Origin of the sequence: Arthrobacter sp. BE255, assembly GCF_031457335.1 — a bacterium.
Lineage (GTDB): Bacteria > Actinomycetota > Actinomycetes > Actinomycetales > Micrococcaceae > Arthrobacter.
In genome coordinates, this window is record NZ_JAVDWK010000006.1 from 115,343 (window position 1) to 173,013 (window position 57,671).

Consider the following 57,671-nt stretch of genomic DNA (forward strand, 5'->3'; position numbering starts at 1 on the left):
AGAATGATGAAACACACAGGCACCCTTATGCGCCAATGCTCAAGCCGAGTACACCTCCCAGTGGCGGGATGCTACACGGCGAGGGCACATTGCGGGGAAGTTGCTGTCCCCTCTCCCCAGGTAACCGCTGGTTAATGTCATGCAGCAAACGTCTGTCGGTATGGAGCAGGTTCCGATGCTGCGGAGTTACCTGAAGGTTGTGGCCGGACTCGGCTTATCACTGAACTCAGGTCCTGGGATGTTGCCGACTGATCACGGCAGCGACGTCCATGACCAATGCACTAAAAGCCAGTTCACGCCGAAAACCTGAGCACGGAGAGATCCTGCCGGCGCCGGGTCGGAGTCGCGTCGGCCCGTTGAACCACAAATTATCGATCAAACGTAAATTTCTTCCACGTCGGGGCATTTGTTCGAGGTGTTCACCACCCCGCGAACCGGTGAGGTTTTCCCCGTTGTATCCGGCGACAGCAGCGCGAACAACAGGACCGGCCGGGTCCAGGTACAACGACCCAAGCCGCTGCTGGTACCGCCATGTAATTCCTCGGAACGCTTTGTCCCCAAATTTTCCACGAGCTAGGAGAACCCATGTCAGTCACTGTTGAGCGACCCAATGAACTCGATCGAATGCGCTTCTTCATCAACGGAGAGTGGGCCGAACCCAGCACTGTCCGCATCCAGCACCAGATAGAGGCGGCCACAGGCGAGGTCATCGGTGTCGCAGCGTTAGGCTCGGAAACCGATATTGATGCGGCCGTGAAGGCCGCGCGGGGTGCCCTCGACAACGGTCCCTGGGGCAGATCAACCGCCGCCGAACGGGCCGCAACGCTCCGCAAATTTGCCGAGGCGCTCGAACGCCGTGCCACTGAAACGTCAAAGCTCGTCAGCAGGGAAAACGGCATGCCCATCGGGTTGTCGCAGATGCTCAACGGTGGCGCCCCCTCCGCCCTTCTGAGAATCTATGCCGATGTAATCGAAGCCCTCCCGTTGGAAGAGGTACGTCCAAGCCAGGCAGGTTCAACAATCGTCCGTCGTGAACCAGTGGGCGTGGTCGGTGCCATAGCACCGTGGAACTTCCCGCAGGCATTGGCGATGTTCAAGATTGCCCCTGCCCTGGCCGCTGGCTGCACTGTCGTTCTCAAACCATCCCCGGAAACCGCGCTGGACTCTTATGTATTTGCTGAGGCAGCCCGGGAGGCAGGACTGCCCGACGGGGTGCTCAACATTGTCCTCGGCGATCGTGATGCCGGCGCTGCACTCGTCTCACACCCACTCATTGACAAGATCGCATTCACCGGATCAACCGAAGCGGGCAGGATCATCGGCGCAGAATGCGGACGCCTCATCCGCCGCTGCACACTGGAACTTGGTGGTAAATCGGCAGCCGTTTTCCTCGAGGATGGCAGTATCGAGACCTTCCTGTCCGGGCTGGACAACGCCTCGTTCCTGAACAACAGCCAGACGTGCACCACCCAATCCCGCATCCTGATCGCGCGTTCCCGGTATGAAGAGGTTGTGGACGCCGTTGCCAGTTTCGCTGACGCGTACAAGCTCGGGAACCCTCTTGATCCGTCCGTGACAATGGGCCCGATGGCAACCCAAGGGCACCTCGAACGGGTTTTGGGCCATATCGAAACAGCGAAAAGTTCCACTGCCCGGCTCGTTGCCGGCGGCGGGCGCCCGGCCGGGTTGGACCGGGGTTGGTTTGTCCAGCCCACCGTGTTCGCCGACGTTGATAACAGTCATCGTCTCGCTCGGGAGGAAGTCTTTGGGCCGGTTATGGCGCTCATCCCGTTCGATGATGACGAGGATGCCGTGCGAATGGCCAATGACAGCAATTATGGCCTCGGCGGGTCAGTGTGGAGCGCCGACGAAGATCGGGCGTTGTCGGTGGCAAGAAGGGTGCGTACCGGGACGATCGGCCTGAATTACTACACCCTTGACCTCGGTGCCCCCTTCGGTGGATTCAAAGACTCCGGCATCGGCCGGGAGCTGGGCCCGGAAGGGATCAACGCCTACCTCGAATACAAATCGATCTATGGCTCTTCCAAGTACCTGTCTGCCTGAACAGACATCCATCAAAGACCTGTCGTGCGCTGCGGGCACACGGTCCACTAAGGGAGTTCGAATCTTGATGACAAATCCGACCAAAGTTGTCGACGCCTACTTTGCGGGAGTGAAAGCCGGGGACGCCAGCGCCGTTGCAGCACTGTTTGCACCTGATGCCCAGCTGATTAACGCCAAAGGAACCCTCCGGGGCGCAGACGCAATAAAGACGATGTACGAAAACGGACTAGCTCCAGGGGCGATGACGCCAAGCCCACGGACGCCCGTCGTGAACGGCGACCACGTCGCGGTTGAAATAGACCTGGATGCGAACGGGGTTCCTCTCAAACTCGGTGATTTTTTCACCATTAAAGACGGCAAGATCCAGACTTTGACCATTTACAGCCTCACCCCCACTGACGCCAGCCTGTTCGACAAGGTGGGAGTCGACCCGGCTTAGTAACCGGAGGCGGACACACGCCTTCACTGGAAAACCAGCAGATCCAGCTGCCGGCCTTCCAGACCAGATCCAGCAACATTGATGAGGAGAACACATGAAGGTCGCAATTTTTGGCCCTGAACGCAGAGTTGGCATCATACGGAACGAATCCGTGGTCGATGTCAATGCCACCTATGCAAAGTATCTTGCAGAGACAACCGGGGCGGCCCGGGCGCAGGCACAAGCCGACCTTGTGGTCCCGCACGAGCTAAGTGCCTTCATCGCGGAGGGAACGCGAGCCCTTGAGGAAGCACAAACCGCCGTGGAGTATCTATGGTCCGCAGCAGAGGACGACCGCGGTCTGCTGGGCGAGCAGCTCTGCTTCAAGTTGGGCGACGTGGAACTTCACCCCCCGGTCGCCAAGGAGGCCCGTATTTTCTGCGCCCTGGCGAACTTTTACGACCACATGGAAGCGGCGAGCAAAAACAGCTCAGCCGGAGACACTTCTGAAGTCCTGGAGCGTCTTGTCAAGGGCGGGCCGAAGTACTTCCTCAAGGATCACCGCGCGGTGTCCGCCGACGGACAAGAAGTACGCTACCCCGAGCGGACAAAGCGCCTGGATTACGAGGCGGAAGTTGCCATCCTAATCGGCAAGCGCGGGCGGGACATCCGCAGTGATGATGCCCTCCCGTACATCTGGGGTTACACCCTGCACAATGACTGGTCTGTCCGAGACAACGTCTCTTTCGGTCCCGACTTCATGCACTCAAAGAATTTTGATACCTCCGCCACCATTGGTCCCTGGATTGTGGTGGGGGAAGAGCTCGACCCACAAAACATCCCGATCGAGTGCCGTGTCAACGGCGAGATCAGGCAGAGCGGCAACACGAAGTCGATGGTGCACGATTTCGCTGCGTTTATCCAGCATTTGTCGGCGGACACCACACTGTACCCCGGTGATCTTGTCAGCAGCGGCACGCCGAAGGGGACAGCTATCGATTCCAGCCAACAGCAGCCGGACGGATCCCATCCGGAAACGCTGTTCGTAAAGCCGGGCGACGTTGTCGAAGTGTCCTCAAGCCTCATCGGGACTCTCCGGAACCTGGTCGTCAAGGCGGCCAACTAAATCTTCAGTTCACGCAAAGTGCCGGCACGCGCAGGCAAGCCGACGTGACCCCTACAGATGAAGGAAGACAAGAAATGACCCAGAAGAAACAACATTCGGTCGGCGGCATCCTCTACGACCGACCATTCAAAATCCGCCGTCTCAACCACTTCGGCATCAGCGTGGAGGACACCGGCGCCTCGCTCGCGTACTACACCGAGCTCCTGGGGTTTTATCAGGCGGATGCCCTCGACCTTCAGAAGTACGACCCGGGAGTGTGGCTGGACGGTCTATCTGACACGAACATCTATTTCCTGCGCCACAACAGCGATCACCACACTTTCGTCCTGATGCCTCGGCCCTGGGTTGAGCACATGGACTCTCCGGCACGTGGCGACCTCACCATCAACCAGATCACCTGGCAGGTAGGGAGCCTTCGCGAAGTTGTCGAGGCCCGCCTGTGGCTCGAGTCGTTGGGCAACAAAATAGAACGGTACGGTCGTGACCCGGGATCCAACTGGCACACGTACTTTCCCGATCCCACCGGGCATACCAATGAACTGGAATACGGGATCGAACAGGTCGGCTGGGACGGTCGCAGCAAACCCGAAGTCCTGTGGCCCTGGGCCAACGAGCACCCCTCACTGCCCACCAGCTCGGAGGCAACCGAGCTGGCCGCCGCTGAATCTGACGGAGTCGACCTGACTTCCGGCTACCGCTGGAAGGACGAACTGCCCAAGACCTTTGACGTCGGCGGCGTCCTGCTTTCCCGTCCATTTAAACCCGTTCGCATCGGCCCTGTCAGCATCTTCGTTGAAGACGTGGCCGCTGCTGAGCGGTTCTATACAGAGCGGCTGGGCCTGGTCAAAAGCGAAGAGACCACCGTTGAGGGACACCGGGTCGTGTTCCTGCGGGCCAACACAGAACACCACAGCCTCGGTATATTTCCGCTGGAGCTCCGCAAGGTGTTGGGGGTCAGCGAACATAGCACCTTGCTGGCCTTCGGCATCCAACTGGGCTCCTACGAGCAGCTCCGAGCAGCGCGAACTTTTCTCGAAGAGGCCGGAGTGAAACTCCTTGACCTGCCACAAGAAATCCACCCGGGCATCGACTACGTCATCCATGCAGTCGATCCGGACGGGCACGTCATGCAGCTGTACTACTACATGGAACAGATTGGATGGGACGGCCAGGCCAAGCCGGCGGCCCAACGGCGGACCGTGGACCCAGACAATTGGCCCGAGGCACTGGAGCCGTTATCCGACACATACGCGGGAGAGACATTCTGGGGACCCCTCGGATAAGCCTTCACGGCGTCCTTGCGCTGCTGCGCCAGCAAGGCGCGGCTGAAAACCTGCGGCAGGAAGGTGTGATCTTGGAACACTATCCAGACTGGAAGCGGCTCATCGGAGCACACGTCGAAGTCCGCCGCGGGCAGCAACTTGCCAGGTATGGCGTCGTTGACGATGCCATGCCAGACTCCTCAATCGTCTGGCTCGCGGCCGACGGCATTAACCGGCGGACGATGTACGAGGCGGCCGAAGGCTACTCCGTTTGGGTCGAACCGCAACAGCTGAGCGGCGAAGCCAGCTATCGCATGACTACACTCCAGCTCTACCCGCAGAGGGCTTGACAAGCGGGTAACTATCTCTACAGCAGTCCCAAATCCGCAGCACAGGCTTCCCCGACCGCTTTTAACAGCGGAGGAGGACCCTGAAAATTTCGAAAAACATCCCACCTTGGCGGGCCGGCCAAGGGGCCCTTGAAAGGAACGGCATGAGCCGGATAGTAATTAGCGGAGCCTCAGGAGACCTGGGCCGCCGCGTCACGAAGCTTCTATTGAAGAACACAGCGCACGAAGACCTCACTCTCGTCACCCGCACGCCTGGGAAGCTGTCCGACCGGGCAGCGCAGGGCATTCGTGTCCTGCAGGGGGAATATCAGGACCGCGAATCACTCGACGCAGCCTACCTCGGCGCTGAGACGCTGTTTCTCATCAGCGGGCTCAACCTGGGACGCAGAATCGCAGAGCACCGCAATGCCATCGCCGCCGCACAGCGGGCCGGTATCCGCCACATCGTCTACACCTCGGTGAGCGGTGTCCAACCCAATAATCCAGCGATGTCGGCCAAGGACCACTACCAAACTGAACTTGACCTGCGCGCATCCGGCTTGAAATTCACATTTCTCCGCAACGCGCTGTACTCGGAAATTGTCAGCAGCATCCAAATCGCACCGGCGGCGGCGTCCGGCCGGCTGGAAATGGCCACCGGCTCCGGCAGCCTCGCTCCCGCAGCAAAAGCAGATGTGGCAAGGGCAGCGGCCGCCGTACTTCAGGACCCCCAGGAACATGAAGGAGCTGTCTATGAAATCACGGGGCCCCAGCTGCTGAATTACGAAGATATCGCCCGTATCGGCGCGGAAATCTACGACTCCCCGATCGCATATACGCCGGTCACCCCGGAAGAGCGACAGGCGTTTTTCGACTCCATAGGGATGCCCAGAACCTACGATCCGAACATGCCCCTAAATCCGGATGGCCATCTGTGGGCCAGCGACGAACTCGTGACAGCAGACATGGCAGTTGCCCAGGGATATCAGGCCGTCCTGTCCCAACACGTGAAGCAGATCACAGGGCAGGAGCCTGAGACCCTGCGGTCAGTTATGGAGCGGGTGAAGTCAACGCGGTACGACCTCATCGAAGAAACGGTCTGAGAGCGATTTCCCGCTATACCCCAAACAACCTGGGCGGGCTGGACAACAACCAGGCTACGTGCCAAGCCGGCCGGCTCAAACTACAGAAAGAAGTTTCATCATGGGAGACACCAACGGAACGCAAGGCGTAACCGTCAACGACGTGCCGGCATACCCGGACGTTCCAACCTATCTGAATGTCCTCGGGAGTCTTCACATCTGGGAAGGGGACGGGTGGAAGGCTGAATCGCTGTCGTGGAAAAAGGGTGCCTACATTGCTTCCAACCTCAGCGGCTTACCTGAAATCACCTTCAGTGGCCCCAACGCCCAGGAGTTCCTCTCACGACTCAGCATCAACAACGTGTACAAGTGGCCGGTCGGCACCTCAAAGCACCTTGTCATGCTCGACGAGAACGGATGCATCGCTAATCACGCCCTGACGGTCCGGGATAGCGAGGAGTCCTTCCGCCAATTCGCTTCGATGCCCTGGCCCATGTTCAAGGCTCCTGATCTGGGCATCGACGTCAATATCAGCCTCCGGAACATCTTCCTGTTCCAAGTCGCGGGCCCCACATCGCTCCACGTTCTCGAACGGCTTCTGGGCGACCAGGTACGGAGCCTGAACTTTTTGGACGTCAAGAAGGTCAGCATCCCTGGCATAGATGAAGCGGTGGAAATCGAGCTGTCTCGAATCGGGATGTCCGGCACCCTGGCCTATGAATTGCGGGGCCCCCTCGAGCACGGCCCGGCAATCTTCGACGCCGTCTACCAGGCGGGTAAGGATTTCGGGCTCAAGCGCCTTGGCTGGCGGACCTATGTCGTCAACCACACCGAAGGCGGGTTCCCGCAGCAAGGGTGCACCTTTTTACCTGCCGCCTACGCGGACCCTGAATTTATCGCCCACCCCGTATTCGGTGCCGGAACACCAGTTTCCAACACGCCTGGAGGTCTGCCAGGCAGCCTCAGTCCTTTGGATATGAGGGCGCGGCTGAGGACACCCTTTGAAGTCAACTGGGGTTGGATGGCCAAGTTCGATCACGACTTCATCGGCCGTGAAGCCTTGGAAGCAGAAGCCGCGAATCCCCGACGCAAAACCGTGGTGCTCAAGTGGAACAAAGAAGATATCCTCGATGTTTTCGCGTCCCAATTTGAGGTCGGGGAAGAGTACAAACACTTCGAATTTCCAACAACACCCCAGTCTCCCGCCGGGGGGCACGCTGACCTCGTCACCAAAGACGGTCAGCCCGTGGGAGTCTCATCGCTCGCCGTCTATTCGTACTACTACCGCGAAATGATCTCGCACACCACCCTGGACCTGGACCAGGCACACATCGGCAATGAAGTCGTCGTGCACTGGGGCGATCACGGATCCCGGATCAAACCCATCCGTGCAACGGTCGAACGCTTCCCATACCTGGACCTGCCGACCAACAAGGACTATGACATCGACGCGATTCCGGCCAGCGTCCCTGTTCCATGAGCAGGACAAAGAACCCCGGATTCAAGACTAGACCCTAGCAGTTACCCGCTGCTCAGAAGGTAAGAGCAAAACAATGACAACCTTGCCCATCATCCATCGGCCCGGCACCCCATCAACATCCAACGCCGCACTGCTGAAGAAACAAACGATCGCCCGTCTCCTCATACAGTGTCCCGATCGCCCTGGAATCGTAAGCGCCGTCAGCAGTATCTTGTCGGACTTCGGGGCGAACATCGTCTCACTGGACCAGCATTCCACCGACCCGACCGGCGGGGCATTCTTCCAACGCACCGAGTTTCACCTGGAGCATTTCAGCGCCAAGCGGGCTGAGCTGGAAGAGCAGATACGAGCGAAAATAGAGACTCCGTACGGCGCGCAGTGGCAGTTGACCAGCGCTGCACAACGAAAACGCGTCGCGATTTTCGTGTCCAAAACAGACCATTGCCTCCTTGATCTGCTGTGGCGGCAACGACGCGGCGAACTGCACATCGACATAGCAATGGTGATCTCAAACCATTCAGACCTTGCCGAGGACGTGCGCTACTTCGGGATCCCATTTGTGCACGTACCAGCGGACTCAAAGGATAAGAGTGCCATGGAGAGGACACAGTTGGAGTTGCTGCGCGGAAATGTCGACCTCATAGTGCTCGCCCGGTACATGCAGATCATCTCCGACGATTTTCTACAAGAAGTCGGAGTCCCGCTAATCAACATTCACCATTCCTTCCTTCCGGCCTTCATCGGGGCCGGGCCCTATCAGAAGGCGAAAGACCGTGGGGTGAAAATGATTGGTGCAACTGCGCACTACGTCACGGCGGATCTCGATGAGGGACCCATCATCGAGCAGGACGCTATCCGTGTTGACCACACAGATTCGGCTCAGGAGCTGATGAGGAAGGGCGCTGACGTCGAACGGCGGGTGCTCACCAGGGCCGTCGCATGGCACTGCGACGACCGCATACTTCGGCATGGTAACCACACAGTGGTCTTCTGATCCCGGTAGCCTCCGTGCGGACACAACAAACAATTCGCGCCAATCAGATGACTTAGTCCCGGGGGAGTGTGCCGGGAAACTATTTTCCGGCACACTCCCGGGACTCAAATTAACTGGAACTACAAGCCATGCTGCCGTTGGTGCACGGACGAAATGGGAAGCCAACGCTTCCTGCCTGCCACTGCTCACGTTGCCCCCTAGAGGGGTAGGGAGTGTTCCGGAGACCGGCGTGTGGCAGCCGTCCTCGACGGGAGCGACCCCCTTGCTAAGAGGCGACAATGATCTATGAACACGTTGAATTTCACGTTGGCCATGTAACCTCCGGCGACGTAGATGCCTCCTTCACCGCGACCAGACACCTGCTGCTGGCGTTTGCTGAATGTCAAACGGCAGAGCTTTTCCAAAGCGTGCATAACTCCCAGAGCTATCTAATCCGGCTAGGCTGGGAAAAGGCAGAGGACCAGCCTGGAACGTCTTCAAGCTACGTCCCAGCGACGGCGTTAGCGCAGATGATGTCTACCTACATGTCACCACCGCTGCAGTTGATCCCGGAAACGGAACAGCAAGAGGCTGAAAAATTTGGAAAAGACGGCGTCCATACAATTCCGGCAGGGAATGCCGAAGAAACGTGGGGCGCGCCCGCTTTGTCGCGAGTTCGAGAGGTCCTGATCTCTCGGGGGGAGGGCCATTTAGATCCAACAGAAGCCGAGAACTTCAGATACTTCTGTCGCCAACTTGCCCGTTACGATTCTACTCGCAGCAATCCCATCGTGAGCGTAGTGGACCATGTAGGCAATTACTGGCGGAACTGGCTTCTGATGATAACTCGCACAGGTCCCTACCGTCCTTCTACACTGCGAAAATTGCTAGCGGCTTTAGATCCGTCCCATCCCATCTCACAACGTATGCTGACACTCAACCTCAGAATGCTAGAGCGAGACGGCCTTATCGCCCGCGATGTTATCGACGACGAACGTAGGCACGTGGAGTACTCATTGAGCGTCCTTGGCCGAGGTTTATCGGACGAACTCCTGTCGCTTATCGATTGGATAGACCAACACGCCGGGGAAATTGAAGCTTCCAACGCAGCATTCAGGGAATGACCGTAAAGCTGAGTCGCTTGATGACCCCATAGATGTCACTCTTACCCGCCAATATCCGGATGATCGCAACCGGATTCGACCGGGACAAGGAACCGCCGCTGGGCGACGACAACGTCCGATTGGGTTGAGGGCCGGGAGTTCTGCAGCTACTTCTACTCTCCTTGCCTGAACGCCGATAGTGGATATTCCGTCAGGCCAGGGCGGGGAGCGGACCGTTCATTCCTCCATCCCGCCCTGAGGATCAGCGTTCGTTAGATCACGAGCACTTTGCATGTTCGATACGAGTCGTTTAGGATCGCATTGTCCGGGCAGTGCTCAGATTCCATGTTCGCCGGTGGCCGCGTGTATCCCAGCAAGTTGGCTGCCACTCAAATTCGCCATCTTCAAAGGAGAAGAGCCTTATGACATCCCCATCCAAGAAGGGCACGGCAGCCATTGTTGGCGCGGGCCCGGCAGGACTTGCCGCGGCACTCGCATTGCACCAACGCGGTTGGGAGGTGCGTTTGTATGAGCGCTACTCTGAAGTCAAAGCCGCGGGCAATATCCTCAATCTGTGGCCAACGCCGCAGAAAGCGCTGCGTGCCCTCGGGGTTGATACGGAGGATCTGGGCGCCCCGGCATTCACGCAGCTGCGCCGCCACGACGGTCGCATACGGGCAGAGTTCCGGATGCCAGCCAGTGTTGTTGCTGAGTACAATGGAGGCTTTATAGGTCTGATCCGATGGGGTTTGTACAAGCGCATGATCGATGCGCTTCCCGAGGGAATTCTCCAGCTTTCACACAAGTTCACGAAGTTCACCGATTTGGGTGACAAGGTTCAGGTGGAGTTTGAAGACCGGGAGCCGTGTAGTGTCGATCTCCTGGTTGGAGCCGACGGTATCGACTCTGCCGTCCGGAAAGCGCTGTGGGGGGACTCGCCAAAACGCTATCACGGGCTCCATCTCATTGGTGGATGGTTCCTTAGTGATGAGCCAATTGGCACCCGGGGGGTTTTCGCGCACGACCGCACGGTCCAGGGCTCCTACACCCCCATCCGGCACGAGGGGCGCAACGGATACGAGTGGTGGGTATTGGAGAAGTGGACTCCCCAGGCACCTTTCGCAGTGCCGGATATCCGCGAGTATGCACTGGAGCGCGCTGCCCATTTCGAAGAGCCGCTGCCGTCGTTCATCAAGCGCACTGATCCAGCGCACACCCATCGCTGGGAAATCGTAGATCGTGCTCCGATCAAACAGTGGTCGAAAGGGCGAGTGACTCTGATCGGGGACGCGGCTCACCCAACTTCGCCGTACGCCGCTTACGGAGCAGGTATGTCCATCGAAGACGGCTATTTCCTCGGGCGCTCCCTCGCCGACACGGATCCGTCCAACACGTCAGACCTCCTCGTCGCGCTTCAAGCTTTTGAAGATAACCGCAAACCCCACACGGCGAAAGTAAGCCAGCAGGCATTCTTCACGGGCAAGATGTTCCATCGTGCACCGGCATGGATACGAGTGTTGCGCGATTTCGTCTTCGATCACAGTACGTTACTCCAAAAAATTCAGGGTGACGCGATTCCGGCTCACGTTATCAAGGAACTCGATTCGATAGAAGAAACTTCACCCAGGACTGTCCCGAACTAACTGGACGATCCACGTAGTCTTAAGCCAAGCAAGGACGAGGCGGCGATGCCGAGTTCCTGTTGCACAATTGCCTTGGGGACATATCACCGTCCTGTTGGACAAAACGGAGACCATAGAGCAACGGGCCTGGTACGCGTCTGCAGCAGTGGAGTACGGATGGTCCCGAAACGTGCTCCTGAATATGATGATGAACAAGTCCATGGAACGGACCGGGGCGGCGCCCTCGAACTTTATGCAACAGCTTGTTGCACCAGATTCCGAACTCACCCAACGGTTGGCCAAGGACCCCTACAACTTCGAATTCCTTGGCCTTTCCAGCGAAGTAGCAGAACGCGATCTCGAAAGCGCTTTGACGAGCAGGCTCACGGAAGGGGCGCTGCCGTGGCACAACATCCGGCTTTAGACTCTGGACGAGAATTCAGCTCTCGCGAACATGAGCTGCTTTGGAGAGCGTGTCCAACAGTTCCATGAGCCCTTTGGGGCCGCCAAGGGTGTGGGGATCGGATCCCGGGGGGCATCATGGAAGGCGTGAGCTCAAGCAATCCCAGGCCAAGTGTTCAGGGTTAAGTCCCGGGCTCGTCGTGTGCCACGGCTGCTGTTGCCACTGTGTTTGGCTTCAGGGCTGTGATGGTGATTGCGGTGGTCTGGTCGGCTCCTCTGACCGTGACGGTGATTTCACCGGCTCCCGTGGGGCGCAGGATTGCCAACGCCCTCCCCTCGTAGGTGTTGCATACTTTGGAGCGGAACGAGTCCTGTGACTGTGGGTTCCCGTTGCCAAGTCCTTGCAACACTCCTTGGCCTTCGACAAGAACGGAGAGGGACTCTGTTTCGTGCGTGAAAATGTGTCCCTTGTCGTCTTCCAAGGACATCTCGAGGTACACCAGATCACCGTCCGAGGCCTCGATGACCGTCCGGTCCGCGCGAACGCGGAGTTTGCACAATCCCACCGGAGTCGAAAGGCTCCAGCTTTCGTACGACCCGTTAGCGCTTCGGGCAATGGCCGTTACTTCGCCGGCCGCGAACTCGGTCTCGAAGACCGCCTTGAACCCGTTGTCGGCGCCGGCTGCCTGCACTCCTACGCTCTGGCCGTTGATCTGGAGTTCCACCTCGGGAGCGGCGCTGTAGACCTCGATGCGGATCGGGGTTCCTTCGGCCACGTCCCAGTCCCACGTCGCTATCGCATCGCTGAAGGACCATTGGGTGGGGCGGGCCTCCCTGGCGAAGTTCGAGGGGGGATGGACAGCTATATAGGGCTGTGCCCTGAGGCCGAAAACTGTCTCCCGGAAGTAGGAGACCGGCCGGCGATGTCCGGTAATGTCGATGTCCCCGCACCATGCGGTCCGCCATGGGAACGGGGCACCGAAAGACTGGGGTCCTTCGTCCGCATAGTTGACCCGTCCTATGCCGGCCTCGCCGAGGTAGTCCCATCCCGTCCACGTGAAGTCGCCGATCAGATGGGGGTGCCGTTCGATGGCGGCCCAGTTATCGCTGATCTTCCCGGGGAAGGTTTCGGTTCCAACGATGAGACGGTTCGGAAACAGCCCCCGGTCCAGCTCGTAGCGGCTCTCTCCATAGTTGAGCCCGGCGACGTCCAGGATCGCAAACGACTCTTCTGTGCTGGCGGTGACCAGGTCAGAGGTCGCGATGTCCTTCATCATGTCGCCCATCTGGTTCATCGCGGAGTTGACGCCGCCCTCAATGTTCCTGCCCATTTCCGCGAGGCGATGGATGACCGAGACCATCGGGTTCATGCCGTTAGTTATGAAGCGGGTGGGATCGAGCTGTCGTATCTTTTCGGCGATACGCCGACCCCACACTGCGCCCATGGCGTTGCCGGTCTCGGGGATCTCGTTCCCGATCGAGTACATGATCACGCTGGGGTGGTTGGCGTCCTTCAGAACCATCGCTTCGACGTCGCGCTCCCACCAGTCCGCGAAGCGCAGTGAGTAGTCGAACGAAGACTTGGATTCGGTCCAGACGTCAAAGGCCTCGTCGATGACGAGTAAGCCCAGGCGGTCGCAGGCGTCCAGCATGGCCGGGCTGAGCGGGTTGTGGCTGCTGCGGATAGCGTTGAATCCGGCTTTTTTGAGTAGTTCGACGCGGCGTTCCTCTGCTCGCCGAATGGTGGCGGCGCCGAGCGGGCCGTTGTCATGGTGGACGCACGCGCCCCGGAGCTTCACGGTCCGCCCGTTCAGGCGGAGCCCGTGGGTGGTATCGAGCTGCAGTGTTCGAAAGCCGAACGCGGTGACGGACACCTCGGGCTCGTTGTCGCCATCGATGACACTGATCACCGCTGTGTAGAGGTTCGGGTCGTTGACGTCCCACAGCAGCGGGGCCTGGACGGTCAGCCGTTGCCGCAGTACAGCGGTCTGGGCCTGCATGACCGTTATGGGCGACTCATCATGGGCAACTATGGTTCCGGCGGGATCGAGGATCTCCACTTTGACCCGCACGGTTCGCGGGCGGGCGGCCGAGTTTCGCACCGTCGTCGCTACGGCTGCGACACCGAGGTCCCCGTCGAGGTCAGGTGTGGTGATCTGGACGCCGGCGTAGTCGAGGTGGGCGTCGCCGGCGACAATGAGCCAAACATCACGGTAGATGCCTGCGCCGCTGTACCAGCGTGAGTCCTCGTGTGCGCGCGCCTCCACGCGAATGACGTTTGGCTCCCCATATCGAAGGTACGGAGTCATGTCGACCCGGAAGCCGGAGTACCCGTAAGGCCGCTGGGCGACAAAGTCGTCATTGATAAACACCATCGCGTCGCGGTAGACACCTTCAAAGTCGACCGCGATGTTGCGGCCGTTCCACTCTTCCGGCACATAAAATTCCTTCGAGTACGCGAATGCACCACCGGGGACGTAGCCCGTGTTCGACCCGTTATCGCTTGGGACCCGTGCCGATCCCACCAACGCGTCATGCGGCAGGCATACAGGTTCCGGGGGCGTCTGGCCCGGGCGCAACTCGGAGAAGAAGCCGACCTTTGGGCGAACGGACCACCCATCATTGAATGAGACCCGCGTGGGTTGGATGTTTTCTGTCAGCTCGTTCATCATGATGTCTTTCCGGTCGATTTTGTGTTCTATACGGACAGGTCGCCCGGCAGGATCCTGTGTCGCGGGCTGGCAGGATTATTGCGGCGGCTTCAGTGCCGGCACCACGACTGCAGCAAACGAGGCGTTGTTCGTGCACAGGCATCGAATAGATGACGCGTCCGAGAACTCCGCGAAATTGAATAGTAACCATTGTGGTAACTATTGGCAAGCCTCCGACAGACTTACTGACATCTGGTGTGCTGGCGGGAGTGCTTCCTAAGCTGGTCCCGATCTAATGGCTTGGAGTGCACCAGGGGAAGGCCAGGCCGCTCATTTGATGGCGCCCGCCCCGATCCCCTTGACGATGTGCTTTTGTGCCAGTAGATAGAAGAAGATCACAGGCACTATGGAGATTGCAGTTGCCGCGAGTAGGACCTCCTGTTGCGGTGTCTCTGCGGAATTGAAGCTTGTCAGACCCCGTTGGATCGGCATGAGTGCGTTGTCGTCGAAGATGACCAGAGCCATGAGGTATTCGTTCCACGCGGCCAGTCCCTGAATCACAGCGACCGCGGCCAGACCAGGCTTGGCCAAGGGAAGGATGACACTTGCGAAGATCCTCAGCGAGGAGGCGCCGTCGAGGGCTGCTGCCTCCTCAAGGTCCTTCGGCTGTCCGGCGAAGAAGCTCCGCATGATGAGCGTTGCCATGGGGACTCCCGATGTGATGAGGATCAGCACATAGCCCACCCTGCTGTTGGACAATCCCAAATCGACGAGTAACCGGTACTGCGCGAGGAACATAGCAGGTGCCGGGATGATCATCACGGCCAGGATCACGAACGTGAAAAAGGTCTTGCCCCAGAACTCCAGCCGTGCGAGCGCGTACCCGGCCATGCTGGAGGCCACGAGGATTCCTAAGACTGCAGTCAGTGTGTACCCGACACTGTTCAGCAGGTACTTCCCCAGGTCACCTTGAATCCACGCCGTGATGTAGTTGTCCCACTGGGGGTCCTTGGGCAGAAGGCTTTTGCCTGATAACAGCTCGTCTAGAGACTGAAGCGAGCCCGACGCCATCCACAGGAGTGGAAAGAGCGCGGTGAGCGCCGCGACGATGAGCAGACCATACAAGCCGACGCGATCTGCAGTAATGCGACGCCTTCGACGTGACTGTGGCTGATCGTCAGGTTCTACCGAGCCGGGCAAACCCGTGCGGGGGTCGCTTTGCTGGACCTGATTGGCTGACATCATGATTACCGTTCAACTTTCTTGATCGTGCTCGTGCTCATGCCCGTGCTCATGACCGGGACCGCCGTGCTGAGATTCCAAGTTGGATGAGGGAAAGCACAACCAGGGCCCCCCCGAAGAGCACGGACATCGCTGCGGCGCTTCCATAGCGGTGGTTGGTAAACGCCTCGGCGTAGATCTGCAGTGTGGGCACCATTGTGTGGTATCCCGGCCCGCCGTTAGTGAGGACCTGGACGGTTCCGAAGACCTGAAGGGCGGCCAGCAGGGTCAGCAGGCTGACGATGGTGGTGACCGGTGCGAGCTGCGGCCAGGTGATATAGCGGAATTTCGCCCATCCGCGTGCGCCATCCAATTCCGCGGCCTCGTAGAGCTCCGCCGGTATGTCCTGTAATCCTGCGAGGAACAGGAGGAACCCGAATCCCCAGTGGAACCAGATGAAGACTGCGACGACGGATGGCAGGGCCACAGCCGGATCGCCGAGCCAATTCTGCTGCAGCGCCCCAAGGCCGAGAACGTCGAGCATTCTGTTCAGGACACCCGACCTGGGATCGAACATGGACGAGAAGATGAGGCCCACGACAACCACAGAGAGCACGCCCGGCAGATAGAACACGGTGCGGAAAAACGTCCGGCCCCGGGTGGCCGTGTTCACGGCAAGGGCCATCGCGATGGCTACGCCATTGCCCAGGAAGAAGCCGACGACGCCGAAGACCGCCACGTTCGTCATCGACGCCCAGAACGCTTCGTCCTTGAAGACGAACTCGTAGTTCTGCAGCCCCACAAAGGGTGTGTCAGGGCTGACACCGTCCCAGGTCTGGAAGCTCAGGAGGATGGCCTGCGCGAATGGCGTGATCGTGAAGATGCCGATCACGACGATCGCCGGAGCAAGGAACAGCAACCCCATGAGATTCCGTCGGAGTGCCCGCCTGTTTCGCGGCGCCCGGAAGGGGCGCCGCAAAACAGGTTGAAGAAGCTGGGACTCCATTACTTGCGGTCCTGGGCAGCCTGGAGGTCGTCAAGGACCTGATCGACGGTGAGTTCACCGAGCACCAGGCTCTGCGAATCGCGGACGATCGCCGTGTTGACGTTGGAGGTTGGGGTGTTCGGCAGGACCTGCATGTCCTTGACGCCGGCTCCGAATCCGGCCAGCTGCGGGGGCAGGTCGCCCTTGGCCAGCAGTTCCGGGTTGGTCGGCATGATGCGGCCTACCTCGGCGAATACCTTCTGCTGCGCCGGCTCGGTCAGCCACTTGACGAAGGCGAGGGCTTCTTTGGGGTGCTTGCCCTTCGGGTTGACCACAGCGCCCTTGCCGGGAAGACCCGGTGAGCGGGGTGCCAGCTTGCCGTCGGCAGCCGGCGGCAGGCCGAGTGAGAAGTAGCTGTTGTAATCCGGCGCGGTACGCAGACCTACCGAGACACCCGGTGAGGCATCGAACACCGCGGCCACTTCGTGCTTGCTGAAGAACGACGTCTCGACCGTGGGGTTGTCATTCTGGCCACCGGGGAGGGCGCCGTTGGCAATGACGCCGGCCTCCTTCATGTCGACCAGGAGCTGGAACGCCTTGCGCCACCCATCTGATTTCCAGCTTGCCTTGCCGTCGAAGGTTGCGGAGATCTCCTCGTCCGTCAACCAGTTGGACGCGTATCCCTGGATCAGCTGTGGCGTCAGCGACGCGGCAACCGAGAACGTGCCATGGCCATCTTTGCTTCCCGCGGCAAGCTTGCTGATAAGCTCTGCGCTCGTCTTCGGCAGCGCCTTCGGATCGATTCCGGTCGCTGCAGGATCGACAAGCAACCCGTACGTTTGGGTCTCCCAGTGTGCGGTGTAGATACCGGCAGGAACGCCCAGGTTGTTGCCTTCGGCGAACGTCGACATCTTGATCACAGCCGGGGCGAAATTCTTACCCCAGTCACCCTGGAGTTCGGAAGAAAGATCCATGGCCCAACCGGCCTTGTAGAAGGGGGCCATCTCCGTGGCGTTGAAGGACGAATAGATGTCCGGCATCGACTTCGACTGCGCCTTGGCCTGCAGCTTGGGCAGGTAGTCGGTTGGACCGGGCGAGTCGACGGTGATCTTGATCCCTTTCTCCTTCGTGTACTGCTCCGCGAGCTGGTTGAGCGCTGCCTCCTGCCCGCGTGACTGGTTCAGGAAAGTCAGTTCGACCGGGCCGCTGGAATCGGAGCTTCCGCCGCCGGCGGAGCATCCCTGCACAAGCAGCGAAGCCGCGAGGGTAAGTGCCCCCACCGCCAGCCCGGCGGAGCGACGGCGGATGGGACGGGCATACTGCGTGCTGTTTCTACGCATAATTCTCACCTTTGAAAGGACGTAGTGGATGGATTGGTTGTTTCAGGACTGATTGCTTTGCTACTCACTGGCCGCCTGTCGCCAGCGAAACTTCGATACCCGACATGACCGTTTCCCCCGGTGCGGGATGTCCTTCTCATGCCTCCCTGCGTCGCGTCGGGGGAGAGGCTGCGGGCGACGATAGCGACGCCCTGCGGCTCAAGGACACGCCCGGAAGTCGGGTCCCCGCTGTGCAGGTCCGTCCCCTCGATCGTGAGCTTGACCGGCTCCGTTCCGTGGTTGATGACGAACGTCAGCTCGCCCCGGCGGACGGTCTCGATCCAGCCGGACGTTGCCCCTTCGTGAACGGGGCTGACGGAAACACCGGCTTCGACGAGCAGCGCCTGCACCAACGCCGCCATGGCCTCGGCGTTGAGCCGGGTGGCAAGATACCAGGCGGAACCTTTCCCTGCCTGCCGCCGCGTCAGGGCGGGCAGGCCGGCCAGCGCGCCGCCGTCGAACGTTCCCTTTACCTCCGCGTCGCGGACGCGGACGATTTCGGCCCATTCAACCCCGGTGGCACGGCCACCGGGCAGCAGCTCACTGAGCACCTCGACGGTCGGCGCCGTGGTTGCCTCGGGCCTGACCGGGACGGCACCGGGCCGCATCCATGCGCCGGCCAGGGGAGCGAACTCCTCGATCCAGACACCGAGGGTCTGTTGCAGTCCGCCCAGATAGCCGTTCAGCCGGACCCGCAACGACTCGTCCACTATCGCCGATTGCGCCGTCACGAGCACCGTTGACCCGGCCCGGGCAGCCGCATCGAGGGCGGCCAGCTGGGTGTCGGTGGCGACGAAAAGGCTGGGCGCCACTACCAGTGCGTAGCCCGTGAGGTCCTCGTCACCATGCACAAAGTCGACAACAGCACCGGCCTGGGTCAGTGAAGCATGCCAGGGGGCGATAAGTGCGAGGTAATTGGAATGCACCGGCAGCCCCCGCTGTTCAATGGCCCACCAGCTGTGCCAGTCCAGGACAATCGCGGCCTGGGCAGGCACCGGCGCACCCATCACGCGTCCGAGTCCGCGCAGCTCCTGTCCGAGCTGCTCCACCTCACGCCAGACCCGGGTATCGGTGCCGGAGTGGGGCACCATCGCGGAATGGAACTTCTCGGCGCCGGCCTCCGATTGCCGCCACTGGAAGAACATGATCCCGTCCGCACCTCGCGCCACCGCCTGATACGACAGTGCTCTCATCTGCCCCGCTGCCTTCGGCGCGTTCTGCGGACGGGTGTTGACGGCGCTGGTCGCCTGCTCCATGAGCAGCCAGGGGCGGCCGCGGCCAAGGGACCGCATCAGGTCACGGGCCATGGATGCCACCTTCGCCGCGTCCGGGTCAGCCGGATCCGGATAAAGATCATCCGATATGACGTCCACATGCGGCGCCCAGGTCCAGTAGTCGAGGCCGCGGAACAGCCCCATGAAATTCGTGGTCACGGGCACATCAGGCGTAAGCTCGCGCAGGATGGCCTTCTCAGCGAGGAAGCACTTGAGCAGCTCATCGGAGCTGAACCGGTCGAAGTCGAGCAACAGTGTCGGGTTGCCGTAGGCCGGTGTTGCGCGCGGCGGCAGCACTTCATCGAAGTTTGAGTAGCGCTGGGACCAGAACGCCGTGCCCCAGGCCCGGTTCAGCTCATCGATGGTGCCGTAGCGTCGCTGGAGCCAGCGACGGAACGCTGACGCGGACTCGTCGCAGTAGCAGCGGGATACGTGGCAGCCGTATTCGTTGTTGATGTGCCAGAGCGCAAGCGACGGGTGGTCGCCGTAGCGCTCCGCCAGGGCACGCACCAGCCGACCGGCAGCGGCCCGATACACGGGCGAACTGGGACAGTACGCCTGACGTGACCCGGGCGAGAGGCGGATCCCGTCCGCTGTTACCGGCAGCGAGTAGGGATAGGCCTGTGAGAACCACGACGGCGGTGATGCCGTCGCCGTGGCGAGGTCCACGCGCACGCCCCCGGCGTGCAGCTCCTCGATCACGCGATCAAGCCACCCGAAGTCGTACTCGCCCTCCCGCGGCTCGAGCATCGCCCACGAAAAGACACCAATCGTTGCGAGGTTGACCCCGGCCCGTTTCATCAACCGGACGTCGTCAGTCCATACCTCCTCTGGCCACTGCTCAGGGTTGTAATCACCGCCGTACCACGGCGTGGAGGAGAACACGGAACGCATGGCCTGCCTTTCGGGAGGGGAAGTTGGTGGTGGCATCGGAGCGCCGGTGCTGGACTGGCTGCTCATAGCGAAGGGACGGGGGTGCCGGCCGCAGGGTGCAGCGCGCCGAAGCCCTCGGTTGTCAGGCTCCACCCCGCCGGCAGCCGCGCGCCGCCCTTGATGGCCGCTGCCAGATGGGCGACGGCGGCGAGCAGTCCTCCGTTCGCGGGGAGATAGAGGGTCAGGAAGCCCGGCATCTGCGGGTTGTGTCCGTTTGCCAGGAACTGGTTTTTCGCTGATGGCAGCAGCAGCGCTTCGAGGGCGCGTTCGATGTCGCCAAGGCGGGCTGCCGTCATGGCTATGACAGGGTAATCCCATCCCCAGCTGGTCTGCAGGTCCCAATTCGCCCACACTGCGTCGAGCGTTGCGCGCATGACGTCGGGATCGATGATGTCGTTGTCTGGCAGCCAGCCCAGGGCCATGAGCATCGATGGGTGATCCTTGAGCAGAAGATAGGGAGGCGTTGCGAGTGCGGCGTAAGTGCCGTCCGCCAGGATGGCCGGGCGCCGCATCCGGCGCCCCACCCGGTCCCAGTCCTCGCGGATCGGCATGCCGAGCCGCTGGCGCCATTGGTTCGCCACCTGAAGGGCCCACGACCAGTAGGCCAGCTCAAACGTCGGATCAGAGTTGGTGGCCCGGTCAACGAGATAGCTCTCCTGGGCCGGGATGAGCGGTGGCGGCAACACGAAACTGCCATCACGCTCCTCCACAAAGTCGGCCATGAAGTTGGCCGTGGCCTCGACCAGCGGATAGTGGTCGGTGAGGAACGAGGCCGGGCGGCCTTCGTCATGGAGCAGTTCGAGAAAATAGATCAGGTGTGGCTGCTGCCACAGCAGGAACACGCCGATGTGGCTCGGCGACTCGCGCGCCGAGTTATCTGTCTGTTTCGGCCAGCGCGCTCCCTTATAGCCCTGGCGGAGCGCCGTCTCCCGGGCTGCCGGCAGGGCGTCGTGGTACCAGCCGAGGCTACGCTCCAGCAGGTCTCCGCGTCCCCAGAGCGGGAAATGCGCCGCGTGCCACCAGTGCATCTCAAGGTGGAACTTGCCGCACCAGGTGTTATAGGTGAGGCCGGTTTCGGCCGGAGGGGTGGAGCCGGCACAGTTGACAGCTGTCAGGTACTGCGACAGCACAATGCGGCGCTCAAGCTCGTTGGCACGGGCGTCCGTACTGCCCTCAAATGTCGCCATGGCCCCCCGGCGCCAATAGTCCTCCCACCACGCCGCGGCCGCGCCCACCACCGAAGAGAAGGATCGGTCGTCGTTTCCGGAAGATTGGACTGCAGCGGGATCCTCCGCCCAGAGCGAGACGACCACCTCGAGTTCCGCTCCGTCAGTGGCGGCGGTGACCTTCGTGCCGTCGTCGTTTGGGTCCAGGCGCCCGGTGGAGTCCACCTGGACCCAATACGTCGTCGACTCCACGCTGCGGCGGGCCAACAAACTCCCGGGGGCAAGCTTTTCCCAACTGAGGTCCTCCGCGAGCGGCAACTCGAACGCGGCAAGGTCGTCCTGCTGGGGATCGAATACCCAGGACACCGCGAGTCCACGGGCGAGCAGTGGCGAGCTGACCCGTACCGCGAAACGGTGGGCGGTGGGATGAGCCACGGTTGTTACTGCAACAGGTGCGCCATCGAGCGTGTACTTGGAATGCACTGCCCCGGACCACAGGTCCAGCTCGGCGCGTGCGTCGGTCAGCTGCTGCGGATGCTCGATCACCGGGCCGTCCGCCGTCGCATCAAGTGCCAAGCGCCCCAGGTGCATTCGCCGAGGATTGTAGGCAAACCAGGCGCCGGGTGCGAGCTCGTCAGGGATCGGGTCGGCAGCGCGCTGCAGCCCCATGCGGTCGAGGTAAGGCACCGCTCCACGCGCGGTCCGGTATTCGGACGCTGCATCGTCCAGGGAGTATTCCCGCCCGGCGCGGGTGCTGTACCACCCCCAGGTTGACTCCGAGCGCAACGGGATCTGAAAATCGTCCCGGTCGAACGGCCGTTGCCGCTGTTCGGGCAGGCCGTTGCTGCCGTCGTCGATGACGCGCTCCGGATCCGGACGCAACTCGTGGAAGGTCGGGAAGGTTTGCAAACCGGAGAGGTCGACCGTCATGGCAATGTCGCCGTTGCCTACGGTGAAGGTGTCGGCAGGGTGGGCTTCAGTCAGGACGGGGTTGTGCTTTCGGACCAGGCCCAGCCGGTCGACGGTCACTTAAGAGCCCCGGATTTGTGGCTGGGGCCCTGAACGTTCCAGACACCGCCGGAGGCCCAGCCTCCGTGGTCATGGATTGATGTTGGCATCTTTGCCTCCTCTGCTCAGGTTCGCATCACGAATTCTGAGTCGACTATAATTTTCTAAGGGCTAGCATAGCCCTAAGTATTGAAACGACTCAACCCCCAATTTGAAGGGAGCTTCGATGGCAGAGAAACGGGGCGCGTATGCGAAGTCGGGCAAACGCCGGCAAGCTCTCAGCGAGGCAACGCTTAGGCTCGTCCAAGAGAAGGGACACCGCAGCGTTACGGTTTCCGAGGTTGCCGAGCTGGCGGGGACGAGTGAACCAACGGTGTTTTACCACTTCCCCACCAAGGAGAGCCTCCTCATCTCGGCATTGAAGCAGTTTGACGACGAGAATATCCGTGGCGAAGGAGCGGAAGCAGGCGCGATTGCCGACATGGGACATCGGGCGGAAGTGGGTGTTCGCCGTCCGCATATCCCGCTTCTGTACGCGGAAATGGCCGGCGCCGGCGTCGACCGTGAACACCCTGCGAATGAGTACTTTCAAGGCCGCTTGGCCCGATCGCTGAAGGTCATAGCAACCGACATTCACAGGCTTCAGGATGAGGAAGTGGTCCCGCGTGACATTGACGCCGATATCGCCGCGCGTCTTCTCCTGGCGGCCTGGGAAGGCCTCCAATTCCAGTGGCAACACGGTCCCGAGTTCGACATTCGAGCCCACCTGGAGTGGCACATCCGGGCCGTCCTTGGTCCGAAAGCGCTAAGCACCGATCCCGTAGCAGATGAAGGGCCGCGTCCGCCGCTGGATGATCCGCGTCCGACCTGACAGAGGCATCTACGGCATTCCGGTAGGAGCTCTCGCAAACAGCCGGTATCCGGCCACCGGTTTGAGCGTCGGGATTGCTTTGGGGCCCCGCGCGTCCCCCTTCTTCGGTGGTGGCTAAACGACGCACAGACGAAGGGGAGACCGACCCGTCACGGCGACGATCGACGCGCCTCGCGCCGAAGCCCCGCTGTCTTCGTTGATGACTGAGAATCCTAACCTCGGGGGTTGAACTGCTGGCCGTTATTGCGCGAGGTAACCACCGTCTACGGGTAGCGAGACGCCGGTAATGTATGTTGCCGCTGGGTTGGCCAGGTATGAGACGGCCGCAGCAATGTCTGCCGGCTCGGCGATGCGTTTGAGGGGAATTGCACTCGCCACGCGTTGCCTTGTGGCTTCGGGGTCGTCTTGGCTCGATGCCCACTGCGCGTAGAGAGGCGTATTGGTCATTCCCGGTGCGACCGCGTTGACGCGGATATTCTGCGGGGCGAGTGGCGGCCTGTCCAAGGAAATCCCGGTGCGGTTCGGTGATTGGCAACATGAGCCAGCCAGGAAGATTCCGAGTACGCCTGCTCCCGGATTCCGTTCCGCGCTGACTTGTCCTTAACGTCGGGGGACTTTTCGATCGGGCGATGGAGTTGCGGATGCCGCGCATAACTCGCGCTCTGGATGGTGGGTTCAAGGTTTCCTCGTTCTCTGGGTCGGCTCGGGTAGCACCTGCGGATGGTCACGTGAGGTTCAAAGGGAAGGGCGCCGCCCGAGGTCTCTGACCCGGACGACGCCCGCCTTACTTCAAGGGTTTAGTTAGCGCTGGAGCGCACCTTGTGATCCCTGCATTTTTGTCGTTCTGCTCCTGTGCGGCGGCGAGGCGCCGGTCCAGCTTCCCGAGCGTTTCCGGTGCGAGGAGTGTCGCTATTACGGTGATGTTCCCGATCACGCTGAAGTAGAGGATCACCCAGCCCGGCTCGCCGTTGCCGGCGTTCAGAAGCGCGACGGCGACCAGCGGCGCGATACCGCCGGCGAGAACCGAGCCGAACTGGTAGCCCATTGACGCGCCGCTGTAGCGCAGCTTTGCGGAGAACAACTCGGAGAAGAAGGCGGCTTGCGGGCCGTACATCGAGTTGTGGAAGACAGCAAGGCCGATGATGATGGCGAGCGTTGCCAGCAGTGCGCTGCCCGTGTCCGTCATGACAAAGTAGAGCGGGAAGAACAGGAGCCCGCCGATCGAGCCAAACAAGTACACCGGCTTGCGACCAATTTTGTCAGAGGGGATCGCCCAGAGGGGTACGGCAAAGACGCCGATGGCGGAGGCGATCAGGACCGACAATGTGCCTTGGTTGGCGCGCTCGGCTCCAAACGTCCTCATGATATAGACCACCGAGAATGTCGTGTATAGGTAAAAAGCGGCTTTTCTGCCAGTCGCATGCCAACAACGAGCCAGATTCCCTTGGATTCTTTCGTCATGGCTTCGCCTAGGGGTTTCTTCGAGGTCTGCTTCTTCGCAACTAGTTCTTTGAAGTCCTCGGAGTCCTCAAGCTTGGCGCGAACGACCAGGCTTATGACGATCATGATCAGGCTGAGCAGGAAAGGCACTCGCCAGGCCCAGGCGTCGAAAACCTCTCCAGACAAGGCGGACTTGACGATCAGGACGCTCGCGTTAGCGAGCAGCATGCCTGCCGGGACGCCCATCTGCGTGAAGCTTCCGAGGAATCCGCTGCGTCCTGCGGGGGCGTGTTCGATGGAAATGACGGCCGCGCCGGCCCATTCGGCTCCCGCGCCGAAGCCCTGCAAAAGGCGCAGCACCGTCAGGAGGATGGGGGCCCAGACTCCGATCTGGGCGTAGGCGGGGAGCAGGCCCATGGCCAGGGTGGCGAAGACCATGATGAGCAGCGACAGCACCAGCATCGGCTTACGGCCGATTTTGTCGCCGAAGTGGCCGGCGAACATGCCGCCGAAGGGACTTGCGGGGCTATACCCCTAAAGACTGTGTTGTCGCACGTCGGGGGCATTTCAGTTCCAACGGTTGTACGAGCTCCTTCGCAGTTTGATTATCACCGGACGCAATGCCGAGTGTAAATCAGTTTTCACTTAGTTCAGCTATGTCTGTCGGATGATGGCAAGATAAAATAGCCGTAGCTATGGTGTACCACTCAGTTTTCAACTATCCTCAAAATATGGAAGCTGTCACGCGTACACGACGCCCTTACGCCAAGACGGTGGAACGCCGTCTTGCGGTCGCGCGGGCCGCGCTTGAGATCATTCTTGAGAAGGGGCACCGGGCGCTGACGACTGCGGAGGTAGCGGCTCGTGCATGCATGAGCGAAACCGCGATGCTGTATCACTTCCCCACGCGTGATCATATTCTGGTGGCCGCCATGGAGTTGGCCGATCAGAACAGCCGGGAATTGCTTACTGAACAGCTTGGAGGCAGCTTTGCGCTTCGGGATGAGTGGCCCCCGCCCGAGCTCGCGCGCCTCAGCGGAGAGGATGAGTCAGTATCACGACTCTTCCTCGCGTTGAGTGCTGAGGCGGTGAATCCTGAGCATCCGGCACACCTGTACTTGAAGAACCATCGTGAGAACGCGGTCCTCCAGTTTGCGGAGGGTGTGAAGATGCGGCAGGCTGACGGATACGCCCTGCCTGGATTGGACCCACTCAGCGTTGCCCGTCAGATGGTGGGGCTCTGGAGCGGGCTGCGCATGCAGTGGCTTGTCGACCCGTCATTTGATCTGGTGGCGGAAGTGTCCCGGGGTTTCAAAGCCCTGACCGGTCAGCCGCTGATGGAAGCCAAGCATAAAATTGGTGACCTCTTATCGGAAATTTAATGCGATTATCTCCCTGCGCGGAACAGGCTACCCAATAAAAGGAATGCCCCAAGCCTGATTTCCTCTATCTGCCTCCTTAATGAATTAACAGGCAGCTCTATTGCCTTCCGGTTTTACCCTTACGGGGTCGGAATGCCCTCTCATATAGGTCCGGAATGCGGCCTTCTGACGCTGAAGTCAACGATCGCTTTTGCGCGCCCAATATCCCTTATTTCCATGGTAACCATCGCCTTAATAAATTTTTCGGAAACAGGTTGGCAACCGGTTGTAATATCGTTTCAAAGATGCTTTGCTTGTGATGCTGGTCACCGAATTAAGCGAATCGCGGATTCAGCCCCGACGCCACAAATGACTGCTTTCCTATCCCCAAACCGACAAAGGAGTCTCCCAATATGATTTCACTCTCCCCCCGGGCCAGATCGCTGACGCGTACGGCGTCTGCCTCCCTGGCCCTGGCAGCACTGCTGGCCACCGCGGCCTGCTCATCCCCCTCAGCAGACCCCGCTGCGGGGCAGACGTCATCCCGTAATGAGGAACTCAGCATCGCCGTTCAGGCGCAGCCGGCTTCCCTGGATCCGGCGCAGCTCGCCGAAGGACAACAGTCCTACATCTGGGCATCCATCTTCGACACTCTGTTGATGGTTGATAAAGACGGGAAAGTCCAGGCCAACGCGGCTGAAAGCTGGAAGTACTCGGAGGATCTGCGCACCCTGACGCTCAAACTTCGCGGAGATCTGAAATTCAGTGCAGGGGATCCCGTTACTGCGAAGGATGTTGTGGGCACACTGGAGCGGACCCGGGCAACTCCGGGGCAGCAACAGTCCAAGCTCGCCAAAGTGACGTCAGTTACGGCCCCCGATGACTCAACGGTCGTCATCCAGCTGTCCTCACCCGAACCATCACTCCTGAACTACCTGGCTCAGGCCACCGGCGTCATCGGTGACCCGGACACGTTGCCGGCCGAGACGACCAAGCTTCGCCCCGCAGGCTCGGGTCCCTACGTTCTCTCAGACGCAACGGTGGACGGCACGGAGTACGTGCTCGAGCGCAGGGAAGATCACTGGAACGCGGCCGCCTACCCCTTCAAAACGGTCAAGGTCCGCGTGATCCAGGACCGGACCGCGCAATACAACGCGCTTCAGGCCGGTGAAGTAAAGGCAGCCCTGATCCAGGCCCCGCAACGGAAGCAGGCCGAAGGGGCTGGGTTCACCGTCAAGGAGGTCCAGGCGACGGCTGCGCTCCTTCTCGTCCTGGCTGACCGAAAGGGCGAAATCGTCCCGGCGCTAGCCGACGTGAAGGTCCGTCAGGCCATCAACATGGCATTTGACCGCGAGCAGGTCGTGAAGGCCCTCCTCAACGGCGTCGGCAAACCGACGGTTCAGGTATTCAACCCCAACGGAGACGCATACAACTCCGAGCTCGAGGGCACCTACGGCTTCGATCCGGCGAAGGCACGGAAACTTTTGGCGGAGGCTGGTTATCCGAACGGTTTCGCCATGACGATGCCCAGCACGGTCATTTCGCAATCCTTCGAGCCGGTGATCACGCAGGCTTTGACTGACATTGGTATCAAGGTGACCTGGGAGCCGGTGCCCCCGCAGAACACGGCGTCATCGATCGCTTCCAAGAAGTATCCGGCGGTGCTGTGGTTCGCGGGACTCAACGATGCAGGGCGCGAGGTCGGCGATATGTACACGCCCCAGGCATTCCTCAACCCTTTCAAGTGGCAGGACCCTAAATTCGATGCGCTGCTCGAGGATGTCGCCAACGAGTCAGACGACGGCGCCCGTTCGGACCTCTACAAAAAGGTCAGTGAATACACGGTGAAGGAAGCCCTGAACGCGCCCATCGCGTACGTCGGCACGCTCTGGGCGACGGCGCCAGGGGTCGATTTCCTACCTTCGGTGGTCGTGTTGCCCACGGTTCGTGACTTCGCGGTAAGCGGCGGCTAGGCCACCGAAAGGCGGAAGGCCCGACGTCGGCGCCGGGCCTTCCGCCCCTTTCCCGCAAACCCCCAAACGGGTTCAACCGTCTCCGTTACATCCGGCTCAATGCCCCGCCCTGAATTCGCTACTACGCACTGCGGGGGCTCAGTCTGAGCCATCCCAAAAACACGGTGCCGTTAAGACAACGGCACCGACCGCCACAAGGCGGCATCACCCACGACAAAGGAGTTCGAAGATGCCAGAGGAAATGTTGCGAGGAAGCTCATGATCATCTATGCCCTACGACGTCTTGGTGCGGGCATCGTGCTCGCGCTGCTCGTCACCATGATCACGTTCTTCCTCCTCAGCGGCTCCCTGGAATCCGTGGCCCGCGAACGCCTGGGGAGCGCAGCCACACCCGAGTCCATCAAGGGCCTCATGACCCAGCTCGGTTTTGACAGGCCGGCTGGTATCCAATACCTCGATTGGCTCGGGTCGGTACTGACTGGTGACTTCGGCACGTCGCTTTTTACCAGCCAGCCCGTCGCTCCCGCCGTTGCGTCCCGTTTGGGTGTCACGCTCTCGCTTGTCGTTACCGCGCTCATTATTACTGTGATCATCAGCGTCGCGCTGGGTGTTTGGGCGGCGTCACGCGGCGGAGTGGCCGACAAAGTTTCCCAAGGCCTCTCCCTGGTTGGTTACATCGTCCCCGGGCTGCTCATCGCGATTGTCCTCGTCGCGGTGCTGGCTGTGAACCTGAAACTGCTTCCGGCGACCGGCTTCACCCCGTTCGCCCAAAACCCCGCAAAATGGGCGGCATCCATCACTATTCCTGTGATTGTGCTTGTTATCGGGGGAGTGGCGAACATGGCCGCGCAGGTACGGGGGTCCATGATCGATGAACTTCGTAGAGACTACGTCCGCACCCTGCGGACCCGCGGCATCCCGACACGCTCCATCGTGCTCCGCCATGCCCTGCGGAACGCTGCCAGCCCGGCCCTGACCGTGCTGTCCCTTGAATTCATCCAGATGCTGGGCGGAGCACTCATCATCGAAAACGTGTTCGCGCTTCCTGGCTACGGCCAGTACGCATTCAACGCGTCGCTCCAGGGGGACATCCCCATCATCATGGGCATCACCTTGTTCAGCGTCATGCTCGTGGTCACGGTGAACCTCATCACCGACGTAGTCAACGGCTGGCTCAACCCGAAGGCGAGAATCAATTGAGCATCGAAGAACTCAGCATCGATCCAGGGCTGGCAGCCCCACCCCGGAAATCTCCGCTGCGCAGACTCCTCAAGGACCCGCAGGCCCTCATCACCTCCGCACTGCTGCTGGTCATCGTCGTCCTGGGCCTTCTCACGCCGTGGATCGCCCCGCATGAACCCAATGAGGCCCAGCTGAATGCCATCAACGCCGTGCCAGGGACGCCCGGTTACCCACTGGGAGCGGACCAGAACGGTCGCGATATCGCGTCCCGACTGCTTCATTCGATCAACACGAGCATGGTTGCAGGCCTGATCGGCGCGAGTGTTGCCCTCATCATCGGGGTGACCTCCGGCCTGATTGGCGGCTACTTCGGGCGGCGGCTGCGCAACGTAACCGAATGGGTCTTCAGCCTCGTCATGACCTTCCCCGGGTTGCTGCTGCTGATCATCCTCATGCCGGTCACCAAGGGTGACTACCGCGCGACCATGCTCATTTTTGGTGTGCTGCTTTCACCCGGGATCTACCGCATCGTGCGGAACCTCGTGATCGGTGTAAAGAACGAGCTCTACGTCGACGCTGCACGGGTGTCCGGCCTGTCCAACCTCCGTATCCTGGGCCGGCACGTCCTCTTCGTCGTCCGTGGACCCATCATCATCGCCGCCGCGTTCCTGGCCGGATCGGCGATCAGCCTGCAGTCAGGCCTCGCCTTCCTGGGGGTGGGGTCGAACCTTGTTCCCAGCTTCGGCGCGATGATCGCGGACGGCTTCACCAACCTCTACGTTGACCCGACCCAGTTCATCTGGCCCAGCGTCGTGCTCGGCACGCTCACTGCGTCCCTGGTCCTGCTGGGCAACTCCCTTCGTGACGCGTTCGAGGGCGTGAAACTGAAGCCGTCAAAACGGGCGACCCCCCACGTCCAAGCCCAAGGCCGGAATGCCAGGGATGAAAAATCAGATGACCTGCTGTCCGTAGAGGACCTGGTTATCGCCTATCCGACGCCGTCCGGTCAGCTGAACGAAGTCGTGAAAGGTGTCACTCTCAGCCTCCGTGCAGGGGAGACTCTTGGCCTGGTCGGCGAGTCAGGGTCCGGCAAGACCCAAACCGCCTTCTCCATCCTTGGCGTTCTCCCGTCGGAAGCTGTGATCGTGCGCGGCACCATTCAGTTGGAGGGACGGAATCTGCTCGGCCTCAGAGAACGGGAACTGCGCGAACTGCGAGGGCGTGAGATCGCCTATATTCCCCAGGAGCCCATGTCGAACCTGGACCCCTCCTACACCATCGGCGCTCAACTCGTGGAAGGAATCCGCGCCTCGGCACGGATGTCCGGCGCAGGCGCCAAGGCCAGGGTGCTCGCACTCCTGGAGCGGGTGGGAATCCCAAACCCGCAACGGACCTTCAACTCCTACCCCCACCAGATCTCCGGTGGAATGGCCCAGCGCGTACTGATCGCCGGCGCAGTGGCAAGCCGTCCCAAACTGCTCATCGCCGACGAACCGACAACCGCACTGGATGTAACCGTCCAGGCCGAGATCCTCGATCTCCTGCGGGACCTGCAGGCTGAACTGAACATGGCCGTGCTGCTCGTGACCCACAACTTCGGGGTAGTCGCCGACATCTGCGACCGGATCGCGGTGATGCAGAACGGCCAGGTTGTCGAGTCGGGGACGGCACTGGAGCTGTTCCGGGAACCCAAACACCCATACACGCAGATGCTCCTGGGGTCGATCCTCGACGAGCACACCGTCCGGACTGACCCACCCGTGCCTGTCGCGGCGGCCGCTGGGGAGAGAAGCTGATGACTACGCCACTTTTGGACATAACCGACCTCCGCGTCGCCTTTGCCGGCCGTGGATTCCGTGCCAAGGCCATCGAGGTCCTGCATGGGGTGTCCCTGAGCATTAGTGAGGGCGAGACCCTGGGCGTGGTGGGAGAATCCGGATCCGGAAAGACCACCATCGGCCGTGCTGTCCTGGGCCTGGTAAAGCCCAGCGGAGGGAGTATCCGCTTCCAGGGAGCGGATATCACCCACGCCAGCCCGAAGGACCGCCGCACCCTGTCCAAAGACATCCAGGTTGTCTTCCAGGACCCCTACACGTCGCTGAATCCGTCACTGACGATCGGGGACACACTGAGCGAGCCGCTCGTGGTGCAGGGTGCCACGGCCAGTGATGCACGAGCCCGCGTTCAGATGCTGCTGGACCAGGTCGGCCTCCCACGGGATGCCGCCGAGCGTTTGCCGCGGGAGTTCAGCGGCGGGCAGCGTCAGAGAGTCGCCATCGCCCGCGCCCTCGCCCCCAAACCAAAACTCATCGTCTGTGATGAGCCGGTCTCGGCACTGGACCTGTCCACACAGGCCCGGGTGATGGACCTTTTCATCGACATCCAGCGCAGCACGGGTGTTGCCTACCTGTTCGTCTCTCACGACCTGGCAGTCGTTCGGCACATCAGCCACCGCGTCAGCGTCGTCTACAAAGGGGACATCGTCGAAACCGGATCCGCTGAGCTGGTTACTTCCACGCCGGAACACCCATACACGCAAAAACTGCTGCTGGCGGCACCGATCGCGGACCCGGTGGAGCAGGAGAAACGCCGGGCAGAACGTCACCGAATGGCAGAGCTCCATCGTGAACAGAACGTCCAGGCGGGCGTCGCATGACGGGGACAGCGCCGATACTTCCCGGTTTCCATCCCGACCCGTCCATCTGCCGGGCCGGTCAGGACTACTACCTGATCAACTCAAGCTTCGAGTACTTCCCTGGCGTACCACTATTCACGAGCCGGAACCTGCGAAGTTGGACGCAAATCGGCAACATCCTTGACCGCGAAAGCCAGCTCAACGTAAGCCCTGGCCTCTCCGGGGCTGGCAGAGGCATCTACGCACCGACCATCCGTTTTCACGACGGACGATTCTGGATGACAACGACCAACATCACGGACGTGGTCAAGGGACACCTCATTGTTCACGCCAAGGACCCCACGGGCCCCTGGAGCGACCCGGTCTACACCGCCGGCGCCATCGGATGGGATCCAGACCTGTCCTGGGACGAGGAAGGACACTGCCACCTCGCGTGGGCTGACCCGAGGGGCGGCATCGCGCACGCAACGGTTGACCCCCTCACCGGCCAGCTGCTCTCCGAAACGGAGCTGATCTGGCGCGGGACTGGCCTGTCCTCCCCCGAGGGCCCCCACCTATTCCGCAAGAACGGCTGGTGGTACCTCCTTGTTGCCGAAGGCGGAACAGGCCCGGGACACGCGGTAATCATTGGCCGCTCCCGCTCGGTCACCGGACCCTACGAGGCTCACCCCGAAGGCCCGATCCTCACCCACCGCAGCACCTCCCACCCAGTACAGAACACCGGTCACGCCGACCTGTTGGAACTCAACGACGGCGGCTGGGCAATGGTCTACCTTGGCGTGCGCCCGCGCGGAGAATTTCCCCGCTTCCACGTGAACGGACGGGAGACCTTCCTCGCCGGAGTGGACTGGACCGGTGAGTGGCCTGTGGTCATTCCGGATCGCCACCAGGAACCCCAGCCCACGACGTCCTTTATCGAAGATTTCGGGGCGGCGGAACTGCACCCGCGCTGGATCGCCCCGGGCGTCTCTCCGGCAACTTTCTGCCACCTCGACGGAACCGGGGGAGTCACCCTGGCCGCAGGCCGCGGGCCCGAGGACCGGGAAGCCAAGCATCTGCTCGCGGTACGGGCGCGGGACGCCGAATGGGAGGTGAACGCCGAAGCACCAGAGGGTGACTTGTCACTGATCGTCCGTGTTGATGACGCGCACTGGGCTGGGATAGAGCGTCGCGGCGATGTGCTCTCTGCCCGTGCCGTTATCGGGCCCATGGACCAAATACTCGCTTCCAGGAACGAGATCCCCGCCGGGGTGCCACTTGCCCTGCGGGCAGTGGGCAACCCACAACAGCATGGTGTCCGGACGGGGCCGGACAGCCTCGAGCTGGGCTACCTGCAGGACGGCTTCACGGTCCTGGCCGCTATTGATGGCCGGTACCTCTCCACAGAGGTCGCAGGAGGGTTCACCGGCAGAGTCATCGGGGTGGAAGCGCTGGCCGGGCAGGCGCGGGTGGACCGCTTTGAGTACTCGGCTGGTGCCACTGAACCTGCCGCCACGCCCGCGTTTTGAGAGGCACAACCGTGAACGAATCAACCGATCCGCCGGACCCGCTGCGTTGGGCGATCGCCGGGGCCGGAACCATTTCCCGAAGCATCGTTCCTGACCTAAAGCTCATTCCCGGCAACCGGGTAGACATTGTCTTCAGCAGGGACGAAGCCAAGGCAGCCCGCTTCGCCGAGGAGTTCGGGCTTCCCCGCTGGACCGATGACTTCGCGTCGCTCATCAGCGATCCCGGCGTTGACGTGCTGTATCTGGCAACGCCCTTCGCTACGCACGCTGCCATGGCCCGTGAGGCGCTGCTCACCGGCAAGCATGTGGTGGTCGAAAAGCCCATGGCCTTGAACGCCGTCGAGGTCGAGGAGTTGTTCGCCCTGGCCCGAAGCCTGGGCCTGTTCCTCATGGAGGCCATGTGGATGAAGTTCAACCCTGCCTTCCGGCACCTTTTCGAGCTCCTGGATTCCGGGTTGATTGGGAAACCAGCAAGCCTGCGGGCGGGCTTCGGTTTTCCCCTGATTGCTGATGGCGGCAGCCGGTGGGACGTGGCACGCAGCGGCGGGACACTGCTGGACCAGGGGATCTACCCCGTCACTCTGGCTCACGCGATCTTCGGCGAGCCCACAGGCATCCACGCGGGCGGACGCCTCCGAGAAGACGGCCTTGACTTCGCCGAGCACTTCACCCTTGACTTCGAAGAGGGCCAGTTTGCCCACTGCGCGAGTTCAATGACTGAATTTGTCGACCCCTCGGCGTCAATCAGCGGCACCTTGGGCTGGATCACGCTCCCGGGCATGTTTTGGACCTCGACGACCCTCCTGGTCCACGCCGGCACTTGGGCCAAAATGTTCGCCCCCGAGCCGATCGAGCACGAACGTGAAGGCAACGGTTACGTTCCCATGCTTAGGGCTGCCGGGGAGGCCATCCGCTCGGGAGTAACCGAGCATCCGATACATCCGGCATCAGAAACGATTGCCGTTTTCCGGACGCTGGACACCATCAGCCAGCTCGTCAAGGATTCCGTTGCAGCGTTTCCGCTGGAAGGCTCCCAGGGAGCCGCCCGAACTGAAGTCAGCGATTATGCCTGACGCCGAAGATGTGCGGTTGACCGCTCCGGCCCGAAACGGCACGGCGCAGACGACTATAAGTACGGGCCGGGTCTACAAGGAAGCCGAGGCTCCCCGCTTGCCCGAGGCTGCAGGACCGCTGCCAGCTCCCTCCGGTGACCCGCTTGAACCGGCCCGCCGACCTGTCTCCGGAGCGGGAACAGTCGGGCGGGGCACTGTTGCCCTTCTGGTCGTTGCGACATTCGGTGGGGCGATGGCGCTGATCGTCCCTATGGCATTTACGCTCGCGCTTCGACTCGATGCGCTGGCCCCGGGACGGCAGGAACTCCTCGGCTACACGATCGGCATTGGGGCAGTCTTTTCACTCCTTGCCTCACCCCTCACGGGAATCTTGAGTGACCGGACACGCAGCCGTTGGGGCCGCCGTCGTCCGTTCACGGTCGGAGGGCTGATCCTGGGGCTCGCCGCGACGCCCATCATGGCGTTCGCGTCCGATCCGTTCACTCTGACCGTGGGGTGGGTGCTGTGCACCGTCGGGTGGGGCACCGCCTTGGGTTCTATCGGCAACTACCAGGCGGACCGGCTGCCCCTCCACCAGCGGGGAAAAGTTTCCGCGCTCACCGTACTGACCATGCAGGTATCTCCGGTGGCAGGAATCCTCCTCATCGGGCTCGCCAGCAAAGAGGCCCCCTGGGTTTTCGCGATTCCTTCCCTGGTAGGAGCCGTGTGCGTGGCCTCCTTCATCATCTTCGTGAAGGAACCCGACACCCGGGGAGCGGTGTTCCCCGAACCACTATCGGTTCTGAGGTTGGTCAGGAGCTTCGGCTTCAACCCGCGGAAAGAGCGGGACTTCGCGTGGACCTGGCTGGGCAGGTTCGTCTTCTTCTTCGGGCTGTCACTGACCACCAGCTTCAGCACGTTCTTCTACGCCCAGCGCCTTGGGATCGAAGTTTCCATGGTCGCCTCGGTCCTGGCCGTGATCTCGGCAGCCAGCGTTCTCAGTGCCACTTTGGGGTCCCTCGGGGCAGGCTGGTTGTCCGACCATTGGGCCCGGCGCCGCCCGTTCATCATGGCCGCCACGGTCCTGTTCGCCCTGGGTGCATCCGTCACCGCCTTCGCGGACGATCTGGCCACCCTTCTGGCGGGCACGCTGTTGTCATCGCTCGGGATCGCGGTCTTCAGCGCGGTGGGCCAGGCGCTGGTCCTGGACGTCCTGCCCCACCGGGAAACACAGGCCGGACGCTTTATGGCCATCACCAGTTTTTCGCAAAAGATCCCCGGGGCACTTGCCCCGTTCGCCGCCACCCTGCTGCTGTCCCTGTCAACCGTCGGCGATGCGAAGAACTACACCCTGCTCTACCTCAGCTCCGGGGTCCTGGCGCTGGCCGGCGGACTCATCACCGTGCTGGCGGTACGGTCCGTCCGCTAAAAGCAGCCAATGCAACAACCTTCACGACAAACCGGAACGACCGGCAGCCGCTTGTCGCATCAGCCACGTCCTTATCAGCTAACCATTTCGACCATTCCTCAGGAGGAATTCAGTGCTTAAGCCCCGCACCACCACCACCCGTGAACTTGTCAATCTCGACGGCCTCTGGCGCTTCGCCCTCGCGGATGCCGGGATCCGCCAGCCTTGGTCAGGAACCCTGGAAACAAAGCTCGAGGCCCCTGTGCCGTCCAGCTACAACGACCTCTTCATTGATCCGAAAATCCGTGACCACGTGGGATGGGTCTGGTATCAGCGGTCCGTGCGGGTTCCCCGCGGCTGGGCAGGGGAAAGAGTGCTTCTCCGCCTGGACGCAGCCACGCACGAGGGCAGGGTGTACGTCGACGACGTTCTCGTCGCCCAGCATGTGGGCGGCTACACACCGTTCGAAGCCGACATCACCGAACATGTCTCGCCGGGTGGTGAATTCAGGCTCACTGTCGGCGTGAACAACGAGCTGACCAGCGCGACCATTCCCCCCGGCAGCATCACCGTGACCAAGGACGGGCGCCGCCAGCAGACCTACCTGCATGACTTCTACAACTACGCGGGCCTGGCCCGCTCGGTGTGGCTCTACAGCAAACCCGAGCGCCACATCGAGGACGTCACGATCACCACCGGCATCATCGGTCAAACGGGCGTCATCGACTATGCCGTGGCGGCGAGTCACGAAACGAGAGTCCGCGTCCGCGCACTGGACGCGACCGGACACGCAGTCGCGTCCGCGGAAGGAACCAACGGAACCCTCAGCATCGAGGCAGTCACTCTGTGGCAACCGGGCGCCGCGTACCTTTACGACCTGGTCGTGGAGCTCCTCGACGGCGGTGAGGTGATCGACAGCTACACCCAGCCGTTCGGTGTGAGGACTGTCGAAGTGCGCGGAACCCAGTTCCTCATCAACGGGGCACCGTTCTACTTCACCGGTTTCGGCAAGCACGAGGACACCGCGGTCCGCGGCAAAGGACACGACAACGCCTACCTGGTGCACGACTTCCAGCTGCTGGACTGGGTCGGCGCGAACTCCTTCAGAACCTCGCACTACCCCTACGCCGAAGAAGTGCTGGAGTTCGCGGACCGCAACGGCATCGTCGTCGTCGACGAGACAGCCGCCGTCGGACTTAATCTTGGCGTCCAGGGAGGCCTCACCGGTATCGGGCCGAAACCGACGTTCTCCCCGGAAACCTTCAACGACGAAACGCAGGCCGCCCACGCCCAGCACATCCGGGAACTCATCGCCCGCGACAAGAACCACCCCAGCGTTGTCATGTGGAGCATCGCCAACGAACCCGCGTCCAACGAGGACGGCGCACGCGAATACTTCGAACCCCTCGTGCAGCTCGCGCGGGAACTGGACCCCACACGCCCCCTGACCTACGCCGTGGTCATGTTCGCCACCTTCCAGAACGACAAAATCGCCGACCTGTTCGACGTCATCAGCATCAACCGCTACTACGGCTGGTACGTCTTCACCGGAGACCTCGCGACCGCCGAGCACTATCTCGAAACCGACCTGCGCGGGTGGGTGGAGGCTTTCGGCAAACCCATCATGATGAGCGAATACGGGGCCGACACCATGCCCGGCCAGCACTCCGTCTGGGACATGCCCTGGAGCGAGGAATACCAGCAGAACTACCTCGCCATGAACCACCGCGTCTTTGACAGGATCGAGGCCTTCGTCGGGGAACACGTCTGGAACTTCGCGGACTTCCAGACCTCCAACGGCATCCACCGTGTGGACGGCAACCGAAAAGGCGTCTTCACCCGCGACCGTAAGCCCAAGGCCGCGGCACACGCCTTGCGTTCCCGTTGGACGGGCCTCGGTGGGATCAAACCGTCCGGGAATGGCGCAGCCATCCTCCTGAACGAGCAAACGGAAAGCCGCCCCGTACCGGCCCTTGAGGGAGCGAAATGACCGACACCATCAAACCCCTGACCGGCTCGCGCTCCATCCGGGAATGGCTGGACCACCCGGTGGGAGGTCCGCTGCTGCGGGGAATGCTCACCGACGCCGGGCAGGATGAAGCAGCCCTGAAACCGATCGAACACTTCGCCCTCCAACAACTGGTCGAACTGGGTGCCGGCCAGTTTCCCCAATCCCTCCTCGATCACCTGGTGCTCGAAGCCAATGGGGGAGTGGCCCCCGGCGACGACAGTGAGGCCGACCAGGCCGGTGCCCAGACAGGGCCCTGGGCGGAACGCATCTCGGCGGGAAGATTCGACGGCCAGACCGTGATTGTCACCGGTGCGGCCTCAGGCATCGGCCGGGCCACCGCATCCCGGATCGTTCGCGAAGGCGGCAGGGTCATCGCTGTGGACATCGCCGCTGACCGGCTGGACGCACTGGTCACAGCCCACCCGCAGGCAGAAATCGTTGCCGTGCCGGCAGACATCACCAACGACGACGACATTGCCCGGATTGTTGAAGCAGCCGGATCCCGGATTGACGCGTTGGCAAACGTCGCCGGGATCATGGATGACATGACCCCGCTGCACGAGGTCTCCGATGCCGTGTGGACCAGGGTGTTCGCGGTCAACGTCGATGGGATGTTCCGCCTGACCCGCGCCGTTCTTCCGTCCATGATCACGGCGGGACGGGGCTCCATCGTCAACGTTGCTTCGGAGGCTGCCCTGCGCGGCAATTCCGCGGGTTTGGCCTACACGGCCTCCAAACACGCCGTCGTCGGCCTGACCCGCAGCACCGCATTCATGTACGCGCCGCAAGGGATCCGGGTGAACGCGGTCGCCCCCGGCCCCGTCGCCACAGGCATTGAGGCCAACTTCAGTTCGGAACTGGGTGCGCAAAGGCTGGGACCGTTCATGCAGATGATCCCGCCGGTGGCAGAGGCTTCCCAGCTGGCCGCGTCCATCACGTTCCTGCTCAGCAATGACGGAACGAACGTCTCGGGGGCCATCCTGCCCTCAGACGGCGCCTGGTCGGTTCAATAGCACTCAGGGGTAGGCGCGGGGGATGGGCCGGCATGCCGGCCTGCCCCTTCCCGGGAGCCGGACCACGGCTTTTCCGGCAATGACGGAAAAGGCGAGCGTGCTCGGTTGATTCCGCTTGCCGCGACAACGAGGAGTTCCTCATGATTCAAACGTCCTGCCCTCACTCGGTCACCATCAGAGTGACCCATCCTGGCGCGCCCGATGATCAGGTGCCGGGCAAACAGAAAGCACGGACTGTGAAGGTGACGGCTGCACCGGGTACGTGGCAGCCCGAAGATGACTGGACCCTGCTTGTTGGCCAGAAGATCGAGATTCACGAACAGGGAAAGATCCTCGATTGCGGCCGCGTGGAGGACGTGACAAAGGACGGGTACGTCCTCTGGCTGGAAATGGATGGACCGACGTGCCGGCGCATCATTGAGAAAAGTCCTATACGTCTTGTGAAGGTCCTTTGTGAGGCTCCAGTGGACGATTTCTCGCGGGCTGACCGATCCATTTTGGGCGAAGGTGGCTGCCTCCCTGTACGACCGACCGACCCATGAACCGACAGGAAACGAATAACCATTGACCGATACCGCCCGCATCTTCTGCAATCCGCTGGACCTTGCCTACCGATACCAGGACATCCGCTTCTCCGGCGTAGTGCGTGGTATGAGGTTAGGGGAACCGCGCCGGACGGTCCACCGTGAAGCCGCTGACCCCTCGATCGTCCTGTACCGCCAGCGCTACTACCTCTTCGCCTCAATGTCAGCCGGATTCTGGCACTCCACCGGCCTCGTGAACTGGGAGTACCGAGCCACCACAAAGCTGCCCGCCCTCGATTACGCTCCGGACGTCAGGGAAGTCGACGGTGCCCTCTACATCAGCGCTTCCCGCAAAGAAGAGAACTGCCCCTTTTTCCGAAGCGTCGACCCACTGTCCGACGACTTCACGGAGGTGACGCCGGGAACATTTCAGTTCTGGGACCCCCACCTCTTCCAGGACACCGATTCCACCACATATCTCTACTGGGGTTGCGATAACAAGACGCCGCTCTATGGTGTCCAGGTCGACGACTCATTCAAGCAGGTCGGGGAGCCGCTTCCGCTGATCGCCTCCGCTGATCGCCTCCGACACGGACGCGCACGGTTGGGAGCAAATCGGCGAGGACTACGTCCAGAAAGTACCGGCGACGGAGCGGGAGAAGCTGGTCGCACCGACCTGGGTGCGCCGGGACGAAAAACGCTTCCCCCGCGCCGAGCGCGATCCCGAACGGCTGCTCAGCGGTCGCTTCAGTATCGATGGCCCTGTCCTCAGCGTATTCGGCGAGGAGCTGCTCAAGGCCGATGCCCGGGCGTTCGCCGTTTTCATGCGCCATCTGCGCGAAGTTGACCCGCAGCACACCGTAATCGCGGTTCAGGTGCAGAACGAAGTGGGACTGCTCGGTGACAGCCGCGACCGCAGCCCCCTCGCCGAAACGGCGTGGGCGTCGCCCGTGCCTTCCGAGCTGCTGGCGGGCCTGGCCGAGCGCGCGGACGACCTTCATCCCTGGGTGGGGGAGCTGTGGGCACGCCACGGCTCGCGAACAGCAGGCACATGGGCAGAAGTCTTCGGCGCGGGGAGCGATGCGGAGGAGCTGTTCATGAGCTGGGCATTCAGTCGGTTCGTAGGGCAAGTCGCCGATGCAGGGATCGCCGAATACCCGCTTCCGGTCTACACCAATGCCTGGCTGGGCCCGCAGCCTAACGCGCAGGAGCCGGGCCAGTACCCAACCGGCGGACCGGTTGCACGAATGCTTGATATCTGGCAGATCGGCGCGCCCTGCCTTGCCTTCCTCTCTCCTGATATCTACATAGAGGACTTCGCCGGCACCCTGAGTAGTTACTCGACCGCTGGCAACCCGATCTTCGTTCCCGAGGCGCGGCCCGACGCCGGACTCCTGTTCATCACCATCGGCCGCTTCGGAGGGATCGGTTTCCACCCATTCGGGATCGAAGATGTGCCCGACGGCCACGACCTTTTCGACGCTTACGCCGTGATCCGGGAGATGCAAGGAATCATCACGCGGGCTCAGGCTACCGGAGCCATTTATGGGTTCCGTGTCGAGACCGGTCAGGAGGAGCGGGTCTCGCTTGGCGGCTACGAAATTTTGATCTCCGGACCCCTCGACACCCGAGGCATGTTCGGCGAGGGAACCGGGGCTGCTGCCGCATCCCTGATCGGCTACGGTCTTGTTATCCAGACCGCACCGGAGAGGTTCCTCGTCGTGGCCCGCGGCGCATCGATCAGGTTCTCCCGCCCTGATGCCATCGTGGAACTCGACACCCTAACTGAGGGCACCTACCGTGACGAGCAGTGGACGCCGGGACGCGTTTTGAACGGCGACGAACGCTACTACATGTTCCCCAAAGACAAGCTCCGGACGGTCCAAATTGAACTACTTCGACGCCCTGAGCATTTAACTGTTTCTCATTGAGAAGGTGGAGGGGACCAAAATCCCCAGCGGACGCTTGAAGTGAGCGCCAACAATCGCTTTCTGCAGTACAGCGACGGCTCCCCGGTCTACTACCTGGCAGACACGGCCTGGGAATTGCTTCACCGCTGCACGCTGCCCGAGGCCGAACTGTACCTGCGGGACCGCGCCGCCCAAGGCTTCACTGTCATCCAGACTGTCCTCCTGGCTGAACTGGACGGGCTTCGCGCCCCGGACGCCGGGGGTCGGCTTCCGCTTGTGGATGAAGACCCGGCGCGGCCCAACGAGGAATATTTCGCGCATGTCGATGCGGTCTTTGACATCGCACAATCGCTTCGTTTGTTCCTCGGGCTACTCCCGGCCTGGGGTGACAAGTGGAATCTGCGGTGGGGCACGGGCCCCGAGACGCTGACGTCCAAAGGGGCCAGATCATTTGGAGCCTACGTAGGACGAGGTTACGCACAGCGTAACGTCGTCTGGATACTTGGCGTTGACCGCCCCGTGGAGTCGCCGCAGCACCTGGACATACTTCGATGCATGGCTGAGGAGATACGCGAAGGAGACGGCGTGCGAAACCTGTATCGGCTGTCCCGGAGTGAAAACCCACGAAGGGTTCCTTGTGAATGAAATCTTCAGCGGTCAATCGCTGACCATCAGCATGCCAGCCACGGTATGCCGATCCTGGCGGACCCGATGATGGCTGGTTCCGCCAGATGGAAGCCCCAAGACGATTGGACGCTGCTGGTTGGCCGGCATATTGCGATCCACGAACACGGAAAAGTCCTGGACTCGGGCCGGGTGTTGAACCTGACAAAGGACGGGAACATCCTTTGGCTGGAGATGGATGGTCCCAGGTGCGGCCGCCTCGTTGAGAAGAACCCCGTAGGCACGTAAAGGCACTGTGAGCAGTGCCCGGGGTAACGCTGTGCAGCGGCACCGTGGATCCTGTAACCGCAGGAAGCCTACTCCCGGGGGCCCCGCAGTTCGCGGCTCACCGCACGTAATCCGGTCTCCAGTGCCCGGAGCTCGGCCACACTGAGCCCGGCGAGCACGTCACCGCCCAGTTCAGGGCGCGCAGCCATGAGTTCACGAACAACGGAGCGCCCCAGGCTGGTGGCATAGATGCGCCGGACCCGTTGATCGTTGGGGTCCAAAGAGCGGGTGGTGAGTCCTGCTGCCACCAGACGGTCGACAAGCCGGGACATGGACGCCATGGAAACCCCAAAAGTGTCCACCAAACCACCGCTGGTCGCGCCGTCTTCGGCGGTCACAATGACGGACAGCACTTTGAGCTGCTGGATCGTCAAGTCCGTGGTGAGCAAAGGCTGCAGGATTCGGGGGATAGAGCGGATCGTGATGGCGATGGCCAGCGCATCAATGTTCTGCTGTACCGACTCGCGGTCGTCCTTGGTGTCCGGCATGATGCCCACGTTACCCTCCCCGCAACGGGCCGCTCCCAATTTACTTAGCTTCAGGCTAAGCTTTTTCTGGTAATCGATCCGAAGACGTGTTGATGCACACGCGGAACCCTGCCCGGGTACCCGGTTCGGGTTCCGTAAAGCGGGTCCGCACATCGCTCCCGCGTGCAGGCAACGTGGCACACCAGCGAAAAAGGACGACAAGATGAACACCGCTCAGAGCAGCGCCATACCAGGGAAAATGTTTGATACTGAAGATCTGCGGGCGAAATACCGTGCAGAGCGGGACCGTAGGATCCGTTCCGATGGCCTGGGCCAGTACCGGAGCGCCGCCGGGCAGTTTGGGTACTACGCAAAGGACCCCTATACCGAGCGCGCCAAGCGTGAACCACTGACGGATCGTGTTGAGGTGCTTGTCATTGGCGCTGGCTTCGGTGGCCTGCTCGCCGCGACACGGCTGCGGCAGGAGGGCGTCGAATCGATACGTCTGATGGACGAGGCAGGCGATGTCGGAGGGACCTGGTACTGGAACCGGTACCCGGGAATTCACTGTGATATCGAGTCATATGTCTATATGCCGCTGCTGGAGGAAGTCGAGTACGTCCCGAACTGGCGGTATGCGCCGGGAGAGGAGATCCGGCAGCATGCGGTGGCGGTGGCCAAGCGCTTTGACCTGTACCGGGATGCTCTCTTCCACACCCGGGTAACCGGGCTGACGTGGAACGAGGAAGCTGAGGAGTGGGTTGTCCGGACGGACCGCGGCGATGTGTTCAGGGCCCGCTTCGTCATCACATCATCGGGTACGTTGACACAACCTAAGTTGCCTGGAATTCCAGGGATAGAGACGTTCCGGGGGCATACGTTCCACACCAGCCGCTGGGATTACGGCTACACGGGCGGCACCGCCGACGGCGGACTGACCGGCCTTGCCGGTAAGCGCGTCGCCGTCGTGGGAACCGGCGCAACGGGCATCCAGATCATCCCGCACGTGGGACGGGACGCTGACCAGCTGTTTGTCTTCCAGCGCACGCCATCCACTGTTGATGTACGGGACAACCGCCTGACGGATCGGGACTGGGCGGCGTCACTGCAGCAGGGATGGCAACGGGAGCGGATGGAGAACTTCCTCGCCGTCCTTGCTGGTGAACCCGTGGAGGAAAGCCTTGTGACCGACGGCTGGACTGCGACCGTTGCGCTGCAACGAAAGATGTTGACCGGTGCGGTGGACACCAGCCTGAGCCCGGAGGAGCGGGAGCTGCAGGACGAACTCGCGGACTTCGAGACGATGAACCGGATCCGAGCACGCATAGATGACGTCGTGTCGGCAGCAGAGACAGCGGAGCTGCTGAAGCCGTGGTACCGCTACATGTGCAAGCGGCCGTGCTTCAGCGATTCCTACCTGCAGACCTTCAACCGGCCAAACGTCACTCTGGTAGACACCGCCGACTTCGGCGGCATCACGGCAATGACCGAGACGGCCGTCGTCGTGGGTGAGACGGAATATGAAGTTGACTGCGTTATTTTCGCCACAGGATTCGACGTCGGTGTCTCCGGCGTCGTCTCGGGCACCCTCCCGGTTGTCGGGCGGGGCGGGCGCCCCTTACTCGAAGCCTGGGCCGACGGGCCCCGCACTCTGCACGGGTTCTTTACCCATGGCTTCCCCAACCTCTTCCACCTGGGCCCTCTCCAAAATGCGAACTCAGTGAACTTCGTACACATCCTCCAGGAGCAGGCCGAACACATCGCAGCCGTCATCTCCCGCGCCCGGGCAACGGGAGCACGCGTGATTGAACCAACGGAAGCATCAGAGGCGGAGTGGGTCCGGACTGTGCTGGCGACCGCGTCCGACACTGCAGCGTTCCAGGCCGAATGCACACCCGGCTATTACAACGGCGAGGGGACCCGCACGATAGGCGGCACGTCGTTCAGTCCCGGCCCGGTAGTCTTCCACCGCCTGCTGAGGGACTGGCGCCAAGGCGACATGCGCGATGTCCTCGCGCCGGTCCAGACTGGGGCGCCACAATGAGCCCGGCACTGACCTTGAAGATCGCTCCGCTGGCTGCCGTATCGTCCCTAATGCTGGCGCTTGCACTGGCTGGATGCGGCACCACGGAGCCCCATGAACCCGCCCCAGGAATCAAGAAGCCCACAGAACAAACGGCAAAAGAATTGCTCCAGGTCACATCAGTCCATGAGGCCACCGCAATGACATTGCTGGAAGGCCCAACCTTCGGTCCCAACGGAAACCTGTATCTCGTCGATGTCACAGCGCCTCCGGGAGCCCCGAAGGTCCTGCGGATTAACCCCGAAACGGGTGAGACCACCACCGTCTACACGGATGACACCAGCGCCTTCACGTCAGCTCAGTTCAGCCCGAGGGACGGGCGCCTGTACATGACAGACTTCATGGGCGGAACAATCCAGAGCATCACATCCGACGGTGATGATCCGAAGCTGCTGTTCTCGGGCCCGGTGCAAGGGACACCAATGAACCCGGATGACATCGCCTTTGATAAGGAAGGAAACCTGCTGATTACCGACGCACGTGGCTCCCAGGACCCCTACTGGAAGCCGCAGGGGCGCCTGATACACATCAACGGTGTGACCGCCGAGGCCACAGTGCTGGCGCAGGACCTGCCTGCACCCAACGGGATAGCCTTCACCTCAGGCTACGACGGGCTGTGGGTCACCCTGAATACAGCCAACCGCATTGACTACCTCCGTCTTGACGAAAGCGGCCAAGGGGTCCTGACGGCCCACCCCGGAATCCACGTGGACGCCGGCGTCAGCCAGGTCGACTCCGCCGCAGTTGATGCCGACGGGAACCTCTACGTTGGTCTGCACAACCGCCCGGCGGTCCTCGTCTACGACGCCCACGGCGAACTGGTCTCCACAATCACCATCCCCGGCACGGACGGCGGACTGTCCTCCGCGACCAACATCGCCATAAAACCAGGCACGACAGATGCTTATGCGACCGTGAGCGGCGAGGCCGGCGGATGGCTCTTCACCTTCAACGCCCTCGGCGAGGGCATACGGCAATCCAACGGTGGCTAACCGGAACTGCTTCCACGGCGTCCAATGCCGCTGACGCCGGCCTCGAAGGCCTGCGAAAGCGGCATGGACCACGCTGCGGCGGATGCCGGTCGAGAGAGCCGGGGGCCGTGTCACCCGGTGGGCTGCTGAGGCTATTCGTCCCCGGGGGAGGCGATGAACTGCATGAGCCTCTCCATGAGGTGAAGCGTCGGCCGGTCCGGATCAAGAAGGAACTGTATCCGGAGGCCATCGATCATGGCCAACACCATGGTCACCTTGTCACTGGCGCTGAGTTCCTCGCTGTCCTGCGTAGTGGCAAGGCGCTTGCTGGTGAAATACTGGCGCATCTTCTCGCGCCGGGCGGTGAAGAAATCGTGTGCCGGGTGGTTGGGATTTGTTGCCGCTATCGTGATGGCCAGCCAGTTTCGCAGCTGTTCGGGATGCGCAAACTCCTCGTGAAGCATGCTGCTCAGAACGCGTTCCCTGGGCACCTTCGATTCCATGATGCTGCGGGCGAGGTCCAAATCGTCGGTATCTCGTTGCGCGAGGGCGGCCAGAAGGAGATCATCCTTCGTGGCGAAATGCCGGAGCAGTGCCGCGTGGGTCACGTTCGCCCGGGCTGCAATGTCCCGAAGGGAGGCTCGCTCATAGCCATGCTCGGCAAAGCTTGCTGAAGCGGCACGCACGATCTCCGCCCGCCGCGCCGGAGTTGAAGCGTAAGGGCCGCGGCGCCGTGAACCGGCCTTTTGTCCATCGGTGGCTTCGGAAGTGGTTGTCACGGAACTGGTCCTTTGTGTTTTTACCGACAGCGGCTTCGAAAAGAGGTCTTGCCAATTGTATCCACGATGGCTACTATTCTGGAATGTAACCACGATGGTTACTATTTACTGGGTTGGACGTCAATGCCGCCCAATTCCGTCCCCGACGCGTGGGCGAAGAGCCACCCGATAAAGGAGTCACAGGTGACTACAAACGAGCGAGAGGCCACTGGCCTTGTCGAGGGCATTGCGGCTGACCTGCCGGTGCCAGGTAACCAGCCCCCCACTGGCCAGGCCGACAACACTCTTGGGACCGCGGCCGAGGAGCCCCAGTTGCCGGTGAGCCGGGGCTATATTTTTTGGCTGATGCTGGCCAGCTTCGGGGCATCGATGGCGATGATGGTCCCGCTCTCCTACGGCATCGCGGTGCGGATTACTGAACTGGCTCCTGGCCGGGAGGAGATCCTCGGATACATTACCGGCACCGCGCAGCTGATCTATCTTGTCCTCAGTCCAATGGTCGGCATCTGGAGTGACCGCATGCGCTCCAGATTTGGGCGTCGCACCCCGTTCATCTTCTTGGGCACGGCGATTGGTCTGTCCGGCCTGATCGTGATGGGCTCGGCCCCGAACCTGCTGATCGTGGGCGCAGGCTGGGTCTTGGGCATGACGGGATGGTCAATTTCCGGTGCGGCGATCCAGAACCTGATGGCCGATAAGCTGCCTGAGCAACAGCGAGGACGGGTGTCCGCACTCACCGGGCTGATGACACAGATCGCGCCGGTTCTTGGCATCGGGATCGCCTACGCGGTGTCCTCGAGCACTCTGCTCGTCTTCGTTGTGCCCGGTGTGATCGGCGCCGTGCTCCTGGCACTGTTCCCGCTCATCAAGCCCGAGGGCAGCTCCAAGAATCTCGCCATCCATTCGGGCGTCACCGCGAAGTCGCTGGTCGCCAGTTACGGCTTCAACGTGCGCAAGTACCCCGATTTTGCCTGGAACTGGCTGGGCCGGTTCGTGTTCTTCATGGGCCTGTACTTCAACACCACCTTCGGCACCTTTTTCTACGCCCAGCGCCTCGAACTCCCTGTCCGCGAAGTCGCCGGTGTCGTCGCAACCATCGGCATGCTGGGCGTCGTCGCGGCCGCCGGGGGAGCGCTGCTGGGCGGGTTCCTGTCCGACAAACTCAAGCGCCGGCGCCTGTTCGTGGTCATCGCTGCGGTTCTCTTCGTCGCAGGTGCGGTAGCCGAAGCCTTTGCCTGGTCTTTGCCCCAGCTGATCCTGGGTGCAGTGCTCATGCAGACGGCGATCGCGGTGTTCGCGACCGTGGATCAGGCCATTATCTTCGCCATCCTGCCAAACCGCACGGAAACCGGGCGCTACATGGCCGTCGTAGCCTTCGCACAGAAGATTCCCAGCGCCGTCGCCCCCCTCATCGCATCCCTTGTCATCACATTGGGTGCCGTGGGAGCGGAGAAGAACTACACGCTCCTGTACCTTTCCGGCGCTGTCCTGGCCCTCGCGGGCGGCTTAGTCATCGCCTCCAAGGTCAAATCAATCCGCTAGAAGCACCGCCGCACCAAAGGAAGAAGGACCACTAATGGGCGAAGTGCCCTACGATCTGACCGTTGACAGCGGCGGCGATCAGTTCCCGGTAACAGGGCCTGCCCCCAGGCTGTCCTGGAAACCCGCTTCAGACGGCTCTACCCGGGAGTTTGAGCTCCAAGCGATTGTCGACGGCGCGCCACAGCAGTCGGCAACGACCACAGGCCACCTGCATATGGCGTGGCCGTGGGCGGCGCTGCGCAGCCGGCAAAGGGTGCAGTGGCGTGTACGGCCCGCTGTGATGAGCGCCGACTGGTCGGAGTGGTCTGCCTTCGAAGCCGGACTCCTCGACCCAGACTGGACCGCCTCATGGATCTCCCCGGTGGAGACTGGGGCCCCTGGCTACGGCCAACGTCCCGCGCATATCCTGGCCGCCGGCTTCGAGCTGCCCAGCGAGGTAGTGTCAGCCCGCCTTTACGCGACGGCCCTCGGTATCTACACCGCTGCGGTCAACGGACAGCGGGCAGGAACCGCCGAACTTTCCCCCGGATCGACCTCGTACGACCACACGCTGTACGCGCAGGCGTCCGATGTAACCGCCGCCCTCAAGCCCGGGCAAAACCGGGTGGAAATTGAACTCTCCGACGGCTGGTACCGAGGCCAGGTCGGCGCGTTCCGACTTCCTGCCGGCTGGGGCACCACCCTCGCCGCACGCGCCGAACTGCACATCGAACTCAAAGACGGCTCCCATCACGTCGTCCTCACAGACGACACGTGGACATGCGCACCGTCCACGACGGTCCGCGCAGACCTCATGGACGGGCAAACCGTCGATTTCAGGCAGCCTGCCGCGCCACCGGCGAAAGCCCTCGCCGGCGTCGTCGAGGGACCGGCCATCGATTGGTCGCCGGCTCCGCCGGTGCGCGTCATCGACTCCCGTCCGCCAACGCGCATCTGCGAGGTCAGGCCGGGGGTGTGGGTTGCCGACTTCGGCCAGAACGCATCCGGATGGATCCGGCTCGAAGACCTTGGACCCGAGGGCACGCGGACCGTGATCGAGTACGGCGAACACGTTGACCCGAGCGGTGACCTCTCCACCTCCCACCTCGACTCCCACCGGCCCGGCGAGCCGGCGAGAATCTTCTCCCAGCGCGATGAAGTCACAGCCGGAGCCACCAGCGCTTTCTTCGAACCGCGCCACACGGTGCATGGTTTCCAGTACGCCCGCATCAGCCGTGACAGAACCAACCTGGATCCGTCAACCCTGACAATGCAGGTCGTCCACAGCAACCTGGAGCGTACGGGTGACTTCTCCTGCAGCAACGAGGACCTCAACCACCTCCACCGGATCGGCGAGTGGAGCTTCCTCGGAAACGCCGTGGATGTACCGACAGACTGCCCCACGCGCGAACGCCTGGCCTGGACGGGGGACTACCAGGTGTTCATCTCCACAGCCACCAGGCTCCGGGACGTTCTCGGCTTCAGCCGGAAATGGCTGCGCTCCGTGCGGAACGACCAACTCGAGGACGGACGCGTCGCCAACTTCTCCCCGGACGGACGCCGGATCAAGAACAACCTCGATGACCAGTTCGCCATGATGACAGGGTCCGCCGGGTGGGGGGACGCCATCGTGGCCGTGCCCTGGGAACTGTACAAGGCCTACGGTGACCGTGTAGTTCTCGAAGAGAACTGGGACGCAATGGTTCGCTGGGTCCAGTGGGCCCTCGAGAAGGCACGCACCACCCGCCATCACGGGCGGGCTAAGGCAACTCCCGAGCCGGAGCCCTTCGAGGAGCACCTGTGGGATGGAACTTTCCACTGGGGGGAATGGACAGAGCCGAAGAAGAGTGACGCTGACGGGAACCTGATCGACCCGGTCCAAGACAATCCGATGGCCTGGTTCATGGAGGACAAGGGCGAAGTCGGAACAGCATACCTTTACCGGTCCACAGCAACACTCTCCAGCATCGCAGCGGCCCTTGGTCGAACCGATGTCGCTGCAAAGTACGCGGAGATCGCTGACTCTGTCCGGGACGCGTGGCGCTTGGCTTACCTGGGCCCGGATGGAACGACCGTTGCTGACACCCAGGCCAGTTACGTCCGCGCACTGGCCTTCGGGCTGGTGCCTGTGCAGGTCCGGGAGCGTGCGGCCGATCGCCTTGTCGAGCTCATCCGCTCCGCGGATACCCATCTGGGAACAGGATTCCTTTCAACGGGAGACCTCCTGCCCGTTCTCGTTGATGCCGGCCGGGCTGATGTGGCCTACGAGCTGCTCCTGCAACGCACCGCGCCGTCGTGGCTGTACATGGTCGATAAGGGCGCAACAACGATCTGGGAATCGTGGGAGGGGATCGACGACGAAGGTAACGCTCACGATTCGCTCAACCATTACAGCAAGGGGACCGTACTCCGGTTCCTTCACGAGCACACGCTGGGTTTGCGGCAGGCTCCTGAATCGGTGGCCTGGAGTTCGATCGTGATCGCCCCGACGCTTGGCCCCGGACTGACCTGGGCGCGTGGATCCCACGAAACACCAAACGGAACCATCGCTGTCCATTGGCAGCTCGATGGCGACGAGCTGCGTATCGACGCCGACATCCCCGCCGACACTGCCGCACGGATCGTCTTCCCTGACGGTTCCGAGCACAGGGCCGGACCGGGCAGGTTCCGTGGCGTGCGGCCTGTTTCCCTTGAAACCGCAAGAGTCTGATGACGCCGCAACAAACCATTTTGACAGGCGTGTCCGGTCAGGGCACCACAACAATCACCATAAGAGGATGACATGACGACTTTTCCTAACGGCTTCCTGTGGGGCGCCGCAACCGCCGGCCACCAAATCGAAGGCAACAACGTCAACAGTGACTGGTGGGTACGCGAGCAGACCACACCCGGAATGGAACTCTCCGGCGATGCCTGCGACAGCTACCACCGCTACCGCGAAGACATTGCCCTGCTCGCGGACGCGGGCCTGACTTCCTACCGGTTCAGCCTCGAGTGGTCCCGGATCGAACCTGTCTCCGGGCACTTCTCCAAGGCAGAGCTCGCCCACTACCGCCGCATGATCGAGTACTGCTTCGAACGGAACGTGACGCCCGTCGTCACCCTGCAGCACTTCACAACCCCGCAGTGGTTCGCGAACGACGGCGGCTGGCTGGCTCCTGATGCGTCCGAGAAGTTCCAGCGCTACGTCAAAGCCACCACAGCCATCCTCGACGGGGTCGAGTGGGTGGTCACGATGAACGAACCAAACATGCAGGCCGCCATCATGACGGCCATGCGCCGGATGCAGCAGAGCCCGGACGCCCAGTGGCAGAGCCCCACCGTAGAAGGGGAAGAGGAGCAAAAGAAGACACACAGCGAATTCCTCACCTACGCAGATCCCGAAATCGGGCGCACCTTCACCACCATCCACCACGCCGCCCGCGCCATCATCAGGGCCAACACCAGCGCCAAGGTCGGATGGACCATCGCTGCCGGAGCCCTCTCAGCCGCGCCCGGCGGCGAAGAGAAACTGCTCGAAATCCGGTACGGCAAAGAAGACGTCTACCTCGAAGGAAGCCGCGGCGACGACTTCGTTGGCGTGCAGGCCTACTCCAGCCAGGAAGTGGACGCGAACGGCCTCGTCCCGCACCCTGCCCACCCCGACAACACCCTGGTGGGCACTGCATACCGCCCGGACGCGCTCAGTATGGCCGTCCGCCACGCCTGGGACGTCACCGGAGGGGTGCCCGTCCTCATCACCGAGAACGGCATCGCAACGGCCGATGATGAACAGCGGATCAACTACACAAGGGAAGCACTGCACGGCCTGAAGAACGCCATGACGGAGGGCATCGACGTGCGCGGCTACCTCCACTGGTCACTCCTGGACAACTTCGAGTGGGGACACTGGGAACCCACCTTCGGCCTAATCGCCGTCGACAGGGACACCTTCGCCCGGACGCCCAAGCCAAGTCTGGCATGGCTCGGCGGCGTCGCCCAGCACAACGAACTCGACGTCGAGGTCCGTTCATGACCACGGCTTTCGCCGACGTCTCCGCGACACCCGTGGCTGACCTCCTGTCTCTGAATGGTCGGCAGGCGGTAGTCACCGGTGGCGGGCAGGGGCTCGGCAAAGCCATAGCCTTCCGGCTGGCAGAAGCCGGTGCCAACGTCCTCATCGGCGACGTCAACGCAGAGAAGGCCCACGCCGCAGCGGTCGAAATCACTGAACGCTTCGCGGTTCGGGCACGTGGTGTCGCCATGGACGTCACCGACTCCGAATCAGTCCGGGCCGCCGCCGAAACCGGGGCCGAAGAGTTCGGAGGAATCGACATTTGGGTGAACAATGCCGGGATCTTCCCGAGCATGCAGGTTCTCCAAACACCCGATACAACCTGGGAGGAAGTGTTCGCCGTTAACACGCGGGGCGTCTTCAACGGCTCCCGCGAAGCTGCACGCCTCATGAGCGGCAACAACGGGGGAGTCATCATCAACATCGTCTCTACCGCCGGATTCGCAGGAACCGCACCAGGACTGTCTGCCTACGTCGGATCCAAACACGCCGTCCGAGGCATGACGAAGCAGATGGCGCTCGAATTCGCTCCTCTCGGAATCCGTGTGCTCGGCGTCGCCCCGACCTTCGTACCCACCGAAGGCAACATGGCCGCGGCTGCAGCACACCCCCGCACAGAATCAAGCGGGGCGATGGCGGTCATGACAAACAGTCTCATCGGCCGCATGGGAACCCCGGACGACATCGCACGGGTTGTCCTGTTCTGTGCCAGCGACCTGTCCACCATCATGACCGGAAGCACGCTCCTCGCGGACGCGGGACAAACTATTTGAACCCCACCAAGCCCGGTGCCGGCACACAACGTGTTGCCGGCACCGCGCCGGCTTGTTCCCGGGTAGCCTCCGGGGAAAGTAGCCCGTTCATCAGGTGATACCCACACCGACAGTCGATGCCTGTCTGCGGCAGGCAATGAAGGCGCGCCGGGCAATGTAGCCTGCTGCCCCGGGAAGGATCGGTGCCAGAACTATGACGACGGACGACCATAACGGAGCAGCCTTGCAACACAACCAAGGGGGTAGGGCCACCGCCACTATTTACGACATAGCCAGGTTGGCCGGAGTGAACCCGTCCACGGTGTCCCGGGCGCTGAACAAGCCGGGAAGGGTCAGCACCCAAACGCGTAAGCTCGTCGAGGCCGCCGCCGTCGAGCTGAACTACCAGGTAAATCCAATGGCCCGGGCGTTGCACACGGGCCGGACCAGTACCCTCGGTCTGATCGTCGCCGACATCACCAACCCGACATTTTTCAACGTCATCCGCGGGGCGGAGAGCACAGCTGTCTCACGTCACTACACCCTGATACTGGCCGAGTCCTCCGAGTCCGCTGCCACCGAACTGACTGCGGCACGCCGGATGATGCCCACTGTGGACGGCCTCATTCTGGCAAGCCCCCGCATGGGGGATGACGACATCAGGACCCTCGCACGGGAGAAGCCCGTGGTTGTCATTAACAGCGAGGTGGAAGGGGTCTCGTGCGTCACCCCCGATGTGGGAAAGGGCATTAGCCAGGCCCTCCGAAGCTTGGCCGCCAACGGACACAAGAAAGTTGCCTTCATCGCCGGGCCCCCGCAGTCATGGATGTCTGCCCGACGGTGGGAAGGGGTGAAGGCCGCTTGCGAGTGGTCCGGGATCGAATCGCTGCGCTTCGAATCCACCGAACCCACGGTCGAGGGTGGCCGCCTCTTGGCGCGTGATATCAGAGCCAGCGGCGCGACCGCGGTCATGGCCTACAACGACCTCTTGGCAATCGGACTCATGCAGGAACTTCAGGCCGCAGGAATATCGGTGCCAGACCGCCTCAGCATTGTCGGCTTCGATGACATTTTTGGCGCAGACTTCACCACACCGCCCCTGACCACTATCCGTTCACCCCTCAGGGAATGCGGAGCACTGGCCGCTGCACGGATGCTCGATCTACTCACTGGCGTCCATGACCCAGGTGAGGCCCTTCGCGCGGAAACCGAGCTAATACTCCGAGGCTCCAGTGGACGACTTCTCGTGGGCTGACCGACGGCCCGATTCCTCACCTCCCACAGCCGAGATTCTTCCGCCCGCGGACTGCTGCCTCTGATAATGAGGGACTTCATGGTCAACCGCCGGCCCGCAGGGCACCAGGATTTCGCAAGGGTAGTTTGCGCTGCACTATAAGTGCAGTATGATGCACTTTATGGATGAGGCTACAACTGCCCTTGCGACGGCGATCGGCAAACGCGTGCGGCAGGAACGGCAGTCGCGTGGCTGGACCCTGGATCAGCTTGCGGATACTGCAGGGGTGAGCCGCCGCATGTTGGTCAATGTCGAGCAGGGTGCCGTGAACCCCAGTGTGGGGACTTTGCTGCGGATCAGCGATGCGCTGGGCACCGGGCTCCCGGCGTTGGTCGAATCTCCCCGCCCCAAGCCGGTGACCGTGACGAGAAGTGGTGAAGGCGCCGCCCTGTGGACCTCCGCATCAGGTGGATGCGGCGTGCTTGTCGCCGGAACTGAATCACCGGATGTGGTTGAGCTGTGGGACTGGACCTTGGCACCTGATGACCGGCATCAGAGTGAAGCCCACTCGCCGGGCACGAAGGAGTTGTTGCAGGTCCAGGACGGAAACGTCACCGTTGTGGTCGGCGGTGAGTCCTATTTGCTCGAGGCCGGGGACGCTGTTTCGTTTCCCGGCGACGTCTCCCACTCGTACGCAAACCCCGGGCCCGGGCCAGTAAGGTTCTCGCTGGCGGTTTTCGAGCCTGGCGTCGGGGCGGGACACCAGAAGAAGGCTACAGATGCGTAACCCGGAGACGCTTCAGAATTTTCTGGGCGGCGCGTGGGTGGATGCTTCGGTTTTCTCGTTGCGGCCGGACTACCGAGCTGTCCTATTGGCGGTGGACGGGCTGGTCCCGGGCCCGAGCGACGAGGCATCTGAAGCGTTGCTGCAGGCGGCGGAGGTCTCGGCCAGGAAAGTGCTGGATGGCCGGGCGGTGGAGGATCTTCCTCACGTTGCCGCGTGGCGGGTGGCCTACAAGTCCTTCGGTGCAAAGCCGCAGCGCACCCGGAACAGTCTTGAGGCGCTGCTGCGCCGCACAGCGTCGGGCTTGCCTAGGGTGAACCGGCTCACCGACGTCTACAACGCCGTCTCCGTCCTGCATCTGGTCCCGGTGGGTGGCGAGGATTTGGCCGGTTACGCCGGGCCGCCCCGGCTGCTACGCGCCACCGGCAGGGAGCCCTTTGACGCTATCGCCGGCGGTGCTGAGGTGCTCGAGTACCCGGAGCCGGGCGAGGTGGTGTGGCGCGATGATGCCGGGGTGACCTGCCGGCGCTGGAACTGGCGACAGGGCCACAGAACCGGACTCAGCGAAGACACCACAACGGCACTCTTCATACTCGACGCCCTCCAGCCCATGACCGATGAAGCGCTCGAAGCCGCCGCCGATGACCTGGCCGACCGGCTGGCCCGGTTCGGGCCGGACGTCAAGATCACCCGCCGCCGGATAGCAGCGGTCCCTACAGTCAAGGAAGGAAACTGACATGCGCATGCGAGCCGCTGTGAATATCCCGGTTCCGCCGTGGGGGCTGGCCGTAACAGCGATCCTGTCCGTTCAGTTGGGGTCTGCCTTGTCGGTGGATCTGATCGAGGCGGTCGGCCCGACCGGAACGGCCTGGCTCCGCCTCAGCATGGGAGCCATCATCCTCCTGGCGATTGTCCGGCCACCGCTGCGCTCCGTCCGCCGTGGTGACGTGCTGCCGCTGCTCGGCCTTGGCATCACCACGGGGTTGGTGACGACCGGGTTCCTGGCCGCGATCGAGCACATCCCGCTGGGGACCGCCGTCGCGATCGAGTTCCTGGGACCCCTGACGGTGGCCGCGGTGCGCAGCCACCACCGGAAGGCACTCATCTGGCCAGCCGTGGCGCTGGTCGGAGTCGTGCTGCTCACCGAACCGTGGCAGGGAGACTTCAACCTGGTCGGGGTTACTTTCGCCGCGTTGGCAGCGATCGGGTGGGCCGCCTACATCTTCCTCACCCAGCTCATCGGGGACCGCTTCACCGGAATCGGTGCGCTCTCCATGACGGTGCCGGTCGCTGCGGCCACGGCGGCTGTCGTCGGAATCCCGCAAGCCGCCGGCCACCTCACGTTTGGGATCCTGGCCGCTGCGGCCGGACTCGCGATCCTGATGCCAGTGCTGCCGTTCATGCTTGAAATGCTCGCCCTGCGCAGGATGACACCCACCGCGTTCGGCACCCTGATGGCCCTCGAACCAGCCCTCGGGGTCCTGCTAGGACTGCTCATCCTGCACCAGCAGCCCTCGGCGATCCAGGTCCTGGGCATCCTGCTCGTGGTCCTCGCCGGCGCCGCCGCGCAACGCGGCGGCCGACGGCCCCCTGCCACCCAAGCGAAGAGCCCCACCCATGCAGTTCTCGACCTCGTGGGATAACGGGCCACCGCCCAACTCACATGCTTTAACCACTGCCGTCCCGGCCCCTGTCGCACGCTCACAGAGCGCATGACGGTGTTCGCCCCACACTGCTTTCATTCGGAATCCCCTCTAAGGAATTGGAACGATGTTCACTGGCTTGAGCGCTTTTCCCGTCACCCCGCTGGCGCACGACGCCGTCGACGAAGCCTCCTTTATCCGTGTGGTTGAAAGGCTCGCAGCGGCAAAAGTCGACTCCATCACGGCACTCGGCTCCACGGGTTCCTACGCATACCTCAGCAGTGACGAGCGAAGCCGTGTCGCGCACCTGGCCGTGCAGCACGCCGGCGGGACGCCCGTAATAGTTGGTATCGGAGCGCTGCGGACCTCCCAGGTCCTCACGAACGCGGAAAACGCCGAGCGGGCTGGAGCATCGGCGATGCTGCTGGCGCCCATGACCTACCAGCCCCTCACCGAGGATGATGTGTTCGAACTTTTCCGGACCGTCACGTCGCACTCGTCCCTGCCCGTCGTCGTCTACGACAATCCAGCCACCACGCACTTCACCTTCAGCACCGGACTCTACGGACGCATCGCCGCGCTGCCCACTATCGCTTCCATCAAAATCCCGGGCGTACCGGCTGAACCGCAGCAGGCACGGGAACGGGTCGACGAAATCCGCGCGGTTGTTCCCAAACACGTGACCATCGGAGTGTCGGGAGACGCCCACGCCGCCGCTGGCCTGGCCGCCGGCGCCGATGCCTGGTACTCGGTCATCGGCGGCACCTTGCCTGCCCTGGCCATGAAGATCACCCGCGCCGCGCAGGACCACCGCTTTTCGGACGCGCTGACCGAATCCGAACGTCTCGCACCGCTTTGGAAGCTGTTCGCCGAGTTCGGCGGGAGCGTCCGTGTGGTTGCGGCCATCGCCGAACACCTGGGCCTTGCCCCCACAGCCTGCCTGCCGCTGCCCATCCAGGGATTGACAAAGACCCAACGCCACCGCATTGCCGGAGTCATCGATGCGCTCGGCCTCCACTGCTAAATAGCCTGACGCGGCCCGCCCTGGCATTGGCCCGCCAGGACC

Annotated in this window: 47 protein-coding genes and 1 pseudogene; 37 read left to right on the forward strand and 11 right to left on the reverse strand. The window is 62.1% G+C overall.

The window, feature by feature from the left end; all coding sequences use genetic code 11:
* Positions 1-585: 585 nt before the first annotated feature.
* From J2X42_RS12495 to J2X42_RS12545, 11 genes are all read left to right on the forward strand, one after another.
* The gene (locus J2X42_RS12495; RefSeq protein WP_310165565.1) at positions 586-2,064 is read left to right on the forward strand and encodes an aldehyde dehydrogenase; all 1,479 of its coding nucleotides are present in this window, start codon (positions 586-588) and stop codon (positions 2,062-2,064) included.
* Between the two features lie 67 nt (positions 2,065-2,131).
* Positions 2,132-2,503 (forward strand): nuclear transport factor 2 family protein, encoded by a 372-nt coding sequence (locus tag J2X42_RS12500; RefSeq protein WP_310165566.1) that lies wholly within the window; start codon positions 2,132-2,134, stop codon positions 2,501-2,503.
* A 94-nt stretch (positions 2,504-2,597) separates the two neighbouring features.
* Positions 2,598-3,608 (forward strand): fumarylacetoacetate hydrolase family protein, encoded by a 1,011-nt coding sequence (locus J2X42_RS12505; protein ID WP_310165569.1) that lies wholly within the window; start codon positions 2,598-2,600, stop codon positions 3,606-3,608.
* A 74-nt stretch (positions 3,609-3,682) separates the two neighbouring features.
* Positions 3,683-4,891: a VOC family protein gene (locus J2X42_RS12510; protein WP_310165571.1), complete on the forward strand. Its 1,209-nt coding sequence runs from the start codon at positions 3,683-3,685 to the stop codon at positions 4,889-4,891.
* 65 nt (positions 4,892-4,956) lie between these two features.
* On the forward strand, positions 4,957-5,220 hold the full coding sequence (locus J2X42_RS12515; protein ID WP_310165573.1) for a hypothetical protein: 264 nt from the start codon (positions 4,957-4,959) through the stop codon (positions 5,218-5,220).
* Between the two features lie 143 nt (positions 5,221-5,363).
* Positions 5,364-6,302: an NAD(P)H-binding protein gene (locus J2X42_RS12520; protein ID WP_310165574.1), complete on the forward strand. Its 939-nt coding sequence runs from the start codon at positions 5,364-5,366 to the stop codon at positions 6,300-6,302.
* 100 nt (positions 6,303-6,402) lie between these two features.
* Positions 6,403-7,761, forward strand: coding sequence for a hypothetical protein (locus J2X42_RS12525; RefSeq protein ID WP_310165575.1), 1,359 nt, complete (start codon positions 6,403-6,405; stop codon positions 7,759-7,761).
* Between the two features lie 73 nt (positions 7,762-7,834).
* Positions 7,835-8,755 (forward strand): formyltetrahydrofolate deformylase, encoded by a 921-nt coding sequence (purU, locus tag J2X42_RS12530; protein WP_310165576.1) that lies wholly within the window; start codon positions 7,835-7,837, stop codon positions 8,753-8,755.
* A gap of 278 nt (positions 8,756-9,033) precedes the next feature.
* Positions 9,034-9,858 carry a helix-turn-helix domain-containing protein gene (locus J2X42_RS12535; protein WP_310165578.1) on the forward strand — a complete coding sequence of 275 codons (825 nt, stop codon included), beginning with the start codon at positions 9,034-9,036 and terminating at the stop codon, positions 9,856-9,858.
* Between the two features lie 401 nt (positions 9,859-10,259).
* A complete protein-coding gene (locus J2X42_RS12540; protein WP_310165579.1) occupies positions 10,260-11,480 on the forward strand; it encodes an FAD-dependent monooxygenase in 1,221 nt (406 codons plus the stop codon).
* A gap of 7 nt (positions 11,481-11,487) precedes the next feature.
* Positions 11,488-11,883, forward strand: coding sequence for a DUF1016 N-terminal domain-containing protein (locus tag J2X42_RS12545; protein WP_396134075.1), 396 nt, complete (start codon positions 11,488-11,490; stop codon positions 11,881-11,883).
* Positions 11,884-12,043: 160 nt separating this feature from the next.
* On the opposite strand, the gene J2X42_RS12550 is transcribed toward J2X42_RS12545, so the two are convergent.
* From J2X42_RS12550 to J2X42_RS12575, 6 genes are all read right to left on the reverse strand, one after another.
* Positions 12,044-14,533 carry a glycoside hydrolase family 2 TIM barrel-domain containing protein gene (locus J2X42_RS12550; protein WP_310165581.1) on the reverse strand — a complete coding sequence of 830 codons (2,490 nt, stop codon included), beginning with the start codon at positions 14,531-14,533 and terminating at the stop codon, positions 12,044-12,046.
* Between the two features lie 309 nt (positions 14,534-14,842).
* Complete coding sequence (locus tag J2X42_RS12555) at positions 14,843-15,754, reverse strand: carbohydrate ABC transporter permease (RefSeq protein ID WP_310165583.1); 912 nt, start codon at positions 15,752-15,754, stop codon at positions 14,843-14,845.
* Between the two features lie 49 nt (positions 15,755-15,803).
* Positions 15,804-16,658, reverse strand: coding sequence for a sugar ABC transporter permease (locus J2X42_RS12560; RefSeq protein ID WP_310165585.1), 855 nt, complete (start codon positions 16,656-16,658; stop codon positions 15,804-15,806).
* Between the two features lie 80 nt (positions 16,659-16,738).
* A complete protein-coding gene (locus J2X42_RS12565) occupies positions 16,739-18,058 on the reverse strand; it encodes an extracellular solute-binding protein (protein WP_310165587.1) in 1,320 nt (439 codons plus the stop codon).
* Between the two features lie 5 nt (positions 18,059-18,063).
* Entirely contained in the window at positions 18,064-20,265 is a 2,202-nt protein-coding gene (locus J2X42_RS12570) for a beta-galactosidase (protein WP_310165589.1), read from the reverse strand.
* Between the two features lie 62 nt (positions 20,266-20,327).
* Positions 20,328-22,499: a hypothetical protein gene (locus tag J2X42_RS12575; protein ID WP_310165591.1), complete on the reverse strand. Its 2,172-nt coding sequence runs from the start codon at positions 22,497-22,499 to the stop codon at positions 20,328-20,330.
* A 205-nt stretch (positions 22,500-22,704) separates the two neighbouring features.
* Here J2X42_RS12575 and J2X42_RS12580 point away from each other — a divergent pair, with 205 nt between their 5' ends.
* Complete coding sequence (locus J2X42_RS12580; RefSeq protein ID WP_310165593.1) at positions 22,705-23,349, forward strand: TetR/AcrR family transcriptional regulator; 645 nt, start codon at positions 22,705-22,707, stop codon at positions 23,347-23,349.
* Positions 23,350-23,589: 240 nt separating this feature from the next.
* On the opposite strand, the gene J2X42_RS23405 is transcribed toward J2X42_RS12580, so the two are convergent.
* From J2X42_RS23405 to J2X42_RS12590, 3 genes are all read right to left on the reverse strand, one after another.
* On the reverse strand, positions 23,590-23,853 hold the full coding sequence (locus J2X42_RS23405; RefSeq protein WP_396134071.1) for an SDR family oxidoreductase: 264 nt from the start codon (positions 23,851-23,853) through the stop codon (positions 23,590-23,592).
* A gap of 280 nt (positions 23,854-24,133) precedes the next feature.
* Positions 24,134-24,712, reverse strand: coding sequence for an MFS transporter (locus tag J2X42_RS12585; RefSeq protein WP_310165594.1), 579 nt, complete (start codon positions 24,710-24,712; stop codon positions 24,134-24,136).
* Positions 24,709-25,293: an MFS transporter gene (locus tag J2X42_RS12590; protein WP_310165596.1), complete on the reverse strand. Its 585-nt coding sequence runs from the start codon at positions 25,291-25,293 to the stop codon at positions 24,709-24,711. Before J2X42_RS12590 ends, J2X42_RS12585 begins: the two co-directional genes overlap by 4 nt.
* Positions 25,294-25,520: 227 nt before the next feature.
* Between J2X42_RS12590 and J2X42_RS12595 the strand changes: the two genes are divergently transcribed.
* The 14 genes and pseudogenes from J2X42_RS12595 to J2X42_RS12655 all read left to right on the forward strand — a co-directional run bounded on the left by J2X42_RS12595 (position 25,521) and on the right by J2X42_RS12655 (position 42,011).
* Positions 25,521-26,171 (forward strand): TetR/AcrR family transcriptional regulator, encoded by a 651-nt coding sequence (locus J2X42_RS12595; RefSeq protein ID WP_310165599.1) that lies wholly within the window; start codon positions 25,521-25,523, stop codon positions 26,169-26,171.
* Between the two features lie 392 nt (positions 26,172-26,563).
* Positions 26,564-28,123 carry an ABC transporter substrate-binding protein gene (locus J2X42_RS12600; protein ID WP_310165601.1) on the forward strand — a complete coding sequence of 520 codons (1,560 nt, stop codon included), beginning with the start codon at positions 26,564-26,566 and terminating at the stop codon, positions 28,121-28,123.
* A 258-nt stretch (positions 28,124-28,381) separates the two neighbouring features.
* Positions 28,382-29,323: an ABC transporter permease gene (locus tag J2X42_RS12605; RefSeq protein ID WP_310165603.1), complete on the forward strand. Its 942-nt coding sequence runs from the start codon at positions 28,382-28,384 to the stop codon at positions 29,321-29,323.
* A complete protein-coding gene (locus J2X42_RS12610) occupies positions 29,320-31,101 on the forward strand; it encodes a dipeptide/oligopeptide/nickel ABC transporter permease/ATP-binding protein (protein WP_310165605.1) in 1,782 nt (593 codons plus the stop codon). The genes J2X42_RS12605 and J2X42_RS12610 overlap by 4 nt, the downstream gene beginning before the upstream one ends.
* Positions 31,101-31,961: an ATP-binding cassette domain-containing protein gene (locus tag J2X42_RS12615; RefSeq protein ID WP_310165607.1), complete on the forward strand. Its 861-nt coding sequence runs from the start codon at positions 31,101-31,103 to the stop codon at positions 31,959-31,961. The genes J2X42_RS12610 and J2X42_RS12615 overlap by 1 nt, the downstream gene beginning before the upstream one ends.
* Complete coding sequence (locus J2X42_RS12620) at positions 31,958-33,448, forward strand: family 43 glycosylhydrolase (protein WP_310165609.1); 1,491 nt, start codon at positions 31,958-31,960, stop codon at positions 33,446-33,448. The genes J2X42_RS12615 and J2X42_RS12620 overlap by 4 nt, the downstream gene beginning before the upstream one ends.
* An 11-nt stretch (positions 33,449-33,459) precedes the next feature.
* A complete protein-coding gene (locus J2X42_RS12625; RefSeq protein ID WP_310165611.1) occupies positions 33,460-34,521 on the forward strand; it encodes a Gfo/Idh/MocA family oxidoreductase in 1,062 nt (353 codons plus the stop codon).
* A gap of 232 nt (positions 34,522-34,753) precedes the next feature.
* On the forward strand, positions 34,754-35,929 hold the full coding sequence (locus J2X42_RS12630; RefSeq protein ID WP_396134072.1) for an MFS transporter: 1,176 nt from the start codon (positions 34,754-34,756) through the stop codon (positions 35,927-35,929).
* Positions 35,930-36,041: 112 nt separating this feature from the next.
* The gene (gene uidA, locus J2X42_RS12635) at positions 36,042-37,898 is read left to right on the forward strand and encodes a beta-glucuronidase (RefSeq protein ID WP_310165613.1); all 1,857 of its coding nucleotides are present in this window, start codon (positions 36,042-36,044) and stop codon (positions 37,896-37,898) included.
* Complete coding sequence (locus J2X42_RS12640; protein WP_310165614.1) at positions 37,895-38,932, forward strand: SDR family oxidoreductase; 1,038 nt, start codon at positions 37,895-37,897, stop codon at positions 38,930-38,932. The genes uidA and J2X42_RS12640 overlap by 4 nt, the downstream gene beginning before the upstream one ends.
* 140 nt (positions 38,933-39,072) lie before the next feature.
* Positions 39,073-39,474 carry a hypothetical protein gene (locus J2X42_RS12645; RefSeq protein ID WP_310165615.1) on the forward strand — a complete coding sequence of 134 codons (402 nt, stop codon included), beginning with the start codon at positions 39,073-39,075 and terminating at the stop codon, positions 39,472-39,474.
* A 109-nt stretch (positions 39,475-39,583) separates the two neighbouring features.
* Positions 39,584-40,003 (forward strand): annotated as a pseudogene (locus J2X42_RS23410) (family 43 glycosylhydrolase); the annotation flags it as partial.
* A gap of 133 nt (positions 40,004-40,136) precedes the next feature.
* Positions 40,137-41,387, forward strand: coding sequence for a DUF5597 domain-containing protein (locus tag J2X42_RS12650; RefSeq protein ID WP_310165616.1), 1,251 nt, complete (start codon positions 40,137-40,139; stop codon positions 41,385-41,387).
* Positions 41,388-41,426: 39 nt separating this feature from the next.
* A complete protein-coding gene (locus J2X42_RS12655; protein WP_310165617.1) occupies positions 41,427-42,011 on the forward strand; it encodes a DUF4038 domain-containing protein in 585 nt (194 codons plus the stop codon).
* Positions 42,012-42,346: 335 nt separating this feature from the next.
* Here J2X42_RS12655 and J2X42_RS12660 read toward each other — a convergent pair whose 3' ends face one another.
* On the reverse strand, positions 42,347-42,805 hold the full coding sequence (locus J2X42_RS12660; RefSeq protein ID WP_310165618.1) for a MarR family transcriptional regulator: 459 nt from the start codon (positions 42,803-42,805) through the stop codon (positions 42,347-42,349).
* Positions 42,806-43,007: 202 nt separating this feature from the next.
* Here J2X42_RS12660 and J2X42_RS12665 point away from each other — a divergent pair, with 202 nt between their 5' ends.
* Both J2X42_RS12665 and J2X42_RS12670 read left to right on the forward strand, forming a co-directional pair.
* Positions 43,008-44,828 (forward strand): NAD(P)/FAD-dependent oxidoreductase, encoded by a 1,821-nt coding sequence (locus J2X42_RS12665; protein WP_310165619.1) that lies wholly within the window; start codon positions 43,008-43,010, stop codon positions 44,826-44,828.
* 179 nt (positions 44,829-45,007) lie between these two features.
* Entirely contained in the window at positions 45,008-45,859 is an 852-nt protein-coding gene (locus J2X42_RS12670) for an SMP-30/gluconolactonase/LRE family protein (protein ID WP_310165621.1), read from the forward strand.
* A 131-nt stretch (positions 45,860-45,990) separates the two neighbouring features.
* Here the strand turns inward: J2X42_RS12670 and J2X42_RS12675 are convergent, their stop codons facing one another.
* Positions 45,991-46,617 carry a helix-turn-helix domain-containing protein gene (locus tag J2X42_RS12675; RefSeq protein WP_310165623.1) on the reverse strand — a complete coding sequence of 209 codons (627 nt, stop codon included), beginning with the start codon at positions 46,615-46,617 and terminating at the stop codon, positions 45,991-45,993.
* Between the two features lie 123 nt (positions 46,618-46,740).
* Between J2X42_RS12675 and J2X42_RS12680 the strand changes: the two genes are divergently transcribed.
* From J2X42_RS12680 to J2X42_RS12720, 9 genes are all read left to right on the forward strand, one after another.
* Positions 46,741-48,159, forward strand: coding sequence for an MFS transporter (locus J2X42_RS12680; RefSeq protein ID WP_310165625.1), 1,419 nt, complete (start codon positions 46,741-46,743; stop codon positions 48,157-48,159).
* Between the two features lie 34 nt (positions 48,160-48,193).
* Entirely contained in the window at positions 48,194-50,848 is a 2,655-nt protein-coding gene (locus tag J2X42_RS12685; RefSeq protein WP_310165626.1) for a family 78 glycoside hydrolase catalytic domain, read from the forward strand.
* A 72-nt stretch (positions 50,849-50,920) separates the two neighbouring features.
* The gene (locus J2X42_RS12690) at positions 50,921-52,153 is read left to right on the forward strand and encodes a family 1 glycosylhydrolase (protein WP_310165628.1); all 1,233 of its coding nucleotides are present in this window, start codon (positions 50,921-50,923) and stop codon (positions 52,151-52,153) included.
* Positions 52,150-52,965 (forward strand): SDR family oxidoreductase, encoded by an 816-nt coding sequence (locus J2X42_RS12695; RefSeq protein WP_310165631.1) that lies wholly within the window; start codon positions 52,150-52,152, stop codon positions 52,963-52,965. The genes J2X42_RS12690 and J2X42_RS12695 overlap by 4 nt, the downstream gene beginning before the upstream one ends.
* Positions 52,966-53,158: 193 nt before the next feature.
* The gene (locus tag J2X42_RS12700) at positions 53,159-54,199 is read left to right on the forward strand and encodes a LacI family DNA-binding transcriptional regulator (RefSeq protein WP_310165633.1); all 1,041 of its coding nucleotides are present in this window, start codon (positions 53,159-53,161) and stop codon (positions 54,197-54,199) included.
* A gap of 160 nt (positions 54,200-54,359) precedes the next feature.
* Positions 54,360-54,965 (forward strand): XRE family transcriptional regulator, encoded by a 606-nt coding sequence (locus J2X42_RS12705; protein WP_310165634.1) that lies wholly within the window; start codon positions 54,360-54,362, stop codon positions 54,963-54,965.
* Positions 54,958-55,698, forward strand: coding sequence for a phenylalanine--tRNA ligase beta subunit-related protein (locus J2X42_RS12710; protein ID WP_310165638.1), 741 nt, complete (start codon positions 54,958-54,960; stop codon positions 55,696-55,698). Before J2X42_RS12705 ends, J2X42_RS12710 begins: the two co-directional genes overlap by 8 nt.
* A gap of 7 nt (positions 55,699-55,705) precedes the next feature.
* Positions 55,706-56,605, forward strand: coding sequence for an EamA family transporter (locus J2X42_RS12715; RefSeq protein WP_310165780.1), 900 nt, complete (start codon positions 55,706-55,708; stop codon positions 56,603-56,605).
* Positions 56,606-56,732: 127 nt separating this feature from the next.
* On the forward strand, positions 56,733-57,629 hold the full coding sequence (locus J2X42_RS12720) for a dihydrodipicolinate synthase family protein (protein WP_310165640.1): 897 nt from the start codon (positions 56,733-56,735) through the stop codon (positions 57,627-57,629).
* Positions 57,630-57,671: the final 42 nt, after the last annotated feature.

Bases quoted from the DNA above. Each gene is read 5' to 3' on its own strand.
- J2X42_RS12495 (WP_310165565.1), top strand. From the start codon at position 586: ATGTCAGTCACTGTTGAGCGACCCAATGAACTCGATCGAATGCGCTTC.
- J2X42_RS12500 (WP_310165566.1), top strand. From the start codon at position 2,132: ATGACAAATCCGACCAAAGTTGTCGACGCCTACTTTGCGGGAGTGAAA.
- J2X42_RS12505 (WP_310165569.1), top strand. From the start codon at position 2,598: ATGAAGGTCGCAATTTTTGGCCCTGAACGCAGAGTTGGCATCATACGG.
- J2X42_RS12510 (WP_310165571.1), top strand. From the start codon at position 3,683: ATGACCCAGAAGAAACAACATTCGGTCGGCGGCATCCTCTACGACCGA.
- J2X42_RS12520 (WP_310165574.1), top strand. From the start codon at position 5,364: ATGAGCCGGATAGTAATTAGCGGAGCCTCAGGAGACCTGGGCCGCCGC.
- J2X42_RS12525 (WP_310165575.1), top strand. From the start codon at position 6,403: ATGGGAGACACCAACGGAACGCAAGGCGTAACCGTCAACGACGTGCCG.
- purU (WP_310165576.1), top strand. From the start codon at position 7,835: ATGACAACCTTGCCCATCATCCATCGGCCCGGCACCCCATCAACATCC.
- J2X42_RS12535 (WP_310165578.1), top strand. From the start codon at position 9,034: ATGATCTATGAACACGTTGAATTTCACGTTGGCCATGTAACCTCCGGC.
- J2X42_RS12540 (WP_310165579.1), top strand. From the start codon at position 10,260: ATGACATCCCCATCCAAGAAGGGCACGGCAGCCATTGTTGGCGCGGGC.
- J2X42_RS12550 (WP_310165581.1), bottom strand. From the start codon at position 14,533: ATGATGAACGAGCTGACAGAAAACATCCAACCCACGCGGGTCTCATTC.
- J2X42_RS12555 (WP_310165583.1), bottom strand. From the start codon at position 15,754: ATGTCAGCCAATCAGGTCCAGCAAAGCGACCCCCGCACGGGTTTGCCC.
- J2X42_RS12560 (WP_310165585.1), bottom strand. From the start codon at position 16,658: ATGGGGTTGCTGTTCCTTGCTCCGGCGATCGTCGTGATCGGCATCTTC.
- J2X42_RS12565 (WP_310165587.1), bottom strand. From the start codon at position 18,058: ATGCGTAGAAACAGCACGCAGTATGCCCGTCCCATCCGCCGTCGCTCC.
- J2X42_RS12570 (WP_310165589.1), bottom strand. From the start codon at position 20,265: ATGCGTTCCGTGTTCTCCTCCACGCCGTGGTACGGCGGTGATTACAAC.
- J2X42_RS12580 (WP_310165593.1), top strand. From the start codon at position 22,705: ATGGCAGAGAAACGGGGCGCGTATGCGAAGTCGGGCAAACGCCGGCAA.
- J2X42_RS12585 (WP_310165594.1), bottom strand. From the start codon at position 24,712: ATGAGGACGTTTGGAGCCGAGCGCGCCAACCAAGGCACATTGTCGGTC.
- J2X42_RS12590 (WP_310165596.1), bottom strand. From the start codon at position 25,293: ATGTTCGCCGGCCACTTCGGCGACAAAATCGGCCGTAAGCCGATGCTG.
- J2X42_RS12595 (WP_310165599.1), top strand. From the start codon at position 25,521: ATGGAAGCTGTCACGCGTACACGACGCCCTTACGCCAAGACGGTGGAA.
- J2X42_RS12600 (WP_310165601.1), top strand. From the start codon at position 26,564: ATGATTTCACTCTCCCCCCGGGCCAGATCGCTGACGCGTACGGCGTCT.
- J2X42_RS12605 (WP_310165603.1), top strand. From the start codon at position 28,382: ATGATCATCTATGCCCTACGACGTCTTGGTGCGGGCATCGTGCTCGCG.
- J2X42_RS12615 (WP_310165607.1), top strand. From the start codon at position 31,101: ATGACTACGCCACTTTTGGACATAACCGACCTCCGCGTCGCCTTTGCC.
- J2X42_RS12620 (WP_310165609.1), top strand. From the start codon at position 31,958: ATGACGGGGACAGCGCCGATACTTCCCGGTTTCCATCCCGACCCGTCC.
- J2X42_RS12630 (WP_396134072.1), top strand. From the start codon at position 34,754: ATGGCGCTGATCGTCCCTATGGCATTTACGCTCGCGCTTCGACTCGAT.
- J2X42_RS12640 (WP_310165614.1), top strand. From the start codon at position 37,895: ATGACCGACACCATCAAACCCCTGACCGGCTCGCGCTCCATCCGGGAA.
- J2X42_RS12645 (WP_310165615.1), top strand. From the start codon at position 39,073: ATGATTCAAACGTCCTGCCCTCACTCGGTCACCATCAGAGTGACCCAT.
- J2X42_RS12660 (WP_310165618.1), bottom strand. From the start codon at position 42,805: ATGCCGGACACCAAGGACGACCGCGAGTCGGTACAGCAGAACATTGAT.
- J2X42_RS12665 (WP_310165619.1), top strand. From the start codon at position 43,008: ATGAACACCGCTCAGAGCAGCGCCATACCAGGGAAAATGTTTGATACT.
- J2X42_RS12670 (WP_310165621.1), top strand. From the start codon at position 45,008: ATGACATTGCTGGAAGGCCCAACCTTCGGTCCCAACGGAAACCTGTAT.
- J2X42_RS12680 (WP_310165625.1), top strand. From the start codon at position 46,741: ATGCCGCCCAATTCCGTCCCCGACGCGTGGGCGAAGAGCCACCCGATA.
- J2X42_RS12685 (WP_310165626.1), top strand. From the start codon at position 48,194: ATGGGCGAAGTGCCCTACGATCTGACCGTTGACAGCGGCGGCGATCAG.
- J2X42_RS12690 (WP_310165628.1), top strand. From the start codon at position 50,921: ATGACGACTTTTCCTAACGGCTTCCTGTGGGGCGCCGCAACCGCCGGC.
- J2X42_RS12695 (WP_310165631.1), top strand. From the start codon at position 52,150: ATGACCACGGCTTTCGCCGACGTCTCCGCGACACCCGTGGCTGACCTC.
- J2X42_RS12700 (WP_310165633.1), top strand. From the start codon at position 53,159: ATGACGACGGACGACCATAACGGAGCAGCCTTGCAACACAACCAAGGG.
- J2X42_RS12705 (WP_310165634.1), top strand. From the start codon at position 54,360: ATGGATGAGGCTACAACTGCCCTTGCGACGGCGATCGGCAAACGCGTG.
- J2X42_RS12710 (WP_310165638.1), top strand. From the start codon at position 54,958: ATGCGTAACCCGGAGACGCTTCAGAATTTTCTGGGCGGCGCGTGGGTG.
- J2X42_RS12715 (WP_310165780.1), top strand. From the start codon at position 55,706: ATGCGAGCCGCTGTGAATATCCCGGTTCCGCCGTGGGGGCTGGCCGTA.
- J2X42_RS12720 (WP_310165640.1), top strand. From the start codon at position 56,733: ATGTTCACTGGCTTGAGCGCTTTTCCCGTCACCCCGCTGGCGCACGAC.